The organism is Micromonospora sp. NPDC051300 (assembly GCF_044455315.1).
Classification (GTDB): Bacteria; Actinomycetota; Actinomycetes; order Mycobacteriales; family Micromonosporaceae; genus Micromonospora; species Micromonospora robiginosa.
On sequence record NZ_JBITEP010000004.1, the window covers coordinates 45297 to 102967 of the forward strand.

The following is a 57671-nucleotide window of genomic DNA, read 5'->3' on the forward strand; positions in this document are numbered from 1 at the left end:
CGTCGCCGTGCCGCGCTGTCGCCGTGCCGCGCTGTCGCCGTGCCGCGCTGTCGCCGTGCCGCGCTGTCGCCGTGCCGCGCTGTCGCCGTGCCGCGCTGTCGCCGTGCCGCGCCGTCGCCGTGCCGCGCTGTCGGGCCGTGTCGCGCCTCGCCGTCTGCCGTGCCGCGTTGCCTGTGATGCCGGGGCATGCGCGGGTCTGCAGCGCCGAGTTGTCCGGCGGTGGTTGGCCATGACGCCCGACGACCCCTCCGCCTCGTGGCTGGCGTGGCTGGTCACACGGTGCTCTGCGTGACCCGGACGCTGCGTGCACGTGTCGTCGGCCCGGTGGGGGCATCCCCGCGCTGATTCGCGTCCGCCGATGCTCGACGGCCGCGCGCGGCCATCCAGCGAGACGCCCCACCTCTCCCGTGCCCCTGTCGACCTGATGGCGCCATCGACTCGGGCGCTGGCCCACCGACGGCAGGCGCAGATCTTGGTACGAATCGGCCCCTCTGGGGGCACGTTGCTTCCAAGATCTGCGGCGTTCCCGAAACGCGGTCAGGTTGGTCCGACAGGCGGGACGGGTGCGGTCCGAAATGGTCCGCCGAGCCGTCCGGGACGCCTGAGTCGTTTCTGACATCAGCTCGACAGGCAGCCACCGAGGAGGGCCCGGCCGCATCATCAGGGCGAGGGGCGAGGGGCGAGGGGCGAGGGGCGAGGGGCGAGGGGCGAGGGGCGAGGGGCGAGGAGCCGCCGCCGCCGGGTCGCCCGGCCCGACGACGGCGGCGTCACCGGGGGCACACGGACCGGCGGCCCGCGTACCCCACGCCTCAGACGAACCGCCAGCGCTGGTGCGCCGCGCCGGTGTCGTCGCCGAGGGCGGCCTGGGCGCCCTGGCTGCCGGAGCCGCCGCTGAGGCCCAGCACCCGGCCGCCGTTGCCGCACTGGATGCGGAAGTAGCCGTTCCCGCCGTGGCGCAGCCGCCACCGGTGGTCGGCGGCGCCGTTGTCGGCCCACTGCACGATCCGGGCGCCGGCCGCGGCGGAGCCACCCTCGACGCCGAGCACCTTGGCACTGTGCGAGGCGCGTAGCCGCAGGTAGCCGCCGGTGTCCACGAGCGCGGTCCAGAGGTGGTCGGCGGTGCCGGTGTCCCCCCACTGGAGGATGCGGGCGTTGTCGGCGGTGGACATGTCCTGCACGCCGAGCACCAGCCCACTGCCCAGGTTCTGCAGCCGGCGGGCCCCGTTGGGCAGGAACCGCCACTGGTTGTCGAGGCTGCCGTTGTCCGGGTCCTGCACGGCCTGCGCGCCCTGCGCGGTCGAGCCGCCGGAAATGCCGAGCAGCTTGCCGCTGTTGACGTTGCGCAGCCTGTGCGTGCCGTCGCCGACGTCGACCACGGTCCACAGGTGGTCGGCGGTGCCGTTGTCGGCCCACTGGAGGATGCGGGCGTTGTCGGCGGTGGACATGTTCTCCACGCCGAGGACCTTGCCGCTGTTGACGTTGCGCAGTTTGAGCGCCGACCCGTCGACCACGAGCTGCCAGTCGTGGTCGGCGGTGCCGGTGTCGCCCCACTGGAGGGCGAGCCCGCCGTCGGCGGTGGACATGTTCTGGATCCCGAGCACCTGCCCGCTGGCGGCGTTGGCCAGCCGGAAGCTCGCCTGCCCGCCACCGCCGCCGCCCGTGCCGGCGCGCCAGTAGACCGTGTAGTTGAACCCGTGCGCGTCGTAGAACGGCCCGAGGTTGACCGTGGCGCCGTCGGCCCGGGCGGTGAACGCCAGCGAGCCGCTGCCGGTGCGGGTGACCGAGCCGGTGTCCAGCGTGGGCAGCCCGCTCAACGTGGTGGCGCCGTAGTTGCCGGAGAGCACCACCGGCCCGTACATGATCGCCTGGACCGCCGCGTCGTCGTTGGCGGCGACCGTGGTGACCCGCATCGGCAGCCGCACCGTGACCACGTCGCCGGAGGTCCAGTCGCGGGTCAGCGTGGTGTAGCTGCCCGGTGTGGTGGCGATGCCCTGCGCCGCGCCGTTCACGCTGACCGTCGCGCCCGTGGTCCACGACGGGATCCGGATCCGCATCGTCCACGACCCGCCGACCGAGCCGGTGACGGTGAGCGTGGTGGTGTCCGAGACCGGGTACGAGGTGCTCTGGGTGACCGTGATGCCGCGCTGGCTCCAGGTGAGCACCGAGGGCACGAACAGGTTCACGGTCAACGTGGTGCCGTTGTGGAAGTAGATCGCGTCGGCGAGCGTGGTGTTGGTCTCCAGCCCGGTGCCCTGGCAGCACCAGAACGAGTTGTAGTCGGTGCTCCAGGTGCCGCCGCCCCACGCCGGCCCGACCCCGCGCCGCCCGCCCGGGTTGAGCGGGGTGAAGTAGGTGACGTGTCCGTGGGAGTCGGCCGGGTTCTGTTGGCCGATCATGTGGTTGAGCAGCGCCCGCTCGTAGAAGTCGACGTAGGCGACGCGGTCCGGGTCGAGCTGCCACAGCTCCCTGGTCAGCTTGAGCATGTTGTAGGTGTTGCACGCCTCGCAGGTGTCGGTACGCAGGTAGCCGGCGACGGCGTTGGGCGCGCGGAAGTGCTCGGCCTGGCTGTTGCCGCCGATGGCGTAGGTGTGCGCGCCGACGGTGATGGACCAGGCGTTGGTGGCGATGTCTCGGTAACGGGTGGTTCCGGTGGCCTTGTACTCCCGAGCCGCACCGATCCACTTGGGCACCTGGGTGTTGGCGTGCAGCCCGTTGAGCTGGTCGGAGTTGGACGCCAGCGGGTTGAACACGGCCGCGTGGTCGAAGCGCTGCGCGGTCGCCAGCCACCGGGCGTCGCCGGTCTGCTGGTAGATGTCGGTGAGCACCGCGTTCATGCCGCCGAACTCGGTGCCCAGCACGGCCTGCATCTGCGCGGAGCTGAGCCGGCCGGTGCGCTGGTCGACCCAGCCGGCGAGCGCCAGCAGCACGTCGCGGGCCTGGGTGCTGCCGATCAGGCGCCACACGTCGAGCAGGCCGGCGAGCGTCTTGTGCACGCAGTAGTAGGGCACGTTGCCGTTGCTCAGCGTCCGGGCCTCGAGCGCGGTGAAGTCGGACTCCGGGAAACCGGAGAGGTAGCCGGCGCCGAAGCCGGCCGCCCCGTTGTTGGCCTGGCACCTGGCCAGCTCGGCCACCATGGTGACCGCCTTGTCCCGGCAGGTGGTGTCGCCGGCCACCGCCCACGCCTGCGCCCAGGCGGTCAGGAAGTGGCCCTGCACGTGGGTGCGGAACGGGAAGCTCGGCGCGTCCCAGCCACCGTTGGCGGCGGCCCCGGCGGTGGAGAGCCGGTGGTTGGCCCGGAAGTTGTAGAGCAGCCGGTTGACGTCGACGAAGCGCAGGTAGGACAGCGTGCGGTTCTGGTTGTCGAGCCAGCGGCCGGCGGTCAGCCGCGCCTGGCCTGGGTCGAACGCGTAGGCGGAGACGCCGATGTCCGGACGGGCCGGGGCGAGCGCGGCGCCGGCCGCGACGCCGCCGGAGAGCGACCCGACGGCCGCGCCGGCCGCGGTCGCGACGGCGGTCGCGCCGGTGGCGCGCAGCAGCATCCGGCGGTTCACCAGGGGAGCGGGCATGAGCGGCCTTTCGTGGTGGGGACGGTGCTACGACGCCGGGCCGGGCGGATCGTCCGCCGCCCGGCCCGGCGGGGTCAGTTGCGCAGGCTCCACTGCTGGTTGGCCTGACCGTTGCAGGTCCAGAGGATGAGTTTGGTGCCGTTGGCGGTGCCGGCGGCGTTGGCGTCGAGGCAGAGGCCGGATTGCTGGCCGGTGATGGTGCCGTTGGCGTTGACGTTCCACTGCTGGTTGGTCTGGCCGTTGCAGTCCCAGATGATCACGGCGGTGCCGTTGGTGGTGCCCTGGCCGTTGGCGTCCAGGCACTTGGTGCCGTACACCTGGAGCTGTCGGGCGGCGGTGCGGGTCCAGCGCTGCATGGTCCCGCCCCAGCAGTCCCAGAGCTGCGTCTGGGTGCCGTTTGTGGTGGCGCCGTTCGGCACGTCGACGCAGCGTCCGGACTGGCCGCCGACGATCTCGACGCTCTGCCCCCCACCGCCGGTGCTCGCCGCGTACCCGGCGGCGGTGATGTTGGCCTGGACCGCGTCCTCGGTGGCGGCGGACGGGTAGCCGGTGGTCATCACGCCCTCGTAGAAGGTGCCGGCGGAGCCGTGGCTGTTGTCGCCGCCGATGCCGAGGATGATCGCGCCCTCCTTCTTCATCGGGTTGTAGCCGGACGCGTTCGGCCGCTTGCCGTCGTAGAAGGTGGAAAGCCCGCCGGACTGGGCGTTGCCGGCGCGGATCGCCCAGTGGTTCGGCTCGCCCTTGACGATCGCGGTCAGGAACCGGTGGCTGATCGACGGGTCGTTGGCGTTGTAGCCGGGGTTGACGCCGGAGAAGAGGCCGTTCTCCAGGTCGGCCATCACCCAGGGGCCGTTGCCGGTGCCGTAGCCCCAGACCTTGATGTTGCCGAAGTAGATGGCCTCCATGGTGCCGTTGCCGTTGTCCCGGCTGTTGGTCTCGGCGTTGCCGTAGTCGAAGCAGCAGCCGCCGTTGTAGTGGGTGCCGTCGAAGATGGCGTACATGCCCTCGGGCTGGTCGCCCTTGGCGATGCCGTTGGTGGCGTTGTTGCGGTAGCCGGTGCCGGGGGCCACGAACACCCCGTACGCCTTGCGACCGCCGAGGGTGACCGGGGCGAGCGTGGCGTCGGCGAGGTTGTCGTAGCCGCCGGCGGCCGGGCCGGAGAAGCCGCCGGGCGGGGCCTGGGTCAGGTGGTTGCCGCGGCCGGACTGGTCGTAGATGACGCTGATCAGGCAGCTCGTGCCGGCGCAGAACGCGTCCTGGGTGGCGGCGTTGGCGACGTCGCCGGCGGCGAGCGGGGCGACGTCGCGGGTGGCGTTGTCGGAGGCGCGCCGCACCTGGTAGAGCGGGCCGGCGTAGGCGCCGTAGAGCGCGCGGGTGGTGCTGTGCGCGGCCACGCAGGGCGTGCCGCCGGCGGCGTAGATGTCGCAGGGGCCGGTGCCGGCGGCGCGTGCCGGGGGCGCGGCGGAGCCGACCACCGTCGCGGTGGCGGCGACCAGCAGGGCCAACGGTACGAGCGCGGTCGCCAGGCGGCGACGGGTGGTGGTGGGGTCCATCGATCCTCCTCCAGCGGAGATGACGAACGAGTTAACGTTAACAATCGGTCTTAGCGTGGCGTTTACATAGGCGACTGTCAACGCTTCACGAGGGCAAAAGATTTGCAGTCGACGATGTTAGCGCTCTCATGGTTGTCGCCCGGTTCGCGGTGCCGTACGCTCTGCCTCGCGGCCCGCCCTCACGGTCACGTGAGGAGCACCCATGCCCCTGAACCGCCTGCTGACCCTCGGGGTCGGCGCCTGTGCGGCGGTCGCGCTCAGCGTTCCGGTCGCCGCCGTCCCGGCCTCGGCCACCACGTCCCACCATCGCTCCGGCGGCAGCCTGGTGCTTGTCGGCGGCGCGCTGGCCGACGACAACCGGGAGATCTACGACGAGATCGTCCGGCTCGCCGGTGGCCCCGGCCGGGCCCGGATCGGCATCCTCACCGCCGGCGCCCCGGTGCCGGCCGAGGATCCCGACGCCGGCACGCCGGACTGCAACAACAGCGTCTGCAACGGCGACTACTACGCCGACCTGTTCCGGTCCTACCGGGCGGCCGACGCGCAGTGGATCCCGATCGACCTGGACCGTCCGGGCGCGGCCGACGACCCGGCCGTGGTCCGGCAGATCGAGTCGATGACCGGGTTCTTCCTCGGCGGTGGCGACCAGTACCGCTACGTCACCACGATGACGCGGGGGGCGGCGCAGCGGGACACCGCGGCGCTCGCCGCGATCCGGCGCAAGCTGCGCGGCGGCGCGGTGGTCGCCGGCACCAGCGCGGGCGCGCAGATCATGGCCGGCCGCGACATGATCACCGGCGGGTCCACCGAGCCGGGTCTGCGCGACGGCGCGGAGCCGGGCTACTTCGACGACCCGGACGTGCTCGGCTATCTGCCGCGCGGCGGTTTCGGGTTCTTCACCGCCGGACTGGTGGACACCCACTTCTCCCGGCGGGGGCGCGAGGCGCGGTCGATCCGGCTCGCCTCGGACACCCGGCACTCCCGGGTGTTCGGCCTGGACGAGAACACGGCGCTGGAGGTCACCGGTGTCGGCGGGCGGAACCCGTCGCTGCGGGTGCTCGGGCAGCGCGGGGTGAGCGTGCTCGACCTGCGCCGGGCCCGGGTGACCGACCACGGTGGGGTGTGGGGGATCGAGGGTGTGCGGTGGAGCCGGCTGACCGCCGGTGACGCGTACCTCGCGCCACGGTGGACGGTCGTCCCGGCGGCCGGCAAGCCGCGCGTGCGACCGGAGGCGGGGCCGTGCACGGCGATCCCGTCCGAGGACGTCTTCTACGACTACGCCATGGTCGGCCTGGTGGAGACCGGGCTGGCCGCCCGTACGGGCTGCGTGGCGGTCGGCGGGACGTCCTACGAGAAGGACCCGCGGTGGGCGGCCCGACTGACCCGGGGCGCCGGGTTCACCGCGTTCCGGGGCGCGTCGGCGACCACGTTCACCGACGTGGTGGTCGGCATCCGGCCGGCCTGACGTGGTGCGGCGGCGTCGGACCCGACCGGTCCGGCGCCGCCGTCACGAACATGTAACAGAAGTTACGTATTGAGCAGTGAACTTAATGGATGTAACTTCTGTTTCATCGCTTCGTGGCCCCTCGGAGGTGCCCATGTCCCCATCCCGCCACTCCCGCCGACTCGCCGTGACGGCGGCCGCCGCCGCGCTGCTCACCGTCGCCCCACTCGGCGTCACCGCCGCGCACGCCCAGGTCACCCGGGTACGCCAGGGCAGCGCCACCGACGCCAGCCGGGCGAGCTGGTCCGGCCCGGCGTACACCATGAACGGATCCGGCGGCATCGTCACCGCCACCATGACCAGGGCGATCGACGCGATCCGCGGCGGCACCGGCGCGATCGACGTGGCGGTGGTCGCCGGTTCCGGCACCGGCACCCCGGAGTGCGACGTGATCACCAACCTGGCCGGCGTCAACTCGTGCACCACGCTCACCCTCACCGCCACCGCCGACGGCAACAACAGCCAGGTCAACACGGACATCCGCAACGCCGAGTTCGTCTACTTCGCCGGTGGCGACCAGTGCCGCTACGTGGCCTGGAAGGGCACCGCGCTGGAGGCGTCGGTCGAGTCGGTGGTGGCCAAGGGCGGCGGGGTCGGCGGCGGCAGCGCCGGACACCACGTCAACAGCGACGTGGTCTACGACGCCTGCACCGCGAGCGCCACCTCGGCGGGCGCGCTGGCCAACCCGTACGACAGGTCGTTGACGTTCACCACAGGCATGTTCCGCTGGCCGAACTACGCCAACACCATCAACGACTCGCACTTCGTCACCCGCGACCGGATGGGCCGGACCATCGCGTTCGTCGCCCGGGCGGTCAAGGACGGGCTGGTCACCGGTGGCAAGGCGTGGGGCGTCGGGGTCGAGGAGGGCGCCTCGCTGTTCGTCGACCGCGCCGGCCGGGCCACGCTCAGCGGCCCGAGCGCCTACGTCGTGCTCGGTGACCACCAGCCTGAGGTCGCCACGTCCGGGCAGCCGCTGACCTACCTGAACGTCAAGATCTGGAAGCTGACCAACGGCCAGAGCTACGACTTCGCCAACCGGCCGACCTGCGGCTACTACCTGCGCAGCGTGCGCGCCGGGGTGCCGGACAGCAGCCTCTACGACGGCACGCCGGTGACCGACTGCTCGTCCACCCCGCCGCCGTCGGGTGGATCGTCCTACGCCGAGGTGGAACCGAACGACTCCCGCACGGCCGCCAACTCCATCGCCGGGCTGACCTATCCGGCCACCGTCACCGGGGACATGAAGAGCACCACCGACCGCGACTACTTCTCGCTCACGCTGGGCGCCGGGCAGACGCTCACCGTGAACTGCGCGATCCCGTCGGCCTACGACGCGGACCTCTACCTGCTCAGTTCGAGCGGGAGCACGCTGACCCGCTCGGTGAACGACGGCGCCGGGACGGACGAGTCGCTCACCCTGACCCGCACCGCGTCCGGCACCGCCACGTACCACCTCGACCTGGAGGCGTACGCCGCCTCCGGGACCGCCGACTACGCCTGCACGATCGCGAAGTCCTGACCCGCGCGGGGGTCCGTGGGTGGGGCGGTGACGCTCCGCCCGCGGACCCCCGGCCCGCTACGCTCGGCCCGTGCCGAACTCCGATGCTGTCGACGAACCGCACGCGGTGGGGGTGGCCGCGCTGATCCGCGGCCGGCTCGGCGAGTGCAGCCCGGCCGAGCGCCGGGTCGCCCGCGCCCTGCTCGCCTCCTACCCGTCCGCCGGCCTGGGCACGGTGGCCGCGCTGGCCGAGCGGGCCGAGGTGAGCGCGCCGACGGTGCTGCGCCTGCTGTCCCGGCTCGGCTTCGGCGGCTACCCGGAGTTCCAGCGGGCGCTGCGCGACGAGCTGGCGGAGCGGGAGACGTCGCCGTTGACCGCCTACCGGGCGAGCGAGCGGGGCGGCACGCCGCCGGAGGGCGCGTTGCCGCGGGCCGCGGCGGCACTGCCGGACGCGGTGGCCGGCACGCTCGCCGACCTGCCGCAGGGCGAGCTGGACGCGGCCGTGCGGCTCCTCGCCGACCAGCAGTTCCGGGTCACCGCGGCCGGTGGCCGGTTCTCCGCGCTGTTCGCCAACTATCTGGTGCTGCACCTGATGCAGGTGCGCGGCAACAGCCGGCTGCTGCCCGCAGGTCCGGTGGAGCGCGCCGACATGCTCGTCGACGTCGGCCGGCGCGACCTGGTGGTGCTCTTCGACTTCCGCCGCTACGAGGAGCCGACCCTGGAGCTGGCCCGGGAGGTCACCGGCCGGGGCGCCCGGGTGGTGCTGTTCACCGACCGGTGGTTGTCGCCGGTGGCCGGGCTGGCCGAGGTGGTGCTGCCCGCCCGGGTCGACTCGCCCTCGCCGTACGACAGCTTCGTGCCGACGCTGGCGCTCGTGGAAACGCTCGTCACGGCGCTGATGGATCGGCTCGGCCCGGTCGCCGGCGCCCGGCTCAAGGCGATGGAGGGGGCGCAGCAGGCGTTCGGCGGGCGCTGAAACGCCCGTTACAAAAAACTGTAACCTCACCGAGATCGTAACGTGAGTTACAGTCCGGGGGCTGGCTGTTCCGGCCCCCGGAAGGACTACCCCCATGCGCATCCGTTCCCTCGCCCTGGTCGGCGCGACCACGGCCCTGCTCGCCGCCACCGCCGCCTGCGGCGGCTCCTCGACCGGTGGCTCCACCGACGAGGTCAAGCCCGTCTCGGTCAGCATCGACGGCGTCGGCGCGGTCGAGACCGACAAGACGCTGGCCGGCAAGGTCCCGTCCGACGTGCGTGGCCGTGGCACGGTCACGGTCGCCACCAACGCCCCCTACCAGCCGTTCATCGACTTCAAGGTGGAGGGCCGCACGGACCAGTTCGTCGGCCTCGACCACGACCTGTTCCAGGCCGCCTCGGCCCGGCTCGGCCTCAAGGCCACCTTCACCCAGCAGCCGTTCGACGGCCTCGTGCCCGGCCTCCAGGCCGCGAAGTACGACGCCATCGCCGGCGGCATCACCGACAAGAAGGAGCGCCAGCAGGTCGCCACCTTCGTCGACTACTCCGCCTCCGGCACCGGCTTCCTGGTCACCGCCGGCAACCCGCTCGGCGTGAAGACCGTCGCCGACCTCTGCGGCCGCACGGTCGCCGTGCAGAAGGCCAGCAACCAGGCGAAGAACCTGGCGACGTACGCCAAGGAGAGCTGCGCCGGCCGGCCGCTGGAGGTCAAGGAGTACCCGGAGAACCCGCAGGCGGTGCAGGCGCTGATCGCCGGCAACGTGCAGGTCGTCGCCGCCACCCGGGTCAACCTGGTGGACACCGCCGGCTCGCTCGCCGGCAAGGCCGAGCTGGTCGACGACCCGTCCTCGCCCAACGGCTGGCTGGCCAGCCCCAACGGCTTCGGCTTCCTCAAGGCCAACAAGGAGCTCGCCGAGGCGTACCGGGCGGCCGTGCAGTCGCTCATCGACGACGGCACCTACGGCAAGATCCTCACCCAGTGGAAGCAGACCCCGATCGCGGTCGAGAAGGCCACCATCGACCAGGCCATCGACTGACCCGGCGGACCACCGCCCCCCGATCCGCGGTCGCCGGGCGCCCTCTTATTCCGTGAGGGCGGGCCCGGAGGCGCCCGGCGACCGCCGAACCCCTGCCGGAGGCACTCCCACGATGACCACCACCGAACCCCCGGCGGTACGGGTCGTCCCCGTCCGCCACTACGGCCGCTGGCTGACCGCGCTGGTCGTGGCCGGGCTGGCCGCGCTGTTCCTGCGGGCGCTGCTGAGCAGCCCCAACCTCGAACCCGGCACCGTCGCCCACTACCTGTTCCAGGACTACGTGCTCGACGGCGTGGTCACCACGCTCTGGCTCACCCTGCTCGCCATGGTGCTCGGCACCGCCGGCGGCATCCTGCTCGCCGTGCTGCGGCTCTCCGACAACCCGGTGCTGCGCGGCGTCTCCTGGACGTTCATCTGGGTCTTCCGCGGCACCCCGCTGCTGGTGCAGATCATCTTCTTCGGGTTCCTCGGCGCGCTCTTCCCCCGGCTCACGCTCACCGTGCCGTTCACCGACACCGTGCTGTTCGACCGCCCCACCAGCGTGGTGGTCACCGGCACGGTCGCCGCGGTGCTCGCGCTCTCGCTCAACGAGATGGCGTACGCCGCCGAGGTGATCCGCGGCGGCATCCTCGCCGTCGACCAGGGACAGACCGAGGCCGCCGCCGCGCTCGGCATGGGCCCCACGCTCACCCTGCGCCGGGTGGTGCTGCCCCAGGCCATGCGCGTGATCATCCCGCCGATGGGCAACGAGACCATCACCATGCTCAAGTCCACCGCGCTGGTGTCGATCATCGCCGGCCGGGACCTGATGACCGCCGTGCAGAGCGTCTACCAGAACAACTACAAGGTGATCCCGCTGCTGCTGGTGGCGGCGATCTGGTACCTCGCCCTGGTCAGCCTCCTCTCCGCCGGCCAGTGGCTGGTGGAGCGCCGGTTCGGCCGCGGCTTCGCCCGGGGAGGGGTGCGATGACGGCGATGGTCCACGCCGAGAAGGTGACCAAGCGGTTCGGCCCGGTCGAGGTGCTCAAGGGCATCGACCTGACCGTGGCCGCCGGTGAGGTGGCCTGCCTGCTCGGCCCCTCCGGCTCCGGCAAGTCCACGTTCCTGCGCTGCGTCAACCACCTGGAACGCATCGACGGCGGGCAGCTCTCGGTCGACGGCGAACTGGTCGGCTACCGCCGCCAGGGCGACAAGCTCCACGAGCTGAAGGCCCGCGAGGTGGCCGTGCGTCGCCGCGACATCGGCATGGTGTTCCAGCGCTTCAACCTCTTCCCGCACCTCACCGCGCTCGGCAACGTGACCGAGGCCCCGGTGCGGGTGCTGCGCACCCCGCGCGAGCGGGCCCGGGAGGAGGCCCTGCGGCTGCTCGACCGGGTCGGGCTGGCCGAACGCGCGCACAACTACCCGAGCCAGCTCTCCGGCGGGCAGCAGCAGCGCGTCGCCATCGCCCGGGCGCTCGCCATGCGCCCGAAGCTGATGCTCTTCGACGAGCCCACCTCCGCGCTCGACCCGGAACTCGTCGGCGAGGTGCTGGACGTGATGAAGGGCCTGGCCGCCGACGGCATGACCATGGTGGTGGTGACCCACGAGATGGGCTTCGCCCGCGAGGTCGCCGACCAGGTCGCGTTCCTCGACGACGGGGTGGTGGTCGAGGCCGGCCCGCCCGACGAGGTGCTCGGCCGGCCCCGCCACGAGCGCACCCGCGCCTTCCTCGACAAGGTGCTCTGATGGATCCGCTGCTGCGCGCCGCCGGCGACCGGCTGGCCGCCTACCACGACCGGCTCGCCCGGTTGGTCGCCGTCGACTCCGGTTCCGGCCAGGTCGACGGGCTGCGTGAGGTCGCCGACCTGGTGCAGGGCTGGTGCCTCGGCGCCGGGCTGTCCGTCGAGCGGGCGCCGGTCGCCGACCCGGCCGGCCGGCCGCTCGGCGACGTGCTGATCGCCCGCCGCCGGGGCACCGGCACCCGCCGGGTCCTGCTCGCCGGTCACCTGGACACCGTGTTCCCCGCCGGCACCGCCGCCACCCGCCCGTTCCGGGTGCACGACGGCCGCGCGTACGGGCCGGGGGTCAGCGACGACAAGGGCGGTGTGCTGGCCGGGCTGGCCGCCGTCGAGGTGCTCACCGCGACCGACCGGCACGGGTACGGCGAACTAGTGCTGGTCTGCACGCCGGACGAGGAGATCGGCTCGGTGGGCAGCCGCGCGGTGCTGCGTACCCTCGGGGCCGAGGCCGACGTGGCGCTCTGCCTGGAGTGCGCCCGCGACAACGGCGACCTGGTGTCCGCGCGCAAGGGCGTGGCGGACCTCGCGGTGACGCTGCGCGGCCGGGCCGCGCACGCCGGTATCGAGCCGGAACGCGGCGCGAACGCGCTGCTCGCCGCCGCCCGGCTGACCGTGGCCCTGGACCAGCTCAACGGTCGCTGGCCGGGGGTGACGGTGAACGTCGGCGCGTTGGAGGCGGGCGGCCGGCCCAACGTGGTCGCCGACCGGGCGCGGATGCTCGTCGACCTGCGCGCCTGGCGCGCCGGCGAGTACGAGGCCGCGCTCGCCGAGATCCGCCGGCTGGTCGCCGCGCCGACCGTGTCCGGGGTGCACGCCGAGCTGGCCGTGCAGGCGCCCACCCCGCCGTGGGAGCCGGATCCGGCCGGGCGCCGGCTGGCCGAGCTGGCCGCGAAGGTGGGCGCGGGTCTCGGCGTACCGGTCTCGCACACCGCGACCGGCGGCTGCGCCGACGCCAACCTGCTGGCCGAGGCTGGCGCGACGGTGCTCGACGGGCTCGGGCCGATCGGCGGCGCGGACCACAGCCCGGGGGAGTGGCTCGACCTCGATTCGGTGGTCCCCCGGGTGGCGCTGCTGGCCGGTCTGATCGACGCGGTCGGCCGGCGGGAGCCGTAGCGCGGATTTGGGACCGGTGACCGCCGGGGCCGCTACGATCGGCGTCGTGGACGGCTCGCCGTTCCGTGGCGTGGTGGCCTGCCTGGCGACCATGCACGGCAAGCAGTGGGCGTTGCGCCCGCTGCTGCGCCGCCGCCTCGGCATGGGCCTGCGGGTGGCGGAGGTGGACACCGACGCGCTCGGCACGTTCACCGGCGAGGTGCCCCGGGTCGGGTCGGCGCGGGAGACGGTGGTCCGCAAGGCCCGGCTCGGGATGGCGGTCACCGGGTCGCCTGTCGGCCTGGCCAGCGAGGGCGCGTTCGGTCCGCACCCGGCGGCACCGTGGATGCCCGCCGACGTCGAGTACGTCGCCCTGGTCGACGCGCGGTCGGGCCTCACGGTGGTGGAGAGCGTGGTGAGCGCCGAGACCAACCACGCGCACGTCACCACCGACGGCCGGGACCGCGCGGTCGTGCTCGCGTTCCTGCGACGGGTCGGGTTCCCGCACCACGCCGTCGTCGTCCGGCCGGCGGCGGGCCCCGGCGCGCCGGAGAAGGGCCTGCGCCGGCTCGTCGACGTGCTCGCCGCGCTGCGGCGGGCGGGCGCGGGCAGCGCCGACGGCCGGGCGACGCTCGCCGCCGACCTGCGGGCACACGTCAACCCGACGCGGATGCGGGTGATCGCCGCCGCCGGGCAGCGGCTGGTCCGCCGGCTCGCCACCGCCTGCCCCGCCTGCGCCGCGCCCGGCTTCGGTCCGGTGGGCGCGGAGGGCGGCCTGCCCTGCCGGGACTGCGGCACGCCCAGCCCGCTCGACGCGACGCTCGTCGATGGATGCGCCGGGTGCCCGTACCGCTCCCGCCGGCCGGTGGCCGGGCGCGCGGATCCCGGCTCGTGCCCGCGGTGCAATCCCTGACCGCCGCCGGTCAGGTCGTCCGGACCTCCGCCCGGTTCGGCGGTCGCCGTCGGCCGGTGCGCCGCACCGCCGGCACGGCGACGACGGGGCGGATCTCGCCGAGGGTCCGGTCGGCGTCGTGCCAGAGCATGCCGTGCAGGCCGCACCTGCCGGACCGCGTCGCCTGATCGAGCAGGGGCGAGCCGCGGCGCAGCGCGGCCAGGGTGGCGCGGATCCGCTCGTGCCCGCTGCCGTGCGGCAGCGAGCAGGTGGTGTGGCCGAGCACCACGACCAGGGGCACGCCGAGGTGGCCGACCGCGTAGTCGAGGCTGCCCAGCACCGCGGGTCCGGCGCTCAGGCCGGCGGCCCGGACCGCGAACACGTCGGCGCCGCCGAACACGACTGTCGCCTCCGGCAGCGGATCGGCGCAGGAGAGCACGGCCGCCAGCGGCGCGCCGGCGGGGGCGTACGGCGTCGGCGCGGCGCCGACCCGGTAGCGGTGGTGGCCGGCGCGCAGCCGGGCGAGGGCGAAGCTCGGGCTGACGGTCATGTCCATCGCTGCTCCTCGTGACGAGCCACTGTCGTGCGTCTCACGATACACGAATTAGAAATCGTGTAATAGAGTGCGCATGTCTGAAGGGGGTGGCGATGGACGTCGCACTGGTTCCCGTGGTCCTGGCCGGGCCCGCCTCGGCGGTGCTCGGCGCGTTGACCGTGCCCGACCCGCGCCGGGCCGCCCGGGTGACGGGCGCGTTGCTCGGGCTCGGCGCGGTGGCGGCCGCCGCGCTTGTCGTCCGGGTGGCGGCCGGCCCGGCCGTACCTGCCGTGCTCGCCCGCGTCGACACGATCGGGCCGGCGTTCTCCGTCGGCGTCCGCGTCGACCGGTTCACCGCGCTGTTCGTGCTCCTCGTCTGCGGGCTCGCCGCCGTGGTCGCCGGCTACGCCCGCCGCTACCTCGACGGCGAGCCGGGCGCCCGCGCGCTCCAGGCCCGGGTGGCCGCGGCCACCGTCGCGACGCTGGTGATGGCGACCGCGCCCAGCCTCGTCCAACTGGCCGTCGGCTGGATCGCGGCCGGGCACCTGCTGGTCGGCCTGATCGGCCACTACCGGGACCAGCCCCGGGTACGCGCCGCGGCGCGCCGCACCCGGCGCCTGTTCCTCGCCGGCGACGTCGCCCTGGTCAGCGGCCTCGCGCTGCTGGTCACGCCGGCCGGCGACGCCGACCTGTCGGCGGTCCGCGCCACGGTCGGCGACCGGCCGGGCTGGCTGCTCGCCCTCGCCGGCGCGCTGCTGCTGGTGGCCGCCGGGGTGCGCTCCGCGCAGGTGCCGGCGCACCGCTGGCTGCCGTCCACCCTGGACGCGCCGACCCCGGTGTCGGCCGTCCTGCACGCCGGGATGGTCAACGTGGCCGGATTCCTCATGATCACACTGGCGCCGGTGGTGACCGCCGCGCCCGCGATGATGCCGGCGATAGTGCTCGTCGGCCTCGTCACCGCCGTCTCCGGGCTGCTGTTCGCCGCCGTGCGCACCGACGTCAAGGGCGCGCTCGCGCGGTCCACGATCGCGCAGATGGGATTCATGCTCGCCCAGTGCGGGCTCGGCGCGTTCGGGCTGGCCGCCGTGCACCTGGTCGGGCACGCCGTCTACAAGGCGTACGCGTTCCTCTCCGCCGGCGGCGCGCTCCAGGCGCAGACCCGCGACGCCGCCGCGCCACGGCCGGTCGGCCCGCCGCCCACCCGGTCCCGCGCCCTGGCCGCGACGGCTGTGGTCGCCGCCGTGCTGGGCACCGAGCTGCTGCTCGGCGCCACGGCGAGCGGGGCCCTCGGCGCCGCGCTCGTCGCCGCCGCCGCGCTCGCCGCCGTCCGGTCCGCGCTCGCCGACCGCGCGCTGCCGGCCCGCGCCGCCGGCACGCTCACCCTCGCCGTGGCGGCGCTGGCGAGCGCGTACCTCGTCGCCGGGCGGGCCGCCACCGACTGGCTGGCGCTGCCCACCGGGACGAGCCCGGTCGCCGTCGGCGTCGCGGCGGGCGTGCTCGTCGCGGCGGCCGTCGCCGCGGCGGTCCTGCGCCGCCGGGGGAGCGCCGCGCTGTGGTGGTGGGCCTGGCACGACGGCGGCGTACGACCGCGCCGGCGGGCGACCCCGGCCGGCGGCACGACGCCGGCCGCGCTCACCACGCCCCGAAGTGACCTGCTCGACCGCTCCGACGGGGCCCGGGTCGTCGCCGCGGCGACCGCCGCCACCGACCACGTCGGCGCGGTCGCGCCGCTGGACGCGTTCGTCGCGGTCAACCCGCTCGCCGGCCGGGAGAGCGTGCCGTTCGCGCGGGCCACCGCCGAGCTGCGGGACCTCACCGGCGCGCACACCCACCTGCCGGCCGCCGAATACCGGCGGTTGCTGCGCGACGGCCGGATCACCCGGGCCGACCTCACCGCCGTGCTCCCGCCGCCGGTCTCCGGGACGGTCGCACTGGGCCACCGGCGGGTCGACGCCACCGACCTCCACCTGGCCGTGCTGGCGCATCCGGTGCACGACGGGCCACCGCCGCCGGCCGACCTGCTCGCGGTCGCGCGGCGTCGGCTCGCCGACCTGCCCGCGCCGCCCCGGCCCCGCACCCCGGAGGAAGCCGGCCCGCTCACCCTCGCCGAGACGCTGGACCGGGCGCTGGGCACCCGGATCGCCACGGACGTCGACGACCTGCTGGCCGGCTGGTGCGCCGCGCACAGTGGTCGCCCGGCGGCGCGCTGGCCGGTGCCCGGGCCGGCCGACGACGGCTGCTGGGCGCGCTGGCGGCGGCTGGCCGGCGTCGACCCGGCCCCGGCCCGGTGGGGCGTCGTCGGCCTCGCCGCCCTGGTCGACGCGCTGCCTCCGGCACCCGAGCAGGCCGTCGCGGTGCTCCTGCGTGCGATCGGGGTGCCACCGGCGGCCTGGCCCACCTACCTGTCCCGGTCGCTGCTCCGGCTGCCCGGGTGGGCCGGGCACGCCCGCTGGGCACAGACCCACCCCGGAGCCGGGCCGGCGCTGAGCCCGCTGGACCTGCTCGCGGTGCGCCTCACCTACGAGTACGCGCTGGCCGGTGCCGCCGCCCAACGCCACCTGGAGCTGCCCCCGGTGCTGGACGCGGTCGCCGCCGCGACACCCACCGCCCTGCCCCGCGCGGCCGGCATCACCCCGGACGTGCTGGCCCGGCTGGCCGGCGCGCTCGACGTCGACGTCGCCGCGCTGGCGTGCCTGCCCGGGGAGACCGTGGCGGCGCTGCGGGACGCGGCACTGCGGCTGACGCCGTCGCGGCAGGCCGAGGTGTGGCTGGCCGCCGCCGAGCACGCCTACCGGCGTCGACTGCGCCACCGGCTGGACCGGGGCGTCGACCGGCCGGCCGCCCCGGCCCCGGCGCTCGCCCAGGCGGTGTTCTGCATCGACGTCCGCAGCGAGGGCCTGCGCCGCCACCTGGAGGCGGCCGGACCGGTCGACACGTACGGCTTCGCCGGCTTCTTCGGCCTGCCGGTGCGGACCGTGACCGCCGGGGCCCGGCGCGGCCGGGACCGCTGCCCGGTCCTCATGCGACCGGTGGCCACCGTCGAGGAGTCACCGGCCGTCCCCGAGGTGTCCCGCCGACGGTCACGGCAGGCCTGGCGTCGCGCCTACGCCGCCGCCAAGGCCGACCCGGTCGGCGCGTTCGCCTTCGTCGAGATCGCCGGCGTGCTCGCCACCGCGGCCCTGCTCCTGCGCGCCGTCGCGCCGGGCCGGTTCACCCCGGCCGCCGACCACACCGCGCCTACCGTCGCCGACCTCGCCGACGCCATGACACTCGACGAACAGGTCTACTACGCCGAGGCGACCCTGCGCACGGTCGGGCTCACCGCCGGCTTCGCGCCGCTGGTGCTGCTCTGCGGGCACGGCGCGACAAGCGCCAACAACCCGTACGCCGCCGCCCTCGACTGCGGGGCCTGCGGCGGGAACCGGGGCGGGGTGAGCGCCCGCCTCGCCGCCGCCGTGCTCAACCGGCCCGAGGTGCGCGCCGCCCTCGCCGAGCGCGGCATTCCGCTGCCCGACGGCACGCACGTGCTGGCCGGCGAGCACGACACCGTCACCGACGAGGTCCGCCTGTTCGACCTGGACGCCGTCCCCGCCGGGCTGCGACAGGCGGTCGGGGAGCTGTCCGGCCGGCTCGCCGAGGCGGGCGCGCGGCTGCGCGTGGAACGGGCCGCACGACTGCCCGGCCGGCCCCGTCCGGGCCGCCTGCCCCGGCGGGCCGGCGACTGGGCCCAGGTCCGGCCGGAGTGGGCGCTGGCGGGCAACGCCGCGTTCGTCGCCGCGCCCCGCGCGCTGACCGCCGGCGTCGACCTCGGCTGCCGGACGTTCCTGCACTCCTACGACCACACCGGCGACCGGGACGCCACCGCGTTGGAGACCATCATGACCGGACCCCTGGTCGTCGCCGCCTGGATCAACCTGCAGTACTACTTCTCCACGGTGGACCCCCAGCGGCTCGGGGCCGGCACCAAGACGGTCCACACCGTCGTCGGCGACGCGCTTGGCGTCCTCTCCGGCTCGGGCGGCGACCTGCGCCTCGGCCTGCCGCTCCAGTCGGTCGGCGACGGCACCCGGCCGGCGCACGACCCGCTGCGGCTGCTCGCGGTGATCCAGGCCCCGCACCACCTCGTCGACGCCGTGCTCGGCCGCAACCCCGGCCTGCGCCAGCTCGTCGACGGCGGCTGGATGTCGCTGACCGTGGTCGACCCCCGCACCGGCGAGTGGACCGAACCCGCGCCGGGCGGATCCTGGCGGCCCCTGCCCGCCCCGCACGTCGTCACCGACACCGTCACCGAGTTGCCCGCGCGCCGCCCGGCGCCCACCGCCGAGAAGGAGTACACCGCATGAACGACCTGGGACTGACCCGCATGGTCAAGGTGGAGGTCGTCACCCGCGCCGACGACGCCGACGCCGTCCGCACCCTGCTGCACGCCTCCGGCGTGAGCGGCTGGACCAGCCTCAGCGGTGTCTCCGGCTTCGGCCACCACGGCACCCACGAGGGCCGGCTGCTCTTCAACGACCGGGCCGGCCTGGTCATGGTCATCGCCGTGCTCCCGCACGACCGGGCCGAGCCGGTCGTGACCGGCCTGCGCGACATCCTCGCCCGGCGGCCCGGCGTGATGTTCGTCAGCGACGCCTGGGTCAGCCGGCCCGAGTACTTCGGCGCGGGCACCTCGGACCAGCCGACGACGCGGGGTGGTCGGGGTCGTGCGCCCGCATGATCCCGACCGGCCGGCCCCGGGCCGGCGGAGCCCGTCCGGCGACGCGCCGGGCGACCGCGCGCCCGGCCCGGCCGCCCGGTCGTGCGCCGTCGGCCCCACCGCCCGACCGGTGCCGTACGGTGACCGGATGGGACGCCTCGCGCGGTGGCGTCGGGTGGCCCGGGAACATCCGACCGGGGTGGACGCCCTGCTGGCCGCCCTGCTCTTCGTGGTCAGCCTGCTGCCGGTGAACCCACCGGGCGGCCCTCCGCGCGACCCGTTGACCGTCGGCGCGGTGCTGCTCGCGCTGGTCGGCTCCGCCGCGCTGACGCTGCGGCGCCGGTATCCGCTGCCGGTCCTCGCCGTGGTGACGGTCGCCGCGGGGACCGCGCTGATCGTGCAGCAGGCGCGCGGGCCGTTCGTGCTGACCGTGGCGCTGGCCGCCTACACGGTGGCGGCCCGCACCGACAGGCGTACCGCGGTGGCGGCCGGCGCGGCCAGCGGCCTGGTGCTCGGCGGGTGCGCGGTGGTCGCGCTCGGGGTGGGCTGGTGGGACCCGGCGGTGGTAGTCCTGCTGCTCTGGTTCGGCGTCGCGGTGGCGGCCGGCGACGCGGTCCGCAGCCGGCGGGCGTACGTGGCGGTGCTGGAGGAGCGGGCGCGCCGGGCCGAACGGACCCGGGAGGAGGAGGCCCGCCGCCGGGTCGCCGAGGAGCGCCTGCGGATCGCGCGGGAGCTGCACGACGTGGTGGCCCACCACATCGCGTTGATCAACGTGCAGGCCGGCGTGGCCGGGCACCTGCTGCGGGAGCAGCCGGACGCGGCTGAGGAGGCCCTCGGGCACGTCCGGTCCGCCGCCCGTACGGTGCTGGACGAGCTGGCCACGCTGCTCGGCCTGCTCCGTCGCGGCGAGCCGGACGCGCCGACCGAGCCGGCGCCCGGCCTGGGCCGCCTCGACGCCCTCGTCGACGGCTTCGCCGCCGGCCAGCCGGTGCGCTGGGCCCTGACCGGGCAGCCGCGACCGCTGCCGAGCGCGGTCGACGTGGCGGCGTACCGGATCATCCAGGAGTCGCTGACCAACGCGCACCGGCACGCGCCGGGCGCGGCCGTCACGGTCGGCGTGACCTACACCGACGCCGGCGTGGTGGTGGAGATCCGCGATGCCGGCCCCGGCCCGAACGGACCCGGCGAGTCCGGCGCCGGCCTCGGCCTGCTCGGCATGCGCGAGCGCGCCGAGGCCCTCGGGGGCGCCTTCCACGCCGGCCGTCGACCTCAGGGCGGCTTCCTGGTCCGCGCGGAGTTGCCCGCCCCGATCCCGCAGGAGACGGCATGACCGAACGCACCGAGCGCAGCGAGGGCCGTGAGGGCGTGCCCGGTCGGTACGGCATGACCGAACGCACCGAGCGCAGCGAGGGCCGTGAGGGCGTGCCCGGCTTGCCCGGCTTGCCCGGCATGAGCGTCCGGGTGCTGCTCGCCGACGACCAGACCCTGATCCGGGCCGGCTTCCGCGCGCTCATCGACTCGGCGCCGGACCTGCTCGTGGTGGGGGAGGCCGCCACCGGGCGGGAGGCGGTCGAGCGGGCCCGCGCCACCCGCGCCGACGTGGTGCTGATGGACATCCGGATGCCCGACCTCGACGGCCTGGCCGCGACCCGCGAGATCACCGCCGACGAGGACCTGGCCGGCGTCAAGGTGCTGATCCTGACCACGTTCGAGGTCGACGAGTACGTCTTCGAGGCGCTGCGCGCGGGCGCCAGCGGCTTCCTCGGCAAGGGCGTCGAGCCGGTGGAGCTGCTGGACGCGATCCGTACCGTCGCGGGCGGGGAGGCGCTTTTGTCGCCGAAGGCCACCCGTGGGCTGATCACCCGGTTTCTGGCCCAGCCCGAGCCGCGGCCCGGGGCCACCCCGGAGCGGCTGCGGGTGCTCACCGAGCGGGAACGCGAGGTGGTCGCGCTGGTCGCCGCCGGGCTGAGCAACGAGCAGATCGCCCAGCGGCTGGTGGTCTCCCCGCTGACCGCCAAGACCCACGTGAACCGCGCGATGGCCAAGCTCGACGTCCGGGACCGGGCCCAGTTGGTGGTGATCGCCTACCAGAGCGGGCTGGTCCGGGCCGACCCGCCGCCGCGGTAGCGGGTCCGCGCGCGTACCGCGCTCGCGGTACGCGCAGGTGTCCGCGTCCGGCCGACGCGCCACCAGGGGTACGCGGGCCACGCTGGAGCACATGATCGAAGCCCACGACCTGAGCAAGCGCTACGGCGACAAGGTCGCCGTCGACGCCCTGACCTTCACCGTCCGGCCCGGCGTGGTGACCGGCTTCCTCGGTCCCAACGGCGCCGGCAAGTCCACCACCATGCGGATGATCCTCGGCCTGGACGCGCCGACGTCCGGCACCGTCCGGGTGAACGGCCGCCGCTACGCCGAGCACCGGGACCCGCTGCGGCAGGTCGGCGCGCTGCTGGAGGCCAAGGCCGTGCACACCGGCCGGTCGGCCCGCAACCACCTGCTGGCCGTGGCCGCCACCCACGGCATCGGCCGCCGCCGTGTCGACGAGGTGATCGACCTGGTCGGCCTGCGGGAGGTCGCCGGCCGCCGGGCCGGCGGGTTCTCCCTCGGCATGGGCCAGCGGCTGGGTATCGCCGCCGCGCTGCTCGGCGACCCGGCGGTGGTGATGCTCGACGAGCCGGTCAACGGACTCGACCCGGACGGCATCCGGTGGATCCGCGGACTGCTCAGGGGCCTCGCCGCCGAGGGCCGGACGGTCTTCGTCTCCTCGCACCTGATGAGCGAGATGGCACAGACCGCCGAACACCTGATCGTGGTCGGCCGGGGCCGGCTGATCGCCGACGTGCCGCTGGCCGAGTTCACCGGCCGGGCCTCCCGGAACACGGTACGGGTGCGCTCGCCGCAGGCCACCGCGCTGCGCGACCTCCTGGCCGGGCCGGACGTGACCATCACCGGCGGCGAGGCGGGCGTGCTGGAGGTCGTCGGGCTGCGCCCGGAGGCGATCGGCGACCGGGCCGCCGCCGCCGGTCTCACCCTGCACGAGCTGACCGCCGCCGAGACGTCCCTCGAAGAGGCGTTCATGACCCTGACCCGCGACGCCGTCGAGTACGCCGGCACCACCGAAGGAGCGACCCGATGACCACCCTGGCGCCACCCGCCACCATCCCCACGAACGCCCGGGTCACCGGTCCCCGGGTGGTCCGCGCCGAATGGATCAAGTTCCGGTCGCTGCGCTCGTCGCCGATCATGCTGGCCGCCACCGTGCTGGTGTTCGCCGCGCTCGGCCTGGGCTTCTCGGCGTTCCTGGCCGACGCCACGATCGAGCCGGGCACCCCGGCGCCGCCCGGCGGGCCCTCCTCGCTCGACCCGCTCGGCGCCAGCCTCGGCGGCGTCAACCTCGCCCAACTGCTCATCGGCACGCTCGGCGTGCTGCTCACCGCCGGCGAGTACGCCACCGGCATGATCCGTACCTCGCTGGCCGCCGTGCCCACCCGCTGGCCGGTGCTCACCGCGAAGGCCACCGTGCTGGCCGGCGTGTCCCTGGCCCTGCTGGTGCCCACCGCGCTGCTCACCTTCCTCGGCGGCCAGGCGATCCTCGGCGACAAGGGCATCTCCCTCGGTGACCCCGGTGTGCTGCGCGCGGTCCTCGGCGCGGGCGCCTACCTGGCCGTCGTCGGCCTGCTCGGCGCGGCGCTCGGCTCGTTGCTGCGCACCACCGCCGGCGCGCTGACCAGCGTGGTCGCGCTGCTGCTGGTCGTGCCCGGGGTGGTGTCGCTGCTGCCGGAGAGCTGGTCGGACCCGATTTCGCCGTACCTGCCGTCGAACGCCGGCCAGGCGGTGATGAGCATCGGCGACAATCCCGACCTGCTCTCCCCGGGCGCCGGGGCGGCCGTCCTCGCGGTCTGGGTGCTGGCCCTGCTCGGCATGGCGCTGCTGCGGCTGCGCCGCCGGGACGCCTGAGCCGCGCCGACCGGTCGCCGGGCGCGGCGGCCGGTCAGCGGCGGATGATGCCGAGGTCGACGGCGGCGGCGACCGCGGCGGTGCGGGAGTCCACCCGCAGCTTGGTGTAGATGCGCGACAGGTGCGACTTGACCGTGCCCTCGGTCAGGTGCAGGCGGCGGCCGACGGCCTGGTTGGACAGCCCGTCGGCGACCAGCCGGAGGACCTCGGTCTCGCGCCGGGTCAGCGCGGTGTCCGGCGTGCGCAGCCGGTTCACCAGCCGGTCGGCGACGGCCGGCGCGAGCGCGGTACGGCCGGTGGCGGCGGTCCGCACGGCGGCGGCCAACTCGTCCGGTGAGGCGTCCTTGAGCAGGTAGCCTGTCGCGCCGGCCTCGATCGCCGGCAGCGTGTCCGCGTCGGTGTCGTAGGTGGTGACGATCAGCACCCGGGGCGCGTCCGGCCGGGCGGTGATCGCGGCGGTCGCCTCGACCCCGGTCAGGCCGGCGCCGAACCGCAGGTCCATCAGCACCACGTCGACGTCCCCGCCGGCGGCGCGGGTCACCGCCTCCTCGGCGGTTGCCGCCTCGGCCACCACGACCAGGCCCGGCTCGGTCTCCAGCACCGCCCGCAGTCCGGCCCGGACGACCGGATGGTCGTCGGCGAGCAGCAGTCGGATCGGCGCGTCGGTCACCGCCGCTCCCCGGCCGGGGGGCGGGGAAGCCTGGCCGAGACGGTGGCGCCGCGACCGGGCGTGGCGGTCACCGTCAGCTCCCCGCCCAGCGCCTGGGCACGGGCCCGCATGCCCGCCAGGCCGAAACCGCCGCCCTCGGGTCCGGGATCCGGCAACCGCGCGGGGTCGAAGCCGCCGCCGTCGTCGGTCACGTCGAGCGTGACCCGCTCGGTGCGGTAGCCGAGCGTCACCTCCACCGTGGTGGCCCCGGCGTGCCGCACGGTGTTCGCCAGGGCCGCCTGGGCGACCCGCAGCAGCGCGACCTCGTACGCGGTCGGCAGCGGGACCGGGGCCCCGGTGACCGCGAACCGGGCGGCGAGCCGGTGCCGGGCCCCGGTGGTGGCGCACAGGCGCTCCAGCGCCCCGGCCAGCGTGGTGTCGTCGAGCGCCGGCGGGCTGAGCGCGGCGACGAAGCGCCGGGCCTCGGCGAGGTTGTCCGCGGCGGCCTGCCGGGCCTGCTCGACGTGGCGGGCGGCGGTGTCCGGCCGGTCCGGCAGCACCCGTCCGGCGGCGCGCAGCAGCAACTGGATGCTGGTCAGACCCTGCGCCAACGTGTCGTGGATCTCGGCGGCCAGCCGCTCGCGTTCCGCCGCCACGCCCGCCTCGTGCTGCGCCCGGGCCAGGTCGGCGCGGGTCGCGGTCAGCTCCTCGATCAGCCGCCGGCGGCGCTCGCTCTCCCGGTGCAGCGCCTGGTAGCCGCGGACCACGGCCACCGCGACCGCCGCGCCGAGCACCGGCCCGATCGTGCCCGCCGCGCTCGGCCCGCCCCGGTGCCCGGCGAACGCGACCACGGCCAGCGCGGCGGTGACCGCGACCGCCACCGCCCCGGCGCGCCGGGGCAGCAGGTGCAACTGGAGGAGATAGAGCGGGAAGGCGAGCCACAGCCCGTCCACGGTCAGCGCGGTCAGCGCCAGCCATCCCACCCCGACCGCCGCCAGCCACCAGCCGGCGGCCCGCCGGGAGCGACGCACGCCGGGCAGGAACGCTCCGGCCGCGTACGTCAGCAGGCCCGCCGCCGCGACCGCGGCGACCGCCGTGGCGTGCGGCCGCCCGGTGACGACGGCCCGCAGGCCGGCGAGGACGAAGAGCACGCCCACCAGCAGGTGCAGGCACCGGGCCAGCACGCGGGCGGTGGGCGTCAGGGCGGGAACGGTGGTGGTCACGGCCCGTCCAGCCTAGAGGAGGCGCAGGTCGGGCGGCCTCTGTCGAAAGGTGTAACCGGGGCGCCGCCGTTCCGCCCGGAAAGTGCCGTCCGGCGCCGGATGCCCCGCCCCCGGGCCGGCGACGACCGTGGGAGCGACCATCCCGCCGTCGGAGAGGACCGGCCCACCCGTGTTCGTCGCCTGGAGAGACCTCAGGTTCGCCAAGGGGCGCTTCGCCCTGATGGGCACCGTCATCGTGCTGATCACCCTGCTGGTCGGCCTGCTGTCCGGCCTGACCGCCGGGCTGGGCCGGCAGAACACGTCCGCGATCACCGGCCTGCCCGCCGACCGGATCGCCTTCGGCGGCGCGCAGCCGTCGTACGCCGACTCGACCGTCACCCGGGCGCAGTGGCAGCGCTGGGCCGACACGCGCGGGGTCACCGCCGCCGAGCCGCTGGGCATCGGCACCACCCGGGTCACCGCCGCCGGCCGCAGCGCCGCCGTCTCCGTGTTCGGCGTCCGGTCCGGCTCCCGCCTCGCCCCCGGTGACCTCGACGACGGCACCGCGGTGCTGTCCACCCCGGCCGCCGCCGACCTGGGCCTGCGCGCCGGCGACCGCCTCACCGTCGCCGGTCGGGAGCTGACCGTGGCGGCGGTCCGCGGCGACGCCTCCTTCAGCCACACCCCGGTGGTGTGGACCAGCCTCGACACGTGGCGGCGGACCGGCGACTCCGAGGCGGACACCGCCACCGTGATCGCGCTGCGCACCGGCCCCGGGCTGGACCTGGCCGCGGCCGACCGGGCCGCCGGCACCCGTACCGTCCGTACCGGCGACTCGCTGACCGCGATCGGCTCCTACCGCTCCGAGAACGGCTCGCTCCAGCTCATGCGCGGCTTCCTGCTCGTCATCTCCGCGCTCGTGGTCGGCGCCTTCTTCACGGTGTGGACGATCCAGCGCAGCGGCGACGTGGCGGTCCTCAAGGCGCTGGGCGCCTCCACCGCCACCCTGCTCACCGACGCGCTCGGGCAGGCCGGCGTGCTGCTGGTCGGCGGCACCGCGCTCGGCACCGGCCTGGCCGCCGGCCTCGGCGCGCTCGTCGCCGGCTCGGACGTGCCGTTCGTGCTGACGCCCGCCACCGTCGCCGTCCCGGCGGTGGTGACGGTCCTGCTCGGCATGCTCGGCGCCGCCCTGTCCGTGCGGCGCATCACCGCCGTCGACCCGCTGACCGCCCTGGGGAGCGCCCGATGAGCCTCGACCTGACCGACGTCACGCTCACCTACCCGGACGGCGACACCCGGCTGACCGCGCTCGACCGGGTGACGCTCTCGGTCCCGAAGGGCCACCTGACCGCCGTCGTCGGCCCGTCCGGCTCGGGCAAGTCCAGCCTGCTCGCGGTCGCCGCCACGCTTGTCACCCCGGACGCCGGCACGGTCGACGTCGACGGCGTCGCCACCACCGGAACGGGCCGCGGCGCGCTCGCCGCCCTGCGCCGGCGCGCGATTGGCATCGTCTTCCAGCAACCCCACCTGCTGCCGTCGCTGACCGCCGTCGAGCAACTCCAGGTGATGGCCGCGCTCGACGGCCGGTCGCCGGCCCGGGCCCGGGACCGGGCGGGGGACCTGCTCGACGCGGTGGGGCTCGCCGCCCAGGCGGGTCGGCGGCCGCACCAGCTCTCCGGCGGTCAGCGCCAGCGGGTCGCCCTCGCCCGCGCGTTGATGAACGACCCGGTGGTCCTGCTTGTCGACGAGCCGACGAGCGCGCTCGACCACGAGCGGGGCGCCGCCGTCATCGACCTGATCGGCCGGCTCACCCGCGAGCGGGGCACCGCCACGGTGCTGGTCACCCACGACCGCGACCATCTCGCCGCCGCCGACCGGATCGTCGAGATGCGCGACGGTCGCCTGCACGACGTGGCCCGGGCGGCACGGTAGGGTCGGGTCAGCGTCGCGTGCCGGTGGCAGACCGTGTCAGGCATGGAGGCGCCGGACCGGAGGGAGCGCGACGATGACCATCGTCGTCCCTTCGCCGTCACCCGATGCGTGACGGCGAGCAGACCAGGCTGGTGGCCTGGAGTCGAGAGTTGCGCGACGTGCACGAGCGGCTGCGCGAGGCGTTGAGGGTGACCCGGGAGGCGTTGGCCGACGGCCTGTCGGCCGGGCCGGCCACCCGCGACCTGTTGTTGTTCTGTCACGGGTTCTGTGCCGCGCTCACGGCGCACCACGAGGGGGAGGACCGGGACCTCTTCCCGGCGATCGCCGAGCGGCACCCGGAGCTGCGGGACACCCTGCGCCGGCTGCGTCAGGACCACTCGATGATCGGGCACCTGCTGTCCGGGCTGGCCGCCGCGGTGGCTCGGGACGCCCCGCCGGCGGAGCTGACCCGGCACCTGGAGGGCGTGGCCGCGATCATGGAGTCGCACTTCCGGTACGAGGAGCGCCAACTGCTCGCCGTGCTGGAGACGCTGGCGCTGGACGCGGACCCGGCCGCGGTGCTCGGTCCACTGTGAGCACAGCCGTGTTAGGAGGGGCCCCTTGCTATCGCCAGGCGATAACAAGGGACCCCTCCTAACAGCTCACCTCAGTTGAGGCCGCAGGCGGCCAGCGCGTCGAGGTTGGGGCGCTGCGCGCCGACCCGGAGGGGCGGTGCGGCATCGGTGCCGCGCCCCCGCTCCGCGGCGCGAAGTGAGACGCAGGGCTCGCCTCTCGTGCCCGCTCCGGCATCGCGGCTCCGGACGATCTCCCTGTCGGGCATGGATACGGGCGTGGGCGCGGGATTGCTCAGCGTCCGGTGGTCCGATTGACCGCATCGACGTACGTCAGTAGCCTGCGGGCGAAAGCGCTTTCTGTGCGGGAGCGCGGGACGGGTCCGTCGACGCACGGACGTCCGGGGCAGGAAGGCCCGCCGACGGCACCGACCGGGCATCGGGGCCGGTACCGGTGTGGCGCCGATCCACCACCCGCAGGAGAAAAGTCATGATCAATCGACAGCGCCGCACGGCGTTGTGGACGGCCGGGGCCGCGGCGGCGACGCTCGTCGCGGCCGGCCTCGCCGTCGGGGCCACCGCCGCGCAGGCGGCGGCCGGATGCCGGGTCGACTACGCGGTCACCGCGCAGTGGTCCGGCGGCTTCACCGCCAACGTCAACCTCACCAACCTCGGCGATCCGCTGAACGGCTGGACCGTCGCCTGGAACTTCAGCGACGGTCAGACCGTCAGTCAGGCCTGGGGCGCCCACATCACCCAGACCGGCGCGTCGGTGCGGGCCGCCAACGTCAGCTACAACGGCAGCCTCGGCACCAACGCGAGCACCTCGTTCGGCTTCAACGGCGCCTGGAACAACAGCAACAACTCCACGCCGTCGTCGTTCGCGGTCAACGGCGTCCTCTGCGGCGGGGCCGTCCCCACCGACCCCGGTGGGACCCTCACCCCGCCGCCGGGGCCGAGCACCCCGCCGCCGTCGCCGACCACCCCGCCGCCGTCGCCGACGACTCCGCCGCCGACGGGCGGAGCGGTGTACGCCGCGCCGAACGGCACCGCGGGCGCGGCCGGCACCCAGGCGAACCCCACCACGATCGCCTCGGCGATCACCCGGGTCGGCGCGGGCGGCACCGTCTACCTGCGCGGCGGCACGTACAACCTGGCCCAGACGGTCACCGTCGCCGCCGGCAACAACGGCACCGCGAGCGCCCGCAAGAATTTGTACGCGTACCCGGGCGAGACGCCGATCCTCAACTTCTCCGCGATGGCCGAGGACCCGGCCAGCCGGGGGCTCGCGCTGAACGCGTCCTGGTGGCACGTGCGCGGGATCGTGGTCGAGCGCGCCGGTGACAACGGCATCTTCGTCGGCGGCAGCAACAACGTCATCGAGCGTACGGTGACCCGGTTCAACCGGGACTCCGGCCTGCAACTGTCCCGGATCGCGTCCAGCACCCCGCGGGACCAGTGGCCCGCCAACAACCTCATGGTCAGCGTCGAGTCGCACGACAACGCCGACTCCGACGGCGAGGACGCCGACGGGTTCGCCGCCAAGCTCACCGTCGGCGGCGGCAACGTCTTCCGGTACGCGGTGTCACATCACAACATCGACGACGGCTGGGACCTGTACACCAAGACCGACACCGGCGCGATCGGCGCGGTGACCATCGAGGACTCCCTGTCGTACAGCAACGGCACGCTCAGCAACGGCACCCAGAACGGCAACGGCGACCGCAACGGCTTCAAGCTCGGCGGCGAGGACATCGCGGTCAACCACACCGTCCGGCGCACCGTCGCGTACCGCAACGGCAAGCACGGCTTCACCTACAACCGGAACCCCGGCACCATGACGATCTCCAACAACCTGAGCATCGACAACACCGAGCGCAACTTCTCGTTCGACGCCGGCACCTCGGTCTTCCGCACCAACACGTCCTGCCGCAGCGGCAGCGGGTCGAACGACAAGACGGTCGGCAACGTGGACGGCTCGAACCAGTTCTGGTCCGGCGCCAACGGCTCCCGCTGCGCCACCTATGCGGGCGCCCTGGGCTGGTCCTTCGCCGCCGACGGCCGCCTGGTCGTCACCCTCGGTGGCCGCGTGGTCTCCCTGTAGCCCCGCGCCGCCCGCCCCACGTCGTCGATCTTGCGGTTGCCGCCCCCACAATCCCGACAAGGAGTACGAGCCGCGGGCCGCAACCGCAAGATCGGCGCCGGTGCTCGGCGCTCGCTCACGGAGCGTGACGCGACCGGAGGAGACATCACTTTTCGGCGGTATACCTCGGAGGCATAAATATGCCCGAGAGGTATACCGCCGAAAAGCGGGCCCTTCTCTTGGGCGCGATCGGCCGACCGCGCCGAGGGCTCGGCCCCGGGTGCTCGATGAGGGAAGCCGGAGCGAAATTCCGAGGCGGCTTGACAGCGTGATTGTTGGTTAGGTTAGCCTAACCTTCGTGACGAGCGGAACGGTGCGGGCCGACGGCCTGCGGGGCAGTGGGCTGCGGCTGGGCTACCACGGGACCACTGTGGTGCACGACGCCGACATCACGCTGCGACCGGCGGCGGTGACCGCCCTGGTCGGCCCGAACGGCAGCGGCAAGTCGACGCTGCTGCGCGGGCTGGCCCGCCTGCACCCGCTGGAGCACGGCGAGATCGTGCTCGCCGACGGCACCCCGGCCCGGACGCTGTCCGCCCGCGACTTCGCCCGCCGGGTCACGCTGCTGGCGCAGAGCCGCCCCACCCCGAGCGGGGTCACCGTCTCCGACGTGGTCGGCTACGGCCGGCACCCGTACCGGCAGCGGTGGCGCGCCGGTGACCCGGACGGGCCGGCGGCTGTCGACCGGGCCATGGCGGTGACCGGCGTCGACGCCATGGCGACCCGGCCGGTCGACGAGCTGTCCGGCGGCGAGCTGCAACGGGTCTGGCTGGCCACCTGCCTGGCCCAGGACACCGCCGTGCTGCTGCTGGACGAGCCCACCACGTTCCTCGACCTGCGCTACCAGGTGGAGATCCTCGACCTGGTCCGGGAACTCGCCGACACCGCCGGCGTCGCCGTCGGCGTGGTGCTGCACGACCTCAACCAGGCCGCCGCCGTCGCCGACGAGGTCGTGCTCCTGCACGGCGGGCGGGTGCGCGGCACCGGCACGCCGCGCGAGGTGCTCACCGAGGCGGCGCTCACCGAGGCGTACGGCATCCGGGTCGAGGTGACCGTCGACCCGGTCAGCGGCCTGCTCTCCACCCGCCCCGTGGGCAAACACACCAAGTCCTGACTACAGAAGAGAAACCGATGTTGCGTACCCGAATCACCCTGCTGGTCGCCGCGGCGACCGCGCTGCTGGTCGCCGGCTGCGGCACCACCGAGTCGCCCGCCGCCGCCCCGGCCACCTCCGGCGCCGCCACCACCGGCCCGGTCACCGTCACCGACAGCCGCGGCAAGGCGATCACCCTGAAGAACCCGGCCACCAAGGTCGTCGGCCTGGAGTGGGGCGAGGTCGAGATGCTCGTCGGTCTCGGCGTGATGCCGGTCGGCGTGGCCGACCCCAAGGGGTACGCCACCTGGGTCACCGCCGCGCCGCTCGACCCCGGCGTCAAGGACGTGGGCACCCGGGGCGAGCCGAGCGTCGACGCCGTCGTGGCGCTCCAGCCCGACCTGGTGGTGATGGAGGCCGAGCGCGGCGCCGCCATCGTCACCCAACTGGAGAAGTACGTGCCGGTGCTGGTCACCAAGGGCAGCGACGCGACCGACAACCTCGGCCGGATGCGGTCCGACCTCACCATGATCGCCACCGCGACCGGGCGCACCGCGCAGGCGGAGAAGCTGCTCGCCGACTTCGACGCCGCGCTCGCCGACGGCCGCAGGAAGATCGCCGACGCGGGCGCGGCCGGCCGGCAGTTCGCCTTCGCCGACGGCTGGAAGGAGGGCAGCACCGTGTCGATCCGGATGTTCGGCCAGGGCGCGCTCGTCTCCCAGCTCGGCATCCAGCTCGGCCTGAAGAACGCCTGGACCGGCAAGACCGACGCGATGTGGGGCCTGGGCCAGACCGACGTCGAGGGGATGACCGTCCTCAAGGGTCAGGACCTGCACTTCTTCTACAACGCCTCGGACGGGCAGGACGTCTTCGCCGACGGTCTCGCCGGCAACGCGATCTGGCGGTCGCTGCCGTTCGTGCAGCAGAACAAGCTGCACAAGATGCCGAACGGCATCTGGACGTTCGGCGGCACCCTGTCCGCGAAGCAGTACGTCGACCAGCTCGTCGCCGTCTACACCGCCTGACCCCCGATGACCACCACCGTCCGACCGGAGCCGGCCACCCGGCCGGCCCCGGCCGGGCTACCCCCCGCCCGTCGCCGGGTCGCCGGCGCGTTCCTGCTCGCCGCCGCGCTGCTCGTGGCGATCACCGCGGTGCACCTCACCCAGGGCACCTCCACGGTCGGGGCGGCGGACCTGTTCCGGCTGCTCACCGGCGCCGACGACGAGACCGCCCGGGTGCTCGTCGCCTCTCGGCTGCCGCGCCTGCTCACCGGGCTGGCCGTCGGCGTCGCGCTCGGCTTCGCCGGCGCCGCCCTGCAGTCGACCACCCGCAACCCACTCGCCTCGCCGGACACGCTCGCCGTCAACGCCGGCGCGCACCTGGCGATCGTGTCCACCGCCGCGTTCGGCATCGCGCTGCCCGCGCTGCCCGCGGGCGGGCTCGCGTTCTGCGGCGGGCTCGCCGCGGCCGGCCTGGTGATGCTGCTGTCGACAGGTGGCCAGGCCGCCACCACCCGGCTGATCCTGGCCGGCTCGGCCACCGCGATGGCGCTCGCCTCGCTCACCATGCTGCTCCTGCTGCTCTTCGAACAGGCCACCATCGGGCTGTTCGCCTGGGGCAACGGCTCGCTCGTGCAGGGCGACCTGGTCGCGTTCACCCAGCTCGCCCCCGTGATCGCGGTCGCCGCGCTGGTGCTCGTCGCGCTCGGGCGCCGGCTGGACCTGCTCGCCCTCGGCGACGACACCGCCACCGTGCTGGGGCTCGACGTGCGCCGGACCCGGCTGTCCGTGGTGCTGCTCGCGGTGCTGCTCTCCGCCGCCGCGGTCACGCTGGCCGGGCCGATCGGCTTCGTCGGGCTCGGCGCGCCGGTGATCGTCAGGCTGCTCGGCCGCTGGCTGCCCGAGGTCCACCGGCACCGGGTGCTGCTGCCGCTGTCCGGCCTGGTCGGCGTGGTGATCGTGCTCGGCTCCGACGTGCTGCTGCGGGCCGTGCTCGGCGGCCAGGCCGGCGTGGACGTGCCGACCGGCGTGGTCACCACGCTCTTCGGCGCGGTGCTGCTGGTCTGGCTCGCCCGCCGGCACCGCGACGCCGGTCCCACCCGCCAGCCCCCGGGCGGTCACGCGGCCGTACGCTCCGGCGCCTTCCACACCGCCGTGGTCGCCGCCTGCGCGGTGGCGTGCGTGGCGGCGGTGGTGCTCGGCATGCTGGCCGGGGACACCATGGCGCTGCTCGGCGACGTGGTCAACTGGGTGCGGGGGACGACCGGGCCGGCGTACACCTTCGTGTTGGACACCCGTTGGCCGCGCGTCGCGGCGGCGGCGCTGGCCGGCGCGGCGCTCGCGCTGGCTGGCACCACCGTGCAGGCGGTGTGCCGCAACCCCCTCGCGGAGCCGGGCATCCTCGGCATCACCGGCGGCGCCGGGATCGGCGCGGTGTCGCTGCTGACGTTCGCCCCGATGGCCGGCGTGCTCGCGCTCTCCGGCGCCGCCGGGCTCGGCGCGGTCGTCGCGTTCACGCTTGTCTACGGCCTGGCCCGACGTCGCGGGCTCAACTCCGACCGGCTCGTGCTGATCGGCTTCGCGGTCTGGCAGGGCGGCGCGGCGGTGATCACGTTCATCGTCGTCTCGTCCGACCCGTGGAACACCGGCAAGGCCCTGACCTGGCTGTCCGGCTCCACCTACGGGCGTACCGCCGAACAGGTGCTGCCGGTGGCGCTGGCCTTGCTGGTCGCCGTGCCGGCGGTCGCCGCCGTACGCCGGGAACTGGACCTGCTGGCGTTGGACGACGACACGCCCCGGGTGCTCGGGGTCCGGTTGGAGCGCGCCCGGTTGGTCGCGCTCGGCCTGGCGGCGATGCTCACCGCCACCGCCGTGTCGGCGGTCGGCGTGATCGGTTTCGTCGGCCTGGTCGCGCCGCACGCGGCCCGAGCCCTGGTCGGCGGCCGGCACACCCGCGTGCTGCCGGTCGCGGTGCTGCTCGGCGCCACGCTTGTCAGCCTCGCCGACACGCTCGGCCGCACCGTCATCGCGCCCGCGCAGGTCCCGGCCGGGCTGGTCACCGCGCTGATCGGCACCCCCTACTTCGTCTGGCTGCTGTGGCGCTCCCGCGCCGCCCACCGATGAGACCGAAAGGACGTCACATGACGAGTACCGTGGCCCTCGCGCCGTGGCGCGTCTTCACCGTCGAGGTGCGCGCGTTGCGCCGGCTCGGCCCGTCGTTCCTGCGGGTGACGTTCACCGGCGCGGACCTGGACCGGTTCGCCGACAACGGCTACGACCAGCGGATCAAGCTGGCGTTGCCGGTGGCCGACGGGACGCCTGTCGAGTTGCCCGACGGGCCGGACTGGTACCAGCGCTGGCGGGTGCTGCCGGCGGACCGGCGCAACCCGATCCGCACCTACACGGTCCGGGCGGCCCGTCCCGAGGCGTACGAGGTGGACGTGGACCTGGCGCTGCACGGCGACGGCGGCCCGGCGACCCGGTGGGCGCGGCGGGCCCGCGTCGGCGACCGGCTGGCGCTGGTCGGGCCGGACGCCGGGTGGCCCGGCGAGCACGGCGGTGTCGAGTTCCGTCCGCCGGCCGGGGCGACGCTGCTGCTGGCCGGCGACGAGACCGCCGCGCCGGCGATCTGCGCGATCCTAAACCGGTTGCCGGCCGACGCGCACGGCTACGCCCTGGTGGAGGTCCCGGAGGCGGGCGACGTGCTGCCGTGCCGGGTGCCGGCCGGGGTCACCGTGACCTGGCTGCCCCGGGCCGGGGCCCCGCACGGCGCCCGCCTCACCCCGGCCGTGACGGCGCTCGCCGCCCGGCTGCTGCCCGCCCCGGTGGAGCCGCCGGCTGGGGCGCCGCCGGCCGGCCCGCCGCCGGCCGACGTGGACGTCGACCGGGAGATCCTCTGGGAGGTGCCGGAGCGGCCCGACGGCGCGGCGCTCTACGCCTGGCTGGCCGGCGAGGCGGGGATGATCCGGGGACTGCGCCGGCACCTGGTCACCGACCGTGGGCTCGACCGGAGGGCGGTGGCGTTCATGGGCTACTGGCGCGCAGGCCGGGCCGAGTGCTGACCGGTCACTCCCGCAGCGTCTCGCTGGGCTGCCGGCCGTACTCCTCGCGGTAGGCGGCGGCGAAGCGGCCGGGGTTCGCCCAGCCCCAACGGCGGGCGGTGGCGGCCACCGTCGCACCCTCGGCCGGGTCGGCGGCGGTCAGGTCGCGGTGGGCGCGGGCGAGCCGGACCTGGCGCAGATAGGTCAGCGGGCTCTGGCCGACGTGCCGCTGGAACGCGGCCTGCAACGCGCGTGCCCCGACGCCGCAGGCGGCGGCGACCTGGGCCACGGTCACCGGCTCGGCGGCGTGCTCGTCGAGGTACGCCCGGGCGCGGCGCACCACGGCCGGTGCTACGCGGCTCGGCTGTGGCAGGTAGCCGGCCGTCATGGTGGTGTTCGGGAACACCGCGAGCGCGGTGGTCGCCGCCAAGGTCGACCAGGGACGCCTGCACCAGCGGCTGCCCCAGTGCGTCGTCGGACAGCCCGTGCAGGAACGACGACAGCCGTACCCAGGCCTGAACCATCGCGGGCGAGACCGGCGTGCTGCGCCCGGTAGGTGTCCGGCCCCTCGCCGAGGCAGACCAGCCGCCGCCGGGCCACCGGCGCAGGTGAACGTGGTGTGGTCGCGGTGCGCGGCGAGTCAGAGCAGCCGGACTCCGGCGGCGGTCTCCGGGGCGTACCGGTGGTAGTCGTGCGCGCGAAGCCGAGCCGGCCGTTGTTGGCCACGAAACACGGGTGGCCCTCGGTCATACCGGTCTCGATCGCCTGGAAGTCGGCGGCGGCCAGCTCGGCGGCGGTGACCGCCGGCCGGCTGAGCTTGTACGCGGTGCCGGCGAGGGTGGAGGTGATCTCCTCCAGGTAGACGGGCAGGACCGTGTCGGTGAGGCCGAGCGCGTCGCGCAGCTCCAGGCACAGGTCGACCGCGTCGAGCGGCAGGTCGACGCCGTCACGGCGGCGGGTGATGCTGGCGGCGTCCACGTGCCAGTGGTCGAGCGCGAGCACCTCGGCGGCGAACCGGTACTCCACCGTGGCGTCGTCGCCGCGCACCAGCCAGCGGCCCGGTCCGGTCGGCTCGGGCGTGAGTAGGCGCTCGTGGGCGAACTCGGCGAGCGCCTTGCGCACCAGCAGCCGGTTGGCGGTCGCCCATGCCTCGGGGTGCAGGTGGGCGACGGATGCGTCCGGGTTCACGGCTGGGCCTCTCCTTCGGTGGCGGTCGGGCGCCCGATGGCGGCCCGGAACTGCTCGCGGGTGCAGGTGCTGAGCAGCGCGTCTTTCTTGGCGTTCCTTACCCGGGAGCGGTTCGAGACTGGTGCTCACGTTCCCGGTAGTGATCCGCAGGGAACCCCTGGATAGCTAATATCCCCCAAATCGGACAAGCGGGGGAATGATGATTCGAACGTTCAGGGGCCCGTGGCGGCGAGCCGCCGCGGTCGTGGCCGTCGCGGCGCTCACCGCGCCGCTGCCCGTCGCGGTCGCGACGGCCGCGCCCGGCGGTCAACCGCCGCCGCAGCAGGCGCCGCGGGCCGTCGGCCCGGTCAACCCGGTCGCGGCGGCGCAGAGCTTCGGGGTGATGACCGAGGGCGACGCCCGGGTGGTCACCAGCGAGAACGAGGGCACCATGGCCGTCGGCGGTGACCTCTCGTTCGGTAACTACCAGCTCGCCAACAACACCGCCGGCTCGTTCGTGGTGCCGGGCGACAGCCGCCCGACCGCGCTGGTGGTGGGCGGCCGGGTCGACTTCGCCGGCAGCGTGGCGGGCAGCCGGCTCCAGGTGCTGTCCCAGGGATACGCCAAGGCCGGGAACCTCACCGGCACGGTCGTCCGGGACACCGACAACAACGGCGCCGCGGTCAACACCCGGATCCTGCCGACGAACGACTACGACGCCTTACCCCGGGTGGAGCTGACGGTCCGGCAGGCGCCGGCGAACGTCGGTCCGACCTCGCCGATCAACTTCGCCGACGCGTTCGCGTCGTTCCGGTCCACCTCGACCGGGCTGGCCGGCTGCGAGAACACGGTGGTGCTCACGAACCCGAACGGCCAGGTCCTGCCCCGGCCGATCCCGCCGGGCAGCAACGCCGTGATCAATTTGACCAGCGGTGTCACCAACGTGTTGAACCTCAGCGCCACGGACCTGAACAACATCGACACGCTGACCTTCCGCGACCAGCCCACCGCGACCACACCACTGCTGATCAACGTGGACACCACGGGCGTCGGGAACACGTTCGACTGGACCGCGCCGAACTTCGCCGGCGTCGGTGGCCAGCAGGCCCAGTACATCCTGATCAACTTCCCGACCGCGACCCGGCTCACGCTCACCGCCGGCGCGCGCACGGTCGAGGGCAGCATCTACGCCCCGAACGCCGACCTCACCGACCTGTCCGCGTCCAACACGGAGGGCAGCGTGATCACCCGTACCCTCGACCACGAGGGCGGCGAGATCCACTACTTCCCGTTCAGCACCACGCTGAGCTGCAACGGCGGTGGCCCGGCCAGTATCGCGCTGGTGAAGTCCTCGACCAGCGCGCTGATCAGTTCCGTCGGGCAGCAGGTGCCGTACTCGTTCACGGTGGTCAACACCGGTGTCGTCACGCTGACCGGCATCGTCGTCACCGACACGCAGACACCGCCCTCGTCGAACGCGAACCTCGGCCCGATCGCCTGCCAGGACGCCACCCTTGCCCCCGGGGCGTCGACCACCTGCACGGCGACGTACACGGTCACCCAGGCCGACCTGGACCACGGCGGCGTCTCCGACTCCGCGACCGCGCGCGGCACGCCGTCCGGTGGTGGCACGCCCGTCGTGTCCGACCCCAGCGACCTCACCATCCCGGCCGAGGTGCTGACCCCGTCGATCTCGGTGCAGAAGTCGTCGATCACCACCGTGATCACGACCCCCGGGCAGCAGGTGCGCTACCGGTTCGTCGTCACCAACACCGGTGGCCTGACGCTGACGGACGTCAACGTGACCGACATGCAGACCCCGCCGTCGTCGAACGACAACCTGAGCCCGATCACCTGCCCGGCGACCACGCTGGGCCCCGGGGTGTCGATGATCTGCTCGGCGACGTACACGGTCACCCAGGCCGACCTCGACCACGGGTCGGTGTCCGACACCGCGATCGCGCACGGCACGCCGCCGGGCACCACCACCCCCGTCGACTCGGACCCGTCGACCCTGACCATTCCGGCGACGCCGCTGGCTCCGGAGATCACGGTGGTGAAGTCCTCCACCACGACCACCATCACCGCGCCCGGCCAGCAGGTGCCCTACCGGTTCACGGTGACGAACACCGGCGGCGTGACGCTGTCGAACGTGAACGTGACCGACGTGCAGACACCGCCGTCGTCCAACGACGACCTCGGGCCGATCACCTGCCCGGACACCACGCTCGCGCCGGGCGCGTCGACCACCTGCACCGCCACCTACACGGTCAGCCAGGCCGACCTCGACCTCGGCTCGGTGTCGGACACCGCCACCGCGCACGGCACGCCGCCGGGCACCACCACGCCTGTCGACTCGCAGCCCTCGGAGCTGACGATCGCGGCCACGCCCGTCGCCCCCGAGATCACCGTGGTCAAGTCATCCTCCACCACCACGATCACCTCGGCCGGGCAGCAGGTGCCCTACCGGTTCGTGGTCACCAACACCGGCGGTGTCACCCTGTCCGGCATCGACGTGACGGACGTGCAGACGCCGCCGTCGTCGAACGCGAACCTCGGGCCGATCACCTGCGCGGACACCACGCTCGCGCCGGGCGCGTCAACCACCTGCACCGCCACGTACACGGTCTCGCAGGCCGACCTCGACCACGGCTCGCTCGCCGACACGGCCACCGCGAGCGGGACGCCGCCCACCGGCCCCGCGGTCGTCTCGGACCCGTCCGACCTGACCATCCCACGCGCGGAGGTGACCGCCTCGATCAGCGTGGACAAGACGTCCACCACCACGGTGATCACCGCGCCCGGGCAGCAGGTGCCGTACCGCTTCGTCGTGGTCAACACCGGCGGCCTCACCCTGTCGAACGTGGACGTGACCGACGTGCAGACCCCGCCGTCGTCGAACGTGAACCTCGGGCCGATCACCTGCGCGGACACCACGCTCGCGCCCGGCGCGTCGACCACCTGCACCGCCACCTACACGGTCACCCAGGCCGACATCGACAACGGCTCGCTCGCCGACACGGCGACCGCGCACGGCACGCCGCCCGGCACCACCACGCCTGTCGACTCCGACCCGTCCACGCTGACCGTGCCCGCCGGTGACCCGGTGTCCGGCATCGACATCGTCAAATCGTCCGGCACGGTGGCGATCACCGAGGTCGGCCAGAAGATCACCTACACCTACCGGGTGGTCAATACCGGTGGCCTCACGCTGACCAAGGTCACCGTGAACGACACCCTGCTGCCGCCGGCCAGCCGCGACAACCAGACCGCGATCACCTGCGGCCCGGACAACGTGCCCAACGGCACCGTCACGCTGGCGCCCGGCGCGTCGATCGAGTGCCGGGCCACCTACACGGTGTCGGCCGCCGACTTCGCCCAGGCCTCGCTGCTCGACACCGCGACCGCCACCGGCACCCCGCCGCGCGGCCCCGCCCCGGTCTCCGGCCCGTCCACGAGCGACATTCCGATCCTGCACCCGGGCATCGCGCTCACCAAGAGCGTGACACCGGAGACGGTGTCCCACGCCGGCGAGGTGGTGACCTACCGCTACGTGGTCACCGACACCGGCAACACCACGCTCTCCGAGATCACCATCGACGAGACGGAATTCTCCGGCAGCGGCCGGCCCTCGGCGATCACCTGCGCCGCCACGACGCTCGCGCCGGGAGAGAGCACCATCTGCACCGCGACCTACGCCATCACGGAGGCCGACATCCGAGCCGGTGAGGTGACCAACACGGCGGTCGCCGTCGGCACCCCGCCCACCGTGCCCGGGCAGGAACCACCGGCGCCGGTACGCTCCGAGCCCGCCTCCGCCTCGGTGACCGTCACCCGGGGAGCGGCGATCACGCTGGAGAAGTCCGCAGACCCGACCGAGGTGCACAAGGTCGGCCAGCAGGTGCACTACCGCTTCCAGGTCACCAACACCGGCTCGGTGCCCCTGACCGCGGTGACCGTGACGGACACGCTGGCACCGCCGGCCGACCCGGCGAACCTCGGACCCATCACCTGCGGCCCGGACGACACACCCAACGGGGAGGTCACGCTGGCAGCGGGGGAGACGGTCACCTGCACGGCGACCTACACGGTGTCCAAGGCGGACACGAAGCAGCAGTGCATCACCGACACCGCCAGCGCGACCGGGACACCGCCCTCGGGTCCGGCGCCGGTCTCGCCCGAGGACACGCTCTGCGTCCGGGTGAAGATCGAGCCTGGCCCGCATCCCGGTCCCGGCCCGAAGCCCGGCCCGTGGCCGTGGCACCACGGCAAGCTGCCGATCACCGGAAGCTCGTTCCTGATCCCGATCTCGGTCGCCGGTGGGCTGGCGCTGCTGACCGGCATCGTGCTGGCGGCGCTGAGCCGACGGCGTCGAGCCGACCCGGGCCATGAGTTGACCTGATCGACTCACCCTCGGCGAGGTGGCGGTGTCAGGAACGTCCCGACACCGCCACCTCGGCGTGCCATCCGCGTCCCAGGCATCAGTAGCACGAACCCGGTGCCGCCGCTGTACGGCCGATTCCTGGGCCGGGTGCGCCACCGGGCTCCGTCATCCCGAGATCTTGGTACGGACCGGCCCCCATCAGGGCCCTTCCATACCAAGATCTGCGCCGGTCTTGAATAGTGGAATTTCGTTTCCTGATTGTGGGACAAGCGCGGGATCGGGTGGGGGAGCGGAGGAGCGGGCGGCCTGCGAGCGGATCGACTTCTTCTGGAAGCACTCCGCGTCCGCGATCATCATGACCACCCGCCCGGAGACGCTCACCGCGCTGGCCGACTCGCCGGTCGGGCTGGCGTCGTTCATGCTCGACCACGACGCGGCCAGCCTGGACCTGATCCGTGCGGCATTCGCCGGCCGCCCGGGCGGCCTCACCCGCGACGACATCCTGGACAACGTGTCGCTCTACTGGCTGACCAACACCGGCGTCTCGTCGGCCCGCCTGTACGCGCAGAACGCGCTGTCCTTCTTCGCCGCCAAGGGGGTGCGGGTGCCGGCCGCGGTCAGCCAGTTCCCCGACGAGATCCTGCTCGCGCCGCGGAGCTGGGCCGAGCGGGCGTACCCGAATCTCATCCACTACCGCAAGGTGGAGCGCGGCGGGCACTTCGCCGCCTGGGAGCAGCCGCAGTTGTTCGCCCGGGAGATGCGCGATGCGTTCCGGTCGCTGCGCTGACACCTGCCGACCCGGCCGCGAGCCGGTCCCGCCGCGACGGCGGGACCGGCTCGGCGGCGGCTCGTCAGCTCAGGTGCGCCCGCAGGGCGTCGGCCATGCCCTGCTCGCCCCGGGCGTTGGGGTGGAACGGCGCGGCCGCGTTTTGCGGCACCAGCCCCTCGACCCAGCGGGTGCCGCTGCTCTTGCAGGCGTCCCGGCCGATCGACGGGGTGTAGACGTCGGCGTAGCCGGCGCCGTTCGCCGCCGCGGTGTCGGCGAGCATCGCGTTCAGCGCCTTCTCGACGCCCCGCAGGTAGGGCACGTCCTGGTAGGCGATCGGCACCACCGGCCAGCAGCCGTACCCGCTCTCCGGCAGGATCGCCGGGTAGCCGAGCACCACGACCCGCGCGTTCGGCGCGGCCTGCCTGACCGTGCGCAGCACCGCGGTCACCTTCGGCACGGTGGCGGCGATCCGGGCGCGGAGCTGGTCGGTGCCGCCGGCGGTGAACCGGTCCTTGCACGGCGAGCCGAGCGGGCTGCTGAGGCTCGCCTCCGCGCAGTCGCTGATGATCCCGGAGAACCCGATGTCGTTGCCGCCGATCTGCACCGTCACCAGCGCCGTGTTCGAGGTGACGGCGTTGACCTGCGGCGGCACGGCGATGCCGAGCTGCCCGTCACCGCCGTACAGGATGTCGTCGGTGGTGGCCCCGGAGCAGCTCACGTCCGCGAACGACGACGATCCGGCGGCCGCCGCGACGAGCGACGGGTAGTTGCGGTTGGAGCGCAGGCAGTTCAGGTCGACCTGGGTGGGGATGAGCGGGCCGGCGGTGTACGAGTCGCCGAGCGCCACGTAGCGCCCGGAGGGCACGGCGGCGGAGGCGGGCGCGACGACGGCGAGCAGCATGCCGGCGGTGGCGGCGGCGAGCGTGGCCAGACGTGCGGCGGTACGCGTCGGCGACAGGCGGGGACGGTTCATGGGGCCCTCCCGGAACGGGGAGATGGGGTGGTGGTCCCGGAAGTGTGTCCGTGCCTGCGATGGGCGTCAATATAGACGGACGCCATTAAGGGGTGGCAGGGGTGTGGGAACCACCCTTCCCGGCCCTCCGGTCGCGGAGCCACCGGGCGAACTCGACGGCGACGATGCGCTCGTCGTGCACGCCGGCCGCGTCGGCCGAGGCCAACCACACGACGGGTGGGCCCATCACCTCGGGCGGCAGCACCGTCCGGCCGGCGGGCACGGCGCCGGGCGGCAGCATCCCGGTGGCCGTCACGCCACCGGGCAGCAGCAGGTTCACGGTGACGCCGGTGCCTCGCAGGTCGGCGGCCATCACCCGGGACAGTGCCTCGCTGCCGGCGCGCGACGGCCCGTACGGGACGAATCCGGCACGGTGCATGGTCGGGTGGCTCACCGAGACGTTGACGACGCGGCCGTCGCCGGCCGCGAGCATTCGCGGCACGACCTCCCGCGCCACCAGGAAATATCCGGTCAGGTTCGTCTCGACCACCGCGCGGAAGTCGGCGACCGACACCTCCCAGAAGCCCCGCGCGTGGGTCATGAAGCGCGGGTTGACCGTCCGCATGCCGATTCCGGCGTTGTTCACCAGCATGTCGACGCCGCCGAGCCGCGACCACGCCTCGTCGACCGCCCGCGCCACCGACGCCTCGTCCCGGACGTCCAGCGCGATCCCGACCGCTCCGGGCAGCCCGGCCGCGACGGCCCGCGCCTGCCGGGCGGCTCGGCCGGTCAGCGCGACTGCCGCTCCGGCCGAGGTCAGGGCGGAGGCCATGGCGAGTCCCAGCCCGCTCGTCCCGCCGGTCACCAGCACCCGCATCGGGCCCCCCTTTCGCCACGCGTCCGCGTGCGCCACGACGGTAGGAGTTGGAGCGCGCTCGACGTCAAGGGCGACTCGTGGCCGACGGCGCGACCCGGTCTCGCGGCCGTCCCGTCTCGCGGACCGGCATGGCTGGGGCGGGACGGCGGCGTGAGTCGTTTCTGCCGTCAGCTCGAAAGGTGGGCGCAGCCAGGGTGGCCGCCCGATGCGGGCGGCGGCCTGGGCGGACGTGCCGACCCTCCACAGTGGCAAGCTGATGCGGGCGCCGGGGCGGAAGCGCCGGCACTTTTCTTCGTAGATCGAATTAAGGGCGGGTCAAGCGGAATGCCGAAGCGGTGGCGCCGGTGGACCTAGACCCGCTCCCAAGGGGCCCCATTGAGCGCCAATTTTCCAGCTCAGAAGCGCTCGCCCCGGGTGTGCGAGACCAGATCGTTACTTGACGCAATACTTCGTTCGCCGTAGGAAGGAATGGTGACAGACGTGGTGACCCCACCGACGAGCCCGGTGAGCCGGGAGCGGTCGAAGGAGATCAAGCGCCGCAGCGTGATCTCCGCCGCCCGTCAGGCCCGGGTGCTCTCCCGGGCCGAGCTGACCGAGCTGACCGGGTTGAGCCCCGCCACGCTCACCCCGCTGGTCCGCGACCTGGTCGCCGAGGGCTACCTGATCGAGCGCGGCCCCGGCGCCTCCCGCGCCGGCCGGCCCCGCGCGATCCTCGAGTTCAACCCGCGTGCCGAGCTGGTCGCCGCCGTGGCGCTGGAACCGGCCCGGATCAGTTGCGAGATCGCCGACAGCGACGGCGCCGTGATCGCCCACCGCACGGTGCGGCGGACCGGCGACATCGTCGACCTGATCTGCGCCGCCGTGCCCGAGCTGGCCGGTGACGGGCTGCCCGCGCTGCGCGGCGTGGCCATCGCCGCACCCGGCGTCTCCACCGGCGGTGCCGTCCGGCTCGCCCCCTCGGTCGGGCTGGTCGAGGCGCGCCCGGTGGGGGAGTCGGTCCAGCGGCGGCTCGGCGTGCCGGTGGTGGTCGACAACGACGTCAACCTGATGGCCGCCGGTGAGCACGCCGCGGGCGCCGGCAGCGACGTGGCCGACCTGCTCCTGCTGCACGTCGGCGACGGCATCGGCGCCGGCCTGGTGCTCGACGGGCAGGTCCGCCGCGGCTCCGGCGGCGCGGCCGGCGAGGTCGGCTTCCTGCCGCTCGACCCGGCCGACCGGGGGCACGACGGGATCGGCCCGTTCGAGGCCCGCTGGTCGGAGAGCGCCGTCGCCGAACGGGTCGTCGCGCTGGCCCCCGGACGCCGGCCGGCCGCGCCGGTGCGGGCGCTGGTGGAGCTGGCCGCCGCCGACGAGCGGGCCGCGGCCTACCTGGCCGAACTGCTCGCCGCCTGGGCCCGGCTGATCGTCTCCTGCGCCTGCGTTGTCGACCCGGGCCGGGTGCTGCTCAGCGGTGCCGCCGCCGACCTCGACGACGCCGCCGTCGACCGGCTCCAGGCGCTGGTGTCGCTCGGCGCGCCCAGCCCCACCGAGGTCCGCCGCGCGGTCCTCGGCGACCAGGCGGTGCTGCACGGCGCGGTCAGCTACGCGCTCTCGGCCGCCGCGTCCGGCCTGTCCACCCTGCTACCCGCCCCCTGATCGCTCCACCCCCCACAACACCCCTCGGAGGTACTTCATGAGACGTCGACTCCTGCTCGCCGGTGCGCTCGCCACCGTCCTCGCCGCCGGCACCGCCTGCGGCGGCTCCGGTGACTCGGCCGGCGGCGACGCCGAGAAGCTGACGATCTACTCGGCCCGCGACAAGAAGGTCACCACGTTCGTGGTGGACAAGTTCACCGCGAAGTACCCCGAGTACAAGGGCAAGGTCGAGGTGCTCAACCTGGGCGCCCAGGAGATCCTGGAGCGGGTCCGGGCGGAGAAGGCCAACCCGCAGGCCGACGTCTGGTGGGGTGGCACCCAGCAGGGCCTCGCCTCGGGCGCGTCCGAGGACCTGCTCACCGGCTGGCAGCCGTCGTTCGCCGGCAAGATGGACGAGAAGTACAAGGACCCGCAGGGCCGGTGGTTCGGCGAGATCCTGCTGCCCGAGGTCATCATGTACAACAACAAGGCGCTCACCCCGGAGCAGGCCCCGAAGGACTGGGACGACCTGCTGAAGCCGGAGTTCAAAGACAAGATCATTATCCGGGACGTGGCGGCCTCCGGCACCATGCGGTCGATCTACGCCTCGATGATCCAGCGGCAGTCCAAGGACGGCAGCGACCCGCAGCCCGGCTACGACTGGCTGAAGAAGCTCGACGCCAACACCGGCGCGTACGCGGCCAACCCGACTGACCTCTACCTCAAGCTGTCCCGCCAGCAGGGCACGCTCAGCGCCTGGAACCTCCAGGACATCCTGCTCCAGGCCAACCAGGCGAACATGCCGTTCGGCTACGTGATGCCGGCCTCCGGCGCCCCGGTCCTGGTCGACGGCCTGGCCCAGGTCAAGGGCGGCAACAGCGCGGGCGCGCAGAAGTTCCTCGAGTTCCTCTTCGACGACTCGCTCCGCGCCGAGCTGGCCAAGGACTACTTCCAGATCCCGGCCATCGACATCGCCGAGAAGCCGGAGTGGCTGGCCCAGCTCGACCTGAAGCCGATGGACGTCGACTGGGTCGTGGTCGGCAAGAACGAGACCGAGTGGATCAACCACTGGAACGGTCAGATCAAGAACAAGGGCTGACCGGCCGGGACGCCGGGCGCACCCAGGCGCCCGGCGTCCCGCGCTCGTCCCACTCAGATCGGACGCAAGGAGAGACGTCATGATCGATGTCACGCTGGAGTCGGTGAGCAAGCGCTTCCCACGTGCCGGCGACACCGCGGCGGTCGACGACGTCGACCTCCGCATCGGCGCGGGGGAGTTCTTCACCCTGCTCGGCCCGAGCGGGTGCGGCAAGACCACCACCCTGCGCATGGTCGCCGGCTTCTACTTCCCCAGCTCGGGCCGGATCCGGTTCGGCGCCGAGGACGTCACCAACCGACCGCCGAACAAGCGCGACACCGGCATGGTCTTCCAGAACTACGCGCTCTTCCCGCACCTCAGCGTCGCCCAGAACGTCGCGTACGGCCTGAAGATCCGCAAGGTCGGCCGCGCCGAGGCGAAGCGTCGCATCGACGAGGCGCTCGGCCAGGTCCACCTGGCCGGGTACGGCGACCGGCGCATCGACCAGCTCTCCGGCGGCCAGCAGCAGCGCGTCGCGCTGGCCCGGGCGCTGGTGATCCGCCCCCGCACGCTGCTGCTCGACGAGCCGCTGTCCAACCTGGACGCCAAGCTGCGCGAGGAGACCCGGGTCGAGATCCGCCGGATCCAGAAGGACAGCGGCACGACCGCGCTCTACGTCACCCACGACCAGGCCGAGGCGATGGCCATGTCCGACCGGATCGCGGTGATGGAGTCCGGCCGGGTCCGCCAGGTCGGCACCCCGCAGGAGATCTACCACCGCCCGGCCACCGCGTTCGTGGCCCGGTTCATCGGCCGCAGCAACGTGCTGAGCCTGCCGGTGGTGACCGCGGGCCCGGACACCGTGACGGTGGCGCTGCCCGGCGGCCGGGAGGTTCCGGTCGCCGCGCCGGCCGACCACGGGCTGCGCGAGGGCGCCACCGCGCTGGTCTCGGTCCGGCCCGAGCACATCACGCTCGGCGCGGCCACCGACGAGGACGCGCTGACCGGCCGGGTGACCGAGCTGGAGTTCACCGGCATGGCCACCAACCTGGTGGTCGACGTGGGCGGCGAGTCGGTGCAGGTGGCCGCGATCGACGTACCGGCCCGGATCGCCGTGGGCGACCAGGTCGGGCTGCGCCTGCCGGCGGAGCGGATGTGGGTGGTGAGCTCTTGAGCACCATCCCCGCCACGCCGAGCGCGGCCACCGTCCCGCCGATCACCGAGGACCCCACGCCCCCGGGCCGACGGTCCCGCCGCCCCGCGCTCAACGCGAACTCGCGCTGGTTCCCGTACGTCCTGGTGTTGCCGCTGGCGCTGGTCCTGTTCGGCTACGTGGTGCAGCCGATGCTCGCCACGTTCGGCGAGAGCGTCGGGGTGGACGGCCCGGAGAACTGGGCCAGCTTCCTCACCGGCGACGGCGTGGCCCGCTCCGCGCTGCTCACCTCGCTGATGATCTCCGCCGCGAGCGTGTTCCTGTGCGGCGTCGTCGGCGTGGCCATGGCGTTCCTGCTCAAGCGGTTCTCGTTCCCCGGCCGCCGGCTCATCGAGGCGATCATCCTGGTGCCGGCGGCGCTGCCGCCGCTGATCGGGGCGATCTCGTTCCAGCTCCTCTACAGCGAGACCGGCATCCTGCCCCGGGCGCTGCAACAGGTGTTCGGCACCGAGAACCCGGTGCTGCCGTTCAGCGGCATCGCCGGCGTGCTGGTGGTGCACACGTTCACCATGTACCCGTTCTTCTACCTGGCCACGTCCGCCGCGCTCCAGGGCATGGACCCGTCGGTGGAGGAGGCCGCCTACAACCTCGGAGCCGGCCGGGTGCGGGTGTGGCGGACCGTGCTGCTGCCGATGCTCACCCCGGCGCTGGTCTCCGCCTCGCTGCTGGTCTTCATGACGTCGCTGGCGTCGTACACCGCTCCGCTGCTGTTCGGGGTGGACCGCACGATGACCATGCAGATCTACATCAACCGCACCAACGGCGACCTGCCGATGGCGTCGACCTACGCGTCGGTGCTCGCGGTGGTGTCGGTGCTGTTCCTGCTCGGCATGCGCTGGTACGAGGGGCGGCGCAGCTACCGCTCCCAGTCCAAGGGCGTGGCCAGTCACCGCCGCGAGCTGACCAACCCGTTCGCCCGCTGGCTGGCGCTGGCCGCCTCGCTGCTCGCCGTGGTGGTGCTGCTGGCCCCGGTGGCGACCATCGCGCTGGTGGCGTTCTCCGAGGACGGGACGTGGACCACCGAGGTGATCCCGTCCGGCTACACCACGCAGAACTTCACCACGATCTTCTCCGACCCGGACGCGTACCGGCCGATCGTCAACTCGTTGCAGATGAGCCTGCTCGCCACCGTCGGCTGCGTCGTGGTCGGCGTGCTCATCGCGTACGCGGTGCGCCGGCTCGACTTCCGCGGGCGTGGCCTGCTCGACGTGGCGGTCATGCTGGCCTGGGCGCTGCCCGGCACGGTGGTCGCGATCAACCTGATCTCGGCGTTCAGCACCGGCAACGCGTTCAGCTTCGGGCAGGTGCTGATCGGCACCTTCTGGATCATGCCGCTGGCCTACTTCGTGCGGTTCCTGCCGCTGGTGTTCCGGTCCAGCTCGGCCACGCTGGCCCAGCTCGACCCGTCGCTGGAGGAGGCCGCCCGCAACCTCGGCGCGTCCTGGGCGCGGGCGTTCGGCACGGTCACCCTGCGGCTGATGCTGCCGGGTGTGCTGGCCGGCGCGCTGCTCGCGTTCGTCAACGGCGTCGGCGAGTTCGTCGCCTCGGTGCTGATCTACACCTCGGAGACCGCGCCGATCTCGGTGGAGATCAACAACCGGATGTACTCGTTCGAGGTCGGCACCGCCGCCGCGTACGGAATGCTCCAGGTGGTGTTGATCTTCGTGGTGATGGTGGTCTCCGGCCGGCTCCAGAACGGCGGCCGGGCGGCGAAGGAGGCGGCGAAGTGGACCGCGTGAGCAACCACTGGCCGGACGGTGGCGGGCTGCTGCCCGCCGCCGGGATCCCCGGCGGCGAACTGGCCGACGTGGTCGCGGCGGCCGACTTCGCGGTGCTGCCGGTCGGCGCGGTCGAGTGGCACGGCCCGCACCTGCCGCTCGGCGCCGACCTGATCCTCGCCGAGGGCTTCGCCTCGGAGAGCGCCGCGCCCGGGCCCGGCCCGCGCGGCGTGCTGTTCCCGGCCGTCGCCTACGCGGCCTGCCCCGGGCAGACCCGGCCCTGGCCGGGAACCGTGGCGATCCGGCCGGAGATCGCGGTCGGCTACCTCGCCGACGTGATCGAGGGGATCGTCGCCGCCGGGTTCCCCCGGCTGCTGGTGGTCAACGGCCACGACGCCAACATGTCCACCGTCCGGGCCGCCATGGAGTGGGTCTCCGGGCGGCGCACCGCCAGCCTGCTGCTGGTCAACTGGTTCCAACTGGTCACCCCGGCGGAGACCGGCGAGCTGTACGGCGACGTGGTCGCCCGGGGCCACGGCGGCGCGTACGAGACGTCCGGGGTGCTCGGCTTCGCGCCGGAGACGGTACGCCTGGACGCCGCCACCGACCTGCCGCCGCGACCGAAGCTGCCGGTGACCCACCCGTACGTGCTCGTCGAGTCCCGGCCCGACCCGTGGCAGGGCTGGTCCGGGCACGTCTCGCGGGCCACCGAGGAGGCCGGCCGCACGGTGCGCGCCACCGCCGGCGCCCGGCTGCGCGAGATCGTCGCGGCCTGGGTGGCCGCCCCGATGCCGGCCCCGCCCACCGCCGACCCGTTGCCCGACTCGCTGCCCGAATCGTCGCCCGAGGAGGACGCGTGACCGCCGACCGGGGACTCGACGTGGTCGACTTCCACCTGCACTTCCGCATCGGCGCGGACGAGACCGTGCACGCCTGCGAGGAGTCCGCCGGCATGCACCCGGGCGGCGCGCACGAGCGGGCGGTGCGGGCCGAGGGCTCCGCGCCGTACGCCCGGCAGTGGCGTCGGGCCTGGAGCTTCCCGGAGCCGGAGCCGCCCGCCGAGCGCTGGCAGGACGAGGCGGACCGGTGGGCCGAGGAACTGCGCGCGGTGCGGGTGCGGCGGGCGGTGTTCGTCACCGGCGGCGGCAACGACGCGCTCGCCGACGTGGTCGACCGCCACCCCGACCTGCTGCTCGGCCTCGCCCACCACGACCCCTACTCGCCGGGCGCGGCGGCCGAGCTGGAGCGCGCGGTCACCGAACGGGGGCTGCGCGGGCTGAAGCTGTTCGCGCCGCTGCTGCGCGGCCCGCTCGACCACGACGACCTCGACCCGCTCTGGGCCACCGCCCAGCGCCTCGGCGTGCCCGTGCTGATCCACATCGGCCACTACGGCAGCGCCGGGGGCCTCCCCGTCGGCCGCTACGGCGGCCCGGACGAGCTGGTCCGGATGGCTCGCCGGTTCCCCGAGCTGAACGTGGTGGTGCCGCACTTCGGCGTCCAGCACGTGCAGGAGCTGTTCTTCGCCGCCTGGGGCTGCCCCAACATCTCCGTCGACACGTCCGGCTCGAACCAGTGGGTGCGCTGGATGCCCTACCGGCTCACGCTGGAGGACCTGTTCCGCCGCTGCTACGAGACGATCGGCCCGCACCGCATCGTCTACGGCAGCGACTCGTCCTGGTTCCCGCGCGGCTACGTCACCCGCTACCTCGATGACCAGCTCCGCGTCTGCCACGAGCTGGGCCTGCCCGAGGACCACCTGCGCGCGATCTTCGCCGGGAACGCCGAGCGACTGCTCGGCCTGACCGCGGACCGGAAGGAAACCCGATGAGCACGCTGACCACCTACCAGCGCCACCACCTCGCGCCGACCTACGAGCACCACGTCGGCAAGCTCTACCCGGCGATGGTGCGCGCCAGCCAGGCGCACGTGGTGATGCTGACCGAGCAGGGCCTGATCCCGGCCGACCGGGGCGCCCGGCTGCTGCGCGGCCTGGCCGCGCTGCGCGCCGACACCACTGCCGTCCCGGCCTACGACGGCAGCTTCGAGGACACCTACTACCTGCTGGAGAAGCGGCTAGCGGCGGCCTGCGACATCCCCACCTCCGAACTGGACGTGCAGCTCGCCCGCAGCCGCAACGACCTGGACGCCGGCGTGTTCCGGATGCTGCTGCGCGACCAGCTCGTCGAGGTGCTCCAGCGGGTGCTGGACACCGGCCGCACCGCGCTGGCGCAGGCCGACCGGTACGCCGACGTGGTGATCACCGGCTACACCCACCGCCGGCCGGCCCAGCCCACCACGATCGGCCACGCGCTCGCCGGCTACGCCGAGGCGCTCGCCGGCCAGGCCGCCACCTACGCCGACGTGATCGACCAGCTCAACGTCTCGCCGCTGGGCTCCTGCGCGTTCGCCGGCACCGACCTGGACATCGACAGCGCCCGGCTGGCCGAGCTGCTCGGCTTCGCCGGCGTGGTCACCAACTCGTACGAGGCGGTGGCCGGCGCCGACCACCTGGTCCGGGTCGGCACGATCAACGCCCGCGCGCTGGCCACCGGCGCCCGGCTGGCCCGCACGCTGATGGACTGGCTGAGCTGGCAGTGGGTCACCACCCCTGGTGACTTCACCCAGGGCAGCAGCATCATGCCGCAGAAGCGCAACCCGGTGGTGCTGGAGCACCTGGTCTCCTACGCCGGGCAGGCCGCGGCGGACGCCGCCTCGGTGCTCAACAACGTCGGCGCCGCCTGGTGGGAGGACTCCAACAACGCCACCACCGACGTGCAGGTGCGGCTCTGGGAGAGCAACGACCGGGCGGAGCGGTTCTTCGCGCTGGTCGGCGGCTTCCTCGCCGAGATCGCGCCGCTGAACCCGCCGAGCCGGGAGGAGATCGTCGCGTCCGGCGCCACCACGACCGCCGCCGCGGACGCGCTGACCCGTCACGGGGTGCCGTTCCGCGCCGCGCACTCGGTGGTCGGCCGGCTGGTGCGCGCCGGCGGGCCGGACACCTGGACCCCCGAGGGGGTACGCGCCGCAGCCGCCGACATCGCCGGCGAGCTGGACGACGCCGCAGTGGCCGACCTGATCGCCGCCGCGGTACGCCCGGAACTGGTCCTCCGCCGGGCCCAGGCCGACGGGCCGGGCGCCGACGCGGTCCGCGCCCAGGTGAACGTGCTGCGCGCCGCGCTCGACCCGGTCGCCGAGCGACTGGACGCGGTGCGCGGCCTGCTGCGCCGGGCCGACGAGGCGCTGGACGCCGTGGCCGCCGCGCTGGGGGCCAAGTGAGCGCGAGGAGTGAGCCGGGTTTGCGAGCCCCGCAGTCGCGATCAGGGGCGTCGGTGAGCGCGAGGAGTGAGCCGGGTTTGCGAGCCCCGCAGTCGCGAACGGAGGTGACCGCATGAGCGTGCGGTTGTCCAGCATCCCGGCGGCCGGCACGGGCGGCGCGGGGCTGTTGCTCGGCATCGACTTCGGCGGCACCAAGATGGCGGTCGGGGTGTCCGACGCGGAGGGCCGGCTGCTGGCCCACCGTCGGGTGCCCACCCACGCCGAGCAGGGCGCGCCGCAGGCGCTGGCCCGGGCGCTGGCGCTCGCCGGCGACCTGGTCGGCGAGGTCGGCGGCCCGCTCGCCGCGGCCGGCGTGGCCTCGCCCGGCGTGGTCCGACCGGACGGCATCGACCTGGCCCCCAACGTGCCCGGCTGGGAACGGCTGCGCCTGGCCGACGCGGTCCGCGACGCGCTGGACGTGCCGAGGGTCGCGGTGGACAACGACCTGAACGCCGCCGCGCTGGCCGAGCTGCGCCACGGCGCGCTGCGCGGCGTCGACCCCGGCCTGGTGGTGGGGATCGGCACCGGCGTGGCGGCGGCCGTGACGGTCGGCGGCGCGGTGCTGCCCGGCCACCGCGGCGCGGCCGGCGAGATCGGGTACGCGGTGGCCGGCGGCCCCTGGCCGGGGACGATGCTGGAGCTGGACTTCTCCGGCCGGGCGCTGGACCGGCTCGCCGCCGACCTGGACCTGCCCGGCGGGGCGGCCGGGCTGGCCGAGGCCGCCGGCTCGCCGGGCGCGGCGCGCGACGCGCTGGCCGCCCGGGTCGACGAGGCGGCCCGCGCGCTGGTGACCTGCTGCCTGCTGCTCGATCCGCAACGGATCGTGCTGGTCGGCGGCGTCACCCGCAGCGGGCTGATCCGACGGATGCTCGTCGACCGGCTGACCGAGGCGCTGCCGCACCCGCCCGACGTGGTGCGCTCCGGCTTCGCCGACGACGCGGCGCTGTACGGCGCGCTCGCCCTGGCCCGGGACGCGGTGCCCGCGCGACTGTAGCGTGCGTCACATTTTCCCGCGCCCGGGTCGGCCCGGACGGAACCGGGGATCCGTTGCCGCGCAACGAATCCCGCCAGGTGGGCGGCGGTCGCGGGGTGGGTGTGGACGTCGTCCGAGCACACACCGGAACGGCGTGGGCACCGATCGTGAAGAACCGCGAGACGTCGGCGATCGTGGATTTGCAGCCGTCATTACGCTGCGGGGTGGTTGATCGCCGGAACCACGGACGACAGGTGGAAGAACCTCAGATGAGTGACAATCACCCTCCCTACGGAGGTTATCCGGACCCCAACGCCCCGTACGGCCAGCAGCCGCCCTACGGCGCGCAGCCCGGGTCGGGTGCGCCGTACGGCCAGCAGCCCGGCTCGGGAGCGCCCTACGGCGCCTCGCCGGCATCGGGCGCCCCCTACGGCGCGCAGCCCGGTTCCGGCGCCCCGTACGGCGCGCAGCCCGGGCCGGAGGCGTACGGCGCGCAGGCGCCGTACCCGGGTCAGCCCGCGTACCCGGGTCAGCCGGCGCCGTTCGCGGCCGCCCCGCCGCCCGGCAAGTCGAAGAAGGGGCTGATCGTCGGCCTCGCCGCCGGCGCGGTGACGTTGACGCTGCTGTGCTGCGGCGGCGGGCTCGCCTACGTCGCGTTCGGTGGGGACGACAAGGACGACCCGACGCCTGTCGCGTCCGGCAGCGCCACCCCGGGGCCGACGGCGACGCCCTCGCAGGCGGGGCCGGAGACGACCGGGCCGGACGAGCCGACCAACAACGACGCGACGACCGCCCGCTACTCCAGCGACCTGTCCGCGGTCTGCGAGGGGGGTTCGATCCTCAACGCCGCCCCGTACACCGGCCCGTCGAGCGCGAAGGCGTACGTCTTCTCCAACGCCCCGGACCGGCCGACGTTCTGGTCGCAGAAGTCGTTCAGCTCCGACAAGAGCTACTACGCCAAGTCGGCGGACTTCGCGACCGCGTCGGTGATCGGCTGCCTCAAGGTGGTCGACGGCAGCGAGGGCACGCCGAAGAAGTGCCAGTACAAGGCCACCGACGGCAAGGTCGTCACGGTCGACTACATCTCCTCGCGCTACACGCTGACGTTCCACGCGGCCAAGACGGGCGAGAAGATCGGCGACGGCGGCACCGTGACCGCGCCGGCCGCCCGCTGCCCGAGCTTCATCTCCTACAACAAGGTGACGATGAAGTCGTACGCGGCGCCGGACAGCGGCACCATCGAGGCGGCGCTGGACCGGTTCCTCAAGTAGGCAGGTGTGAGGAGGGGGCCCCGCTTATGCAGATTGCGTTGAGCGGGGCCCCCTCCTTACGGGCACTCGTTGGCGAAGATCCGCAGCAGCTCCGGCAGGTGGAAGCGCTGCCCGAGGCGGCCGGAGTCGACCGGCACCAGCATGTTGTGCTGCACCAGGTGCTCGACCAGCCGGTTGGCCTGCTGCCGGGGCAGGCGCAGGATCTCCACCGCGCTGCTCGGAGTGATCAGCGAGTCGGCGGCGGCCAGTTCCCGCAGCGCCCGCCGGGCGTCGACGTCCAGCCCCCGGTAGCTGACCGACAGCGTGTCCCGCACCGAGATGTCCCCGACGACCAGCTCGGCGAGCCGGTACTCCTCGTTCTCCAGGTGCTCGGCGAAGCCGGGCAGCGCGCCGTCCGGCTGGGTGACCAGCCGGCTGCCGACGATCCGCAGGGCCAGCGGCAACTGGTCGCAGGCGTCGGCGATGCGGCCGAAGACCTCCGGCTGCTCCCGGACCCGGGCCTCGCCGGCGATCGTCGCCAGCAGCTCCACCGCCTCGTCCCGGTCCAGCGCGCCGAGCGTCAGCCGCCAGCCCACGTCCAGGTCCAGCAGGCGCTGCCGGCTGTTGACCAGCACGAGGCTCCGGCCCGCGCCCGGCAGCAGCGGGCGGACCTGCTGCGCGTACTCGACGTCGTCGATGATGAGCAGCAGCCGCCGCCCGGCCAGCGCGCACCGCAGCACGGCTGCGCGCTCCCGGAGGTCGTCGGACATGTCGGTCAGCGGCACCCCCAGCTCGACAAGCAGTTCCCGGATCAGCTCCCCGCTGCCGCGCGGCGGCTCGCCGCCGCTGTCGAAGCTGACGAAGAGCTGCCCGTCGGGGAAGAGGTCCGCCAACTCGTAGCCGCTGGACACCGAGAAGGACGACTTGCCCACGCCCGGCGCGCCGGAGACCAGCACCACCGCGGCGTGCTCGTCCGCGCCCGTCGAGTCGGCGATCCCCTCGGCGATGGCGCGGAGCTGGCCGGCGGTGGTGTCCCGGCCGACCAGCGCCGGGGGTTTCATCGGCAACGCCTGCCGGCCGGTCGGCGGGGCGCCGGGACCCGGGTCGGCGGCCGGCCGGCCCGACGGGGCACGGGCCTCGGCCGAGTCCGCGTCCAACGCGGCCTGCAGCGCGCCCTGCAGGGCGGGACCGGGATCGACGCCCAGCTCGTCGACGATGCCGTGCCGGGCCTGCTGGTAGGCGGCCAACGCCTCGGCGACCCGCCCCTCCAGCGTCAGCGCGGTCACCAACTGCGCCTGGCGGCGCTCGTCCAGCGGCTCCTCGGTCACCATCCGGCGCAGCGCGGGAATGACCCGCGCCGGCTGGCCCAGGCGCAGACGCAGGTCGGTCAGCTCGGTGGTCATCTCCCGGTGCTGCTCCCGCAGCGCGGTGACCGCCGCGTCCAACTCGGTGCCGAGATCCGGCAGATCCTCCAGCGGATGCCCCCGCCACAGCTCGGCCGCCCGGTCGAACAGGTCGGCGGCGGCGTCCGGGCGGTCCTCCCGCGCCGCGCGGCGCGCGTCGTCGGCGAGGCGCCGGAACCGCAGCAGGTCCAACTCGTGCTCGTCGACGCGCAGGTGGTAGCCGGTGCCGTCGTACACGAGCCGGTCGGCCGAGTCGCCGCCGCGGTCCAGCACCTGGCGCAGCCGGTGCACGTACGTCCGCAGGTTTCGCACGGCCGACGCGGGCGGCGCGTCCGGCCAGAGGCCGTCGACCAGCCGGGCGGTGGAGACCGTACGACCCGGGCTGAGCAGCAGCACGGCGAGCAGGAGTCGTGGCTTGGTGCCGGTCAACGGGACCGCGTGGTCGTCCGCGGACAGGGTCAGCGGACCGAGAACACTGAACTGCATGGATGAAGTCCCTCGCTCCGCCGGGTCGTCCACTGTGTGGTGACGGCTGAATTTCCCACCTTCAGCTAGGGAATAACGCGCTCCCAGATGGTGAAAGGAGTCACCGATCGGGATGCGCTTCGTGGCCCTGCGTGATCTGCGTGGTCGCCCGGTGCGCCGCGTCGAGCACGGCGACCGCGTCCGCCACCCGGGCGCCCGCCGACCGGCCGGTGCGCACCAGCCCGGCGAAGTCCTCCGCCTGACGGGCCAGCGCCGCGTGCATGGGTGCGTCGCCGTCGGCCGGGTCGAGGAACGTCAGCCGGACGTGGTCCCGGGTGCCGAACACCTCCACCGCCGCCATGTCCCCGCCCGCGTGGTGCCGGCCGAGCGAGACCAGCGCGGTGGCGCCGCCGGAGAGCCCGAGCAACGCCTGCGCGCTGTCCACGTCCCGCCCGCGTACCGCCGGGTCGGTGACCGTCCCGGCCGGCCGCGCGGCCACCCCGACCACGTCCTGCCCGGTCAGCCACCGGATCTGGTCGAACTCGTGCACCCCCATGTCCACGAAGATCCCACCGCTGCCGGTGCGGAAGGCCGCCGCCGGCGGCTCCCCGTCCCACTGGTAGGCGGCCACGAACAGCACCTCACCGAGGTCGCCGCCGGCGATCCGCTCGCGCAGTCGCCGCAGCGCCGGCACGTACCGCCGCCAGTAGGCGACCTGGAAGCCGATGCCGGCGGCGGCGGCCACCCGGCCGGCCTCCGCGGCCTCTGCCGCGTCCAGCCCGGCCGGCTTCTCGCACAGCACCGGCAGCCCCGCCTTCGCCGCGGCCGCGACCACCGCGCCGTGCCGGCCGGTCGGCGCGGTCACCAACAGGCCGTCCGGCACCGCCTCGGCGAGCAGGTCCTCCACACTCGGGTACGCCGGCAGCCCGGCCGCGGCGACCGCCGCGCGTGCCTGCGGCACCGGGTCGACCACGTGGCTGATCCGGACCGTCCGGTTGCCCGCCAGCGCCCGCAGGTGGTGGCGGCCCATCCGCCCCGCGCCCACCAGCGCCAGCCGGAACTCGTCATCGCTGGTCATCGTCGTTCCCCTCCTTCTCGTCGGCGCGCTCCGCGCCCAGCCAGTCCTCCAGCGCCGCCACCACCGCCGGCGCGCCGGTGGCGAAGACGGTCTGCCCGTCCCGCCGCCACCGGCGGGTCACCCCGCCGCCGGCCTCCACCAGCGCGGTCCCGGCGGCGACGTCCCAGGCGGCCGGGTCGAAGCTGACGAACGCGTCCAGTTCCCCGGTGGCCACCGCCGCGAGGTCGCAGACCGTGGAACCGGAGTTGCGCAGGTCCGCGACGCGCGGCGCGAGGCCGACGAGCGCCTGGTAGGCGCGCCGCCGCGGGCCGGGCGCGTTCGGCACCGCGAACGCCACCAGCGCGTGCCCCGGCACCGCGTCGCGGTTCACCGCGACCCGGGCGTCGCCGTCGTGCGCGCCCTCGGCGTCGAGCACCAGGCAGGCCCCGGACGCCGGTTGCAGGATGGTGGCCGCGACCACCCGGCCCTCGCCCGCGTCGCAGCCCGCCGCCACGGCGATGCTCACCGCGTAGCGGCTCGCCCCGTGGCTGAAGTTGAGCGTGCCGTCCAGCGGGTCGACGATCCAGCGCAGCCCGGAGCAGCCGGCGCTCAACCCGGACTCCTCGGCCAGCACCGCGTCCTGCGGCCGGTCGCGGGCCAGCAGGTCGAGGATCGCCCGCTCGCTGGCGTGGTCGGCGGTGGTCACCGGGTCCTGGGCCGCGCCGCCCTTGT

The 57671-nt window shown here is 74.2% G+C and carries 44 protein-coding genes and 2 pseudogenes (1 of these 46 only partly in view); 34 read left to right on the forward strand and 12 right to left on the reverse strand.

Going from position 1 to position 57671, the window contains the following annotated elements; genetic code table 11:
• Nucleotides 1–809: 809 nt before the first annotated feature.
• Nucleotides 810–3566 (reverse strand): beta-L-arabinofuranosidase domain-containing protein, encoded by a 2757-nt coding sequence (locus tag ACIA5A_RS06695; RefSeq protein ID WP_396757170.1) that lies wholly within the window; start codon nt 3564–3566, stop codon nt 810–812.
• Nucleotides 3567–3640: 74 nt separating this feature from the next.
• The gene (locus tag ACIA5A_RS06700; protein WP_396757172.1) at nt 3641–5119 is read right to left on the reverse strand and encodes an arabinofuranosidase catalytic domain-containing protein; all 1479 of its coding nucleotides are present in this window, start codon (nt 5117–5119) and stop codon (nt 3641–3643) included.
• 202 nt (nt 5120–5321) lie between these two features.
• On the opposite strand from ACIA5A_RS06700, the gene ACIA5A_RS06705 reads away from it, so the two are divergent.
• The 8 genes from ACIA5A_RS06705 (at nt 5322) to ACIA5A_RS06740 (ending at nt 13922) form a co-directional block, all read left to right on the forward strand.
• On the forward strand, nt 5322–6584 hold the full coding sequence (locus ACIA5A_RS06705) for a cyanophycinase (protein ID WP_396757174.1): 1263 nt from the start codon (nt 5322–5324) through the stop codon (nt 6582–6584).
• Nucleotides 6585–6717: 133 nt separating this feature from the next.
• A complete protein-coding gene (locus tag ACIA5A_RS06710; RefSeq protein WP_396757176.1) occupies nt 6718–8145 on the forward strand; it encodes a pre-peptidase C-terminal domain-containing protein in 1428 nt (475 codons plus the stop codon).
• A gap of 70 nt (nt 8146–8215) precedes the next feature.
• The gene (locus tag ACIA5A_RS06715) at nt 8216–9100 is read left to right on the forward strand and encodes a MurR/RpiR family transcriptional regulator (protein WP_396757178.1); all 885 of its coding nucleotides are present in this window, start codon (nt 8216–8218) and stop codon (nt 9098–9100) included.
• Between the two features lie 94 nt (nt 9101–9194).
• Nucleotides 9195–10136 carry a transporter substrate-binding domain-containing protein gene (locus tag ACIA5A_RS06720; protein ID WP_396757180.1) on the forward strand — a complete coding sequence of 314 codons (942 nt, stop codon included), beginning with the start codon at nt 9195–9197 and terminating at the stop codon, nt 10134–10136.
• A gap of 112 nt (nt 10137–10248) precedes the next feature.
• Complete coding sequence (locus tag ACIA5A_RS06725; RefSeq protein WP_396757182.1) at nt 10249–11106, forward strand: amino acid ABC transporter permease; 858 nt, start codon at nt 10249–10251, stop codon at nt 11104–11106.
• Complete coding sequence (locus ACIA5A_RS06730; protein ID WP_396757184.1) at nt 11103–11864, forward strand: amino acid ABC transporter ATP-binding protein; 762 nt, start codon at nt 11103–11105, stop codon at nt 11862–11864. The genes ACIA5A_RS06725 and ACIA5A_RS06730 overlap by 4 nt, the downstream gene beginning before the upstream one ends.
• Nucleotides 11864–13030, forward strand: coding sequence for a M20/M25/M40 family metallo-hydrolase (locus ACIA5A_RS06735; protein ID WP_396757186.1), 1167 nt, complete (start codon nt 11864–11866; stop codon nt 13028–13030). Before ACIA5A_RS06730 ends, ACIA5A_RS06735 begins: the two co-directional genes overlap by 1 nt.
• A 46-nt stretch (nt 13031–13076) precedes the next feature.
• A complete protein-coding gene (locus ACIA5A_RS06740) occupies nt 13077–13922 on the forward strand; it encodes a DUF6671 family protein (RefSeq protein ID WP_396757188.1) in 846 nt (281 codons plus the stop codon).
• Nucleotides 13923–13932: 10 nt separating this feature from the next.
• On the opposite strand, the gene ACIA5A_RS06745 is transcribed toward ACIA5A_RS06740, so the two are convergent.
• Nucleotides 13933–14457, reverse strand: a complete 525-nt coding sequence (locus tag ACIA5A_RS06745) for a carbonic anhydrase (RefSeq protein ID WP_396757190.1) — start codon at nt 14455–14457, stop codon at nt 13933–13935.
• 92 nt (nt 14458–14549) lie between these two features.
• Between ACIA5A_RS06745 and ACIA5A_RS06750 the strand changes: the two genes are divergently transcribed.
• The 6 genes from ACIA5A_RS06750 (at nt 14550) to ACIA5A_RS06775 (ending at nt 23092) form a co-directional block, all read left to right on the forward strand.
• A complete protein-coding gene (locus ACIA5A_RS06750) occupies nt 14550–18779 on the forward strand; it encodes a putative inorganic carbon transporter subunit DabA (RefSeq protein ID WP_396757192.1) in 4230 nt (1409 codons plus the stop codon).
• Nucleotides 18776–19153, forward strand: coding sequence for a DUF190 domain-containing protein (locus ACIA5A_RS06755; RefSeq protein WP_396757194.1), 378 nt, complete (start codon nt 18776–18778; stop codon nt 19151–19153). The genes ACIA5A_RS06750 and ACIA5A_RS06755 overlap by 4 nt, the downstream gene beginning before the upstream one ends.
• A gap of 127 nt (nt 19154–19280) precedes the next feature.
• The gene (locus ACIA5A_RS06760; RefSeq protein ID WP_396757196.1) at nt 19281–20462 is read left to right on the forward strand and encodes a sensor histidine kinase; all 1182 of its coding nucleotides are present in this window, start codon (nt 19281–19283) and stop codon (nt 20460–20462) included.
• Nucleotides 20463–20581: 119 nt separating this feature from the next.
• On the forward strand, nt 20582–21259 hold the full coding sequence (locus ACIA5A_RS06765; RefSeq protein ID WP_396757730.1) for a response regulator: 678 nt from the start codon (nt 20582–20584) through the stop codon (nt 21257–21259).
• Between the two features lie 91 nt (nt 21260–21350).
• Nucleotides 21351–22271, forward strand: a complete 921-nt coding sequence (locus ACIA5A_RS06770) for an ABC transporter ATP-binding protein (RefSeq protein WP_396757198.1) — start codon at nt 21351–21353, stop codon at nt 22269–22271.
• Entirely contained in the window at nt 22268–23092 is an 825-nt protein-coding gene (locus tag ACIA5A_RS06775; protein WP_396757200.1) for an ABC transporter permease subunit, read from the forward strand. The genes ACIA5A_RS06770 and ACIA5A_RS06775 overlap by 4 nt, the downstream gene beginning before the upstream one ends.
• Before the next feature lie 34 nt (nt 23093–23126).
• Here the strand turns inward: ACIA5A_RS06775 and ACIA5A_RS06780 are convergent, their stop codons facing one another.
• Both ACIA5A_RS06780 and ACIA5A_RS06785 read right to left on the reverse strand, forming a co-directional pair.
• The gene (locus tag ACIA5A_RS06780) at nt 23127–23762 is read right to left on the reverse strand and encodes a response regulator (protein WP_396757202.1); all 636 of its coding nucleotides are present in this window, start codon (nt 23760–23762) and stop codon (nt 23127–23129) included.
• A complete protein-coding gene (locus ACIA5A_RS06785; protein ID WP_396757204.1) occupies nt 23759–24964 on the reverse strand; it encodes a sensor histidine kinase in 1206 nt (401 codons plus the stop codon). The genes ACIA5A_RS06780 and ACIA5A_RS06785 overlap by 4 nt, the downstream gene beginning before the upstream one ends.
• Before the next feature lie 220 nt (nt 24965–25184).
• On the opposite strand from ACIA5A_RS06785, the gene ACIA5A_RS06790 reads away from it, so the two are divergent.
• From ACIA5A_RS06790 to ACIA5A_RS06825, 8 genes are all read left to right on the forward strand, one after another.
• Entirely contained in the window at nt 25185–26192 is a 1008-nt protein-coding gene (locus tag ACIA5A_RS06790) for an ABC transporter permease (protein ID WP_396757206.1), read from the forward strand.
• Complete coding sequence (locus ACIA5A_RS06795) at nt 26189–26875, forward strand: ABC transporter ATP-binding protein (RefSeq protein ID WP_396757208.1); 687 nt, start codon at nt 26189–26191, stop codon at nt 26873–26875. Before ACIA5A_RS06790 ends, ACIA5A_RS06795 begins: the two co-directional genes overlap by 4 nt.
• Nucleotides 26876–26979: 104 nt before the next feature.
• The gene (locus tag ACIA5A_RS06800; protein WP_396757210.1) at nt 26980–27450 is read left to right on the forward strand and encodes a hemerythrin domain-containing protein; all 471 of its coding nucleotides are present in this window, start codon (nt 26980–26982) and stop codon (nt 27448–27450) included.
• 466 nt (nt 27451–27916) lie between these two features.
• The gene (locus tag ACIA5A_RS06805) at nt 27917–29530 is read left to right on the forward strand and encodes a cellulose binding domain-containing protein (protein ID WP_396757212.1); all 1614 of its coding nucleotides are present in this window, start codon (nt 27917–27919) and stop codon (nt 29528–29530) included.
• Between the two features lie 352 nt (nt 29531–29882).
• Complete coding sequence (locus ACIA5A_RS06810; RefSeq protein ID WP_396757733.1) at nt 29883–30683, forward strand: ABC transporter ATP-binding protein; 801 nt, start codon at nt 29883–29885, stop codon at nt 30681–30683.
• A gap of 17 nt (nt 30684–30700) precedes the next feature.
• Nucleotides 30701–31687: an ABC transporter substrate-binding protein gene (locus tag ACIA5A_RS06815; protein ID WP_396757214.1), complete on the forward strand. Its 987-nt coding sequence runs from the start codon at nt 30701–30703 to the stop codon at nt 31685–31687.
• A gap of 6 nt (nt 31688–31693) precedes the next feature.
• Nucleotides 31694–33787 carry an iron ABC transporter permease gene (locus ACIA5A_RS06820; RefSeq protein ID WP_396757216.1) on the forward strand — a complete coding sequence of 698 codons (2094 nt, stop codon included), beginning with the start codon at nt 31694–31696 and terminating at the stop codon, nt 33785–33787.
• A 17-nt stretch (nt 33788–33804) separates the two neighbouring features.
• Nucleotides 33805–34725 carry a siderophore-interacting protein gene (locus ACIA5A_RS06825; protein ID WP_396757218.1) on the forward strand — a complete coding sequence of 307 codons (921 nt, stop codon included), beginning with the start codon at nt 33805–33807 and terminating at the stop codon, nt 34723–34725.
• 4 nt (nt 34726–34729) lie between these two features.
• Here the strand turns inward: ACIA5A_RS06825 and ACIA5A_RS06830 are convergent, their stop codons facing one another.
• Together ACIA5A_RS06830 and ACIA5A_RS06835 are read right to left on the reverse strand one after the other, a co-directional pair.
• On the reverse strand, nt 34730–35110 hold the full coding sequence (locus tag ACIA5A_RS06830; RefSeq protein ID WP_396757736.1) for a helix-turn-helix transcriptional regulator: 381 nt from the start codon (nt 35108–35110) through the stop codon (nt 34730–34732).
• Between the two features lie 237 nt (nt 35111–35347).
• Nucleotides 35348–35892: pseudogene (locus tag ACIA5A_RS06835) on the reverse strand (IucA/IucC family protein); the annotation flags it as partial.
• 199 nt (nt 35893–36091) lie between these two features.
• Between ACIA5A_RS06835 and ACIA5A_RS06840 the strand changes: the two are divergent.
• The 3 genes and pseudogenes from ACIA5A_RS06840 to ACIA5A_RS06850 all read left to right on the forward strand — a co-directional run.
• Nucleotides 36092–37231, forward strand: a pseudogene (locus ACIA5A_RS06840) (choice-of-anchor A family protein); the annotation flags it as partial.
• Between the two features lie 360 nt (nt 37232–37591).
• Complete coding sequence (locus ACIA5A_RS06845; RefSeq protein ID WP_396757738.1) at nt 37592–40273, forward strand: hypothetical protein; 2682 nt, start codon at nt 37592–37594, stop codon at nt 40271–40273.
• A gap of 337 nt (nt 40274–40610) precedes the next feature.
• Nucleotides 40611–41042: a hypothetical protein gene (locus ACIA5A_RS06850; protein ID WP_396757220.1), complete on the forward strand. Its 432-nt coding sequence runs from the start codon at nt 40611–40613 to the stop codon at nt 41040–41042.
• Between the two features lie 64 nt (nt 41043–41106).
• On the opposite strand, the gene ACIA5A_RS06855 is transcribed toward ACIA5A_RS06850, so the two are convergent.
• Nucleotides 41107–41997: an SGNH/GDSL hydrolase family protein gene (locus ACIA5A_RS06855; protein ID WP_396757222.1), complete on the reverse strand. Its 891-nt coding sequence runs from the start codon at nt 41995–41997 to the stop codon at nt 41107–41109.
• An 85-nt stretch (nt 41998–42082) separates the two neighbouring features.
• On the reverse strand, nt 42083–42853 hold the full coding sequence (locus ACIA5A_RS06860; RefSeq protein ID WP_396757224.1) for an SDR family oxidoreductase: 771 nt from the start codon (nt 42851–42853) through the stop codon (nt 42083–42085).
• Between the two features lie 468 nt (nt 42854–43321).
• Here ACIA5A_RS06860 and ACIA5A_RS06865 point away from each other — a divergent pair, with 468 nt between their 5' ends.
• From ACIA5A_RS06865 to ACIA5A_RS06905, 9 genes are all read left to right on the forward strand, one after another.
• A complete protein-coding gene (locus ACIA5A_RS06865) occupies nt 43322–44488 on the forward strand; it encodes an ROK family protein (protein WP_396757226.1) in 1167 nt (388 codons plus the stop codon).
• Nucleotides 44489–44525: 37 nt separating this feature from the next.
• Nucleotides 44526–45566: an extracellular solute-binding protein gene (locus tag ACIA5A_RS06870; protein WP_396757228.1), complete on the forward strand. Its 1041-nt coding sequence runs from the start codon at nt 44526–44528 to the stop codon at nt 45564–45566.
• A gap of 79 nt (nt 45567–45645) precedes the next feature.
• The gene (locus tag ACIA5A_RS06875; protein ID WP_396757230.1) at nt 45646–46719 is read left to right on the forward strand and encodes an ABC transporter ATP-binding protein; all 1074 of its coding nucleotides are present in this window, start codon (nt 45646–45648) and stop codon (nt 46717–46719) included.
• Nucleotides 46716–48497: an ABC transporter permease gene (locus tag ACIA5A_RS06880; protein WP_396757232.1), complete on the forward strand. Its 1782-nt coding sequence runs from the start codon at nt 46716–46718 to the stop codon at nt 48495–48497. Before ACIA5A_RS06875 ends, ACIA5A_RS06880 begins: the two co-directional genes overlap by 4 nt.
• Nucleotides 48485–49336: a creatininase family protein gene (locus ACIA5A_RS06885; protein ID WP_396757234.1), complete on the forward strand. Its 852-nt coding sequence runs from the start codon at nt 48485–48487 to the stop codon at nt 49334–49336. The genes ACIA5A_RS06880 and ACIA5A_RS06885 overlap by 13 nt, the downstream gene beginning before the upstream one ends.
• Nucleotides 49333–50304 carry an amidohydrolase family protein gene (locus ACIA5A_RS06890; RefSeq protein ID WP_396757236.1) on the forward strand — a complete coding sequence of 324 codons (972 nt, stop codon included), beginning with the start codon at nt 49333–49335 and terminating at the stop codon, nt 50302–50304. The genes ACIA5A_RS06885 and ACIA5A_RS06890 overlap by 4 nt, the downstream gene beginning before the upstream one ends.
• A complete protein-coding gene (locus tag ACIA5A_RS06895; protein ID WP_396757238.1) occupies nt 50301–51752 on the forward strand; it encodes a lyase family protein in 1452 nt (483 codons plus the stop codon). The genes ACIA5A_RS06890 and ACIA5A_RS06895 overlap by 4 nt, the downstream gene beginning before the upstream one ends.
• A gap of 112 nt (nt 51753–51864) precedes the next feature.
• Nucleotides 51865–52785, forward strand: a complete 921-nt coding sequence (locus ACIA5A_RS06900) for an ROK family protein (protein ID WP_396757240.1) — start codon at nt 51865–51867, stop codon at nt 52783–52785.
• 248 nt (nt 52786–53033) lie between these two features.
• A complete protein-coding gene (locus tag ACIA5A_RS06905) occupies nt 53034–54035 on the forward strand; it encodes a hypothetical protein (RefSeq protein ID WP_396757242.1) in 1002 nt (333 codons plus the stop codon).
• A 56-nt stretch (nt 54036–54091) separates the two neighbouring features.
• Here ACIA5A_RS06905 and ACIA5A_RS06910 read toward each other — a convergent pair whose 3' ends face one another.
• The 3 genes from ACIA5A_RS06910 to ACIA5A_RS06920 all read right to left on the reverse strand — a co-directional run.
• Nucleotides 54092–55903, reverse strand: a complete 1812-nt coding sequence (locus tag ACIA5A_RS06910; RefSeq protein WP_396757244.1) for a BTAD domain-containing putative transcriptional regulator — start codon at nt 55901–55903, stop codon at nt 54092–54094.
• A gap of 100 nt (nt 55904–56003) precedes the next feature.
• Entirely contained in the window at nt 56004–56960 is a 957-nt protein-coding gene (locus ACIA5A_RS06915; protein ID WP_396757246.1) for a Gfo/Idh/MocA family protein, read from the reverse strand.
• Nucleotides 56947–57671 carry the 3' portion of an inositol monophosphatase family protein gene (locus tag ACIA5A_RS06920; protein WP_396757248.1) on the reverse strand. Its footprint extends 109 nt past the window's final position, so 725 of the gene's 834 nt are visible here — the last part of the coding sequence; its start codon lies beyond the right edge, outside the window; it ends in the stop codon at nt 56947–56949. Before ACIA5A_RS06920 ends, ACIA5A_RS06915 begins: the two co-directional genes overlap by 14 nt.

What these genes read in the sequence shown, in the direction of transcription:
- ACIA5A_RS06695 (WP_396757170.1), bottom strand. Translation starts at nt 3,566, where the DNA reads ATGCCCGCTCCCCTGGTGAACCGCCGGATGCTGCTGCGCGCCACCGGC.
- ACIA5A_RS06700 (WP_396757172.1), bottom strand. Translation starts at nt 5,119, where the DNA reads ATGGACCCCACCACCACCCGTCGCCGCCTGGCGACCGCGCTCGTACCG.
- ACIA5A_RS06705 (WP_396757174.1), top strand. Translation starts at nt 5,322, where the DNA reads ATGCCCCTGAACCGCCTGCTGACCCTCGGGGTCGGCGCCTGTGCGGCG.
- ACIA5A_RS06710 (WP_396757176.1), top strand. Translation starts at nt 6,718, where the DNA reads ATGTCCCCATCCCGCCACTCCCGCCGACTCGCCGTGACGGCGGCCGCC.
- ACIA5A_RS06720 (WP_396757180.1), top strand. Translation starts at nt 9,195, where the DNA reads ATGCGCATCCGTTCCCTCGCCCTGGTCGGCGCGACCACGGCCCTGCTC.
- ACIA5A_RS06725 (WP_396757182.1), top strand. Translation starts at nt 10,249, where the DNA reads ATGACCACCACCGAACCCCCGGCGGTACGGGTCGTCCCCGTCCGCCAC.
- ACIA5A_RS06730 (WP_396757184.1), top strand. Translation starts at nt 11,103, where the DNA reads ATGACGGCGATGGTCCACGCCGAGAAGGTGACCAAGCGGTTCGGCCCG.
- ACIA5A_RS06735 (WP_396757186.1), top strand. Translation starts at nt 11,864, where the DNA reads ATGGATCCGCTGCTGCGCGCCGCCGGCGACCGGCTGGCCGCCTACCAC.
- ACIA5A_RS06745 (WP_396757190.1), bottom strand. Translation starts at nt 14,457, where the DNA reads ATGGACATGACCGTCAGCCCGAGCTTCGCCCTCGCCCGGCTGCGCGCC.
- ACIA5A_RS06750 (WP_396757192.1), top strand. Translation starts at nt 14,550, where the DNA reads ATGGACGTCGCACTGGTTCCCGTGGTCCTGGCCGGGCCCGCCTCGGCG.
- ACIA5A_RS06755 (WP_396757194.1), top strand. Translation starts at nt 18,776, where the DNA reads ATGAACGACCTGGGACTGACCCGCATGGTCAAGGTGGAGGTCGTCACC.
- ACIA5A_RS06760 (WP_396757196.1), top strand. Translation starts at nt 19,281, where the DNA reads ATGGGACGCCTCGCGCGGTGGCGTCGGGTGGCCCGGGAACATCCGACC.
- ACIA5A_RS06765 (WP_396757730.1), top strand. Translation starts at nt 20,582, where the DNA reads ATGAGCGTCCGGGTGCTGCTCGCCGACGACCAGACCCTGATCCGGGCC.
- ACIA5A_RS06770 (WP_396757198.1), top strand. Translation starts at nt 21,351, where the DNA reads ATGATCGAAGCCCACGACCTGAGCAAGCGCTACGGCGACAAGGTCGCC.
- ACIA5A_RS06775 (WP_396757200.1), top strand. Translation starts at nt 22,268, where the DNA reads ATGACCACCCTGGCGCCACCCGCCACCATCCCCACGAACGCCCGGGTC.
- ACIA5A_RS06790 (WP_396757206.1), top strand. Translation starts at nt 25,185, where the DNA reads ATGGGCACCGTCATCGTGCTGATCACCCTGCTGGTCGGCCTGCTGTCC.
- ACIA5A_RS06795 (WP_396757208.1), top strand. Translation starts at nt 26,189, where the DNA reads ATGAGCCTCGACCTGACCGACGTCACGCTCACCTACCCGGACGGCGAC.
- ACIA5A_RS06800 (WP_396757210.1), top strand. Translation starts at nt 26,980, where the DNA reads ATGCGTGACGGCGAGCAGACCAGGCTGGTGGCCTGGAGTCGAGAGTTG.
- ACIA5A_RS06805 (WP_396757212.1), top strand. Translation starts at nt 27,917, where the DNA reads ATGATCAATCGACAGCGCCGCACGGCGTTGTGGACGGCCGGGGCCGCG.
- ACIA5A_RS06815 (WP_396757214.1), top strand. Translation starts at nt 30,701, where the DNA reads ATGTTGCGTACCCGAATCACCCTGCTGGTCGCCGCGGCGACCGCGCTG.
- ACIA5A_RS06820 (WP_396757216.1), top strand. Translation starts at nt 31,694, where the DNA reads ATGACCACCACCGTCCGACCGGAGCCGGCCACCCGGCCGGCCCCGGCC.
- ACIA5A_RS06825 (WP_396757218.1), top strand. Translation starts at nt 33,805, where the DNA reads ATGACGAGTACCGTGGCCCTCGCGCCGTGGCGCGTCTTCACCGTCGAG.
- ACIA5A_RS06850 (WP_396757220.1), top strand. Translation starts at nt 40,611, where the DNA reads ATGACCACCCGCCCGGAGACGCTCACCGCGCTGGCCGACTCGCCGGTC.
- ACIA5A_RS06855 (WP_396757222.1), bottom strand. Translation starts at nt 41,997, where the DNA reads ATGAACCGTCCCCGCCTGTCGCCGACGCGTACCGCCGCACGTCTGGCC.
- ACIA5A_RS06860 (WP_396757224.1), bottom strand. Translation starts at nt 42,853, where the DNA reads ATGCGGGTGCTGGTGACCGGCGGGACGAGCGGGCTGGGACTCGCCATG.
- ACIA5A_RS06865 (WP_396757226.1), top strand. Translation starts at nt 43,322, where the DNA reads ATGGTGACAGACGTGGTGACCCCACCGACGAGCCCGGTGAGCCGGGAG.
- ACIA5A_RS06870 (WP_396757228.1), top strand. Translation starts at nt 44,526, where the DNA reads ATGAGACGTCGACTCCTGCTCGCCGGTGCGCTCGCCACCGTCCTCGCC.
- ACIA5A_RS06875 (WP_396757230.1), top strand. Translation starts at nt 45,646, where the DNA reads ATGATCGATGTCACGCTGGAGTCGGTGAGCAAGCGCTTCCCACGTGCC.
- ACIA5A_RS06895 (WP_396757238.1), top strand. Translation starts at nt 50,301, where the DNA reads ATGAGCACGCTGACCACCTACCAGCGCCACCACCTCGCGCCGACCTAC.
- ACIA5A_RS06900 (WP_396757240.1), top strand. Translation starts at nt 51,865, where the DNA reads ATGAGCGTGCGGTTGTCCAGCATCCCGGCGGCCGGCACGGGCGGCGCG.
- ACIA5A_RS06905 (WP_396757242.1), top strand. Translation starts at nt 53,034, where the DNA reads ATGAGTGACAATCACCCTCCCTACGGAGGTTATCCGGACCCCAACGCC.
- ACIA5A_RS06910 (WP_396757244.1), bottom strand. Translation starts at nt 55,903, where the DNA reads ATGCAGTTCAGTGTTCTCGGTCCGCTGACCCTGTCCGCGGACGACCAC.
- ACIA5A_RS06915 (WP_396757246.1), bottom strand. Translation starts at nt 56,960, where the DNA reads ATGACCAGCGATGACGAGTTCCGGCTGGCGCTGGTGGGCGCGGGGCGG.